At 66.4% G+C, this 56,259-nt stretch carries 50 protein-coding genes, 1 other RNA gene and 2 pseudogenes (2 of these 53 cut by a window edge); 22 read left to right on the top strand and 31 right to left on the bottom strand.

The window, feature by feature from the left end:
• The 13 genes in view from V7778_RS09780 to mraZ are tightly spaced (at most 7 nt apart) and all read right to left on the bottom strand, a layout consistent with a single transcriptional unit that may run on beyond the window.
• Positions 1-789: the 5' portion of a cell division protein FtsQ/DivIB gene (locus tag V7778_RS09780; protein ID WP_335554550.1), read on the bottom strand. 36 nt of this gene lie to the left of the window's left edge; 789 of the gene's 825 nt are visible here — the first part of the coding sequence; its start codon is at positions 787-789; its stop codon lies beyond the left edge, outside the window.
• A gap of 6 nt (positions 790-795) precedes the next feature.
• On the bottom strand, positions 796-1,761 hold the full coding sequence (locus tag V7778_RS09775; protein WP_335554548.1) for a D-alanine--D-alanine ligase: 966 nt from the start codon (positions 1,759-1,761) through the stop codon (positions 796-798).
• A gap of 3 nt (positions 1,762-1,764) precedes the next feature.
• Positions 1,765-3,156, bottom strand: coding sequence for a UDP-N-acetylmuramate--L-alanine ligase (murC, locus tag V7778_RS09770; protein ID WP_335554546.1), 1,392 nt, complete (start codon positions 3,154-3,156; stop codon positions 1,765-1,767).
• 7 nt (positions 3,157-3,163) lie between these two features.
• Positions 3,164-4,234 (bottom strand): undecaprenyldiphospho-muramoylpentapeptide beta-N-acetylglucosaminyltransferase, encoded by a 1,071-nt coding sequence (gene murG, locus V7778_RS09765; protein WP_335554543.1) that lies wholly within the window; start codon positions 4,232-4,234, stop codon positions 3,164-3,166.
• Positions 4,231-5,448, bottom strand: coding sequence for a putative lipid II flippase FtsW (ftsW, locus tag V7778_RS09760; RefSeq protein ID WP_335554540.1), 1,218 nt, complete (start codon positions 5,446-5,448; stop codon positions 4,231-4,233). The genes murG and ftsW overlap by 4 nt, the downstream gene beginning before the upstream one ends.
• Positions 5,448-6,974 carry a UDP-N-acetylmuramoyl-L-alanine--D-glutamate ligase gene (murD, locus tag V7778_RS09755; protein ID WP_335554537.1) on the bottom strand — a complete coding sequence of 509 codons (1,527 nt, stop codon included), beginning with the start codon at positions 6,972-6,974 and terminating at the stop codon, positions 5,448-5,450. Before murD ends, ftsW begins: the two co-directional genes overlap by 1 nt.
• Entirely contained in the window at positions 6,974-8,143 is a 1,170-nt protein-coding gene (gene mraY / locus V7778_RS09750; protein WP_335554533.1) for a phospho-N-acetylmuramoyl-pentapeptide-transferase, read from the bottom strand. Before mraY ends, murD begins: the two co-directional genes overlap by 1 nt.
• Before the next feature lies 1 nt (position 8,144).
• A complete protein-coding gene (locus tag V7778_RS09745) occupies positions 8,145-9,515 on the bottom strand; it encodes a UDP-N-acetylmuramoyl-tripeptide--D-alanyl-D-alanine ligase (protein ID WP_335554531.1) in 1,371 nt (456 codons plus the stop codon).
• Positions 9,515-11,050 carry a UDP-N-acetylmuramoyl-L-alanyl-D-glutamate--2,6-diaminopimelate ligase gene (locus V7778_RS09740; RefSeq protein WP_335554528.1) on the bottom strand — a complete coding sequence of 512 codons (1,536 nt, stop codon included), beginning with the start codon at positions 11,048-11,050 and terminating at the stop codon, positions 9,515-9,517. The genes V7778_RS09745 and V7778_RS09740 overlap by 1 nt, the downstream gene beginning before the upstream one ends.
• Complete coding sequence (locus V7778_RS09735; RefSeq protein ID WP_335554526.1) at positions 11,050-12,828, bottom strand: peptidoglycan D,D-transpeptidase FtsI family protein; 1,779 nt, start codon at positions 12,826-12,828, stop codon at positions 11,050-11,052. Before V7778_RS09735 ends, V7778_RS09740 begins: the two co-directional genes overlap by 1 nt.
• Positions 12,825-13,097: a cell division protein FtsL gene (ftsL, locus tag V7778_RS09730; protein ID WP_335554523.1), complete on the bottom strand. Its 273-nt coding sequence runs from the start codon at positions 13,095-13,097 to the stop codon at positions 12,825-12,827. Before ftsL ends, V7778_RS09735 begins: the two co-directional genes overlap by 4 nt.
• Entirely contained in the window at positions 13,094-14,056 is a 963-nt protein-coding gene (gene rsmH / locus V7778_RS09725; protein WP_335554520.1) for a 16S rRNA (cytosine(1402)-N(4))-methyltransferase RsmH, read from the bottom strand. Before rsmH ends, ftsL begins: the two co-directional genes overlap by 4 nt.
• 7 nt (positions 14,057-14,063) lie before the next feature.
• Complete coding sequence (gene mraZ / locus V7778_RS09720) at positions 14,064-14,492, bottom strand: division/cell wall cluster transcriptional repressor MraZ (protein ID WP_211518660.1); 429 nt, start codon at positions 14,490-14,492, stop codon at positions 14,064-14,066.
• 492 nt (positions 14,493-14,984) lie between these two features.
• Here mraZ and V7778_RS09715 point away from each other — a divergent pair, with 492 nt between their 5' ends.
• On the top strand, positions 14,985-15,935 hold the full coding sequence (locus V7778_RS09715; RefSeq protein WP_335554514.1) for an AAA family ATPase: 951 nt from the start codon (positions 14,985-14,987) through the stop codon (positions 15,933-15,935).
• A gap of 15 nt (positions 15,936-15,950) precedes the next feature.
• On the opposite strand, the gene V7778_RS09710 is transcribed toward V7778_RS09715, so the two are convergent.
• Positions 15,951-16,514 (bottom strand): PH domain-containing protein, encoded by a 564-nt coding sequence (locus V7778_RS09710; RefSeq protein WP_335554511.1) that lies wholly within the window; start codon positions 16,512-16,514, stop codon positions 15,951-15,953.
• A 267-nt stretch (positions 16,515-16,781) separates the two neighbouring features.
• Between V7778_RS09710 and V7778_RS09705 the strand changes: the two genes are divergently transcribed.
• The 3 genes from V7778_RS09705 (at position 16,782) to V7778_RS09695 (ending at position 20,031) form a co-directional block, all read left to right on the top strand.
• Positions 16,782-17,549, top strand: a complete 768-nt coding sequence (locus tag V7778_RS09705; protein WP_335554509.1) for a PEP-CTERM sorting domain-containing protein — start codon at positions 16,782-16,784, stop codon at positions 17,547-17,549.
• 176 nt (positions 17,550-17,725) lie between these two features.
• On the top strand, positions 17,726-19,255 hold the full coding sequence (locus V7778_RS09700; RefSeq protein ID WP_335554506.1) for a PQQ-dependent sugar dehydrogenase: 1,530 nt from the start codon (positions 17,726-17,728) through the stop codon (positions 19,253-19,255).
• Entirely contained in the window at positions 19,252-20,031 is a 780-nt protein-coding gene (locus V7778_RS09695) for a PEP-CTERM sorting domain-containing protein (protein WP_335554504.1), read from the top strand. The genes V7778_RS09700 and V7778_RS09695 overlap by 4 nt, the downstream gene beginning before the upstream one ends.
• Before the next feature lies 1 nt (position 20,032).
• Here V7778_RS09695 and glpK read toward each other — a convergent pair whose 3' ends face one another.
• From glpK to V7778_RS09675, 4 genes are all read right to left on the bottom strand, one after another.
• A complete protein-coding gene (gene glpK / locus V7778_RS09690; protein ID WP_335554501.1) occupies positions 20,033-21,520 on the bottom strand; it encodes a glycerol kinase GlpK in 1,488 nt (495 codons plus the stop codon).
• 14 nt (positions 21,521-21,534) lie between these two features.
• Positions 21,535-22,125, bottom strand: coding sequence for a YdcF family protein (locus V7778_RS09685; protein ID WP_335554498.1), 591 nt, complete (start codon positions 22,123-22,125; stop codon positions 21,535-21,537).
• Positions 22,126-22,203: 78 nt separating this feature from the next.
• An RNA gene (gene rnpB, locus V7778_RS09680) (RNase P RNA component class A) lies at positions 22,204-22,542 on the bottom strand.
• Positions 22,543-22,548: 6 nt separating this feature from the next.
• On the bottom strand, positions 22,549-23,226 hold the full coding sequence (locus V7778_RS09675; RefSeq protein ID WP_335554497.1) for a hypothetical protein: 678 nt from the start codon (positions 23,224-23,226) through the stop codon (positions 22,549-22,551).
• Positions 23,227-23,434: 208 nt separating this feature from the next.
• Here V7778_RS09675 and V7778_RS09670 point away from each other — a divergent pair, with 208 nt between their 5' ends.
• The gene (locus V7778_RS09670) at positions 23,435-25,138 is read left to right on the top strand and encodes a thiamine pyrophosphate-binding protein (RefSeq protein ID WP_335554495.1); all 1,704 of its coding nucleotides are present in this window, start codon (positions 23,435-23,437) and stop codon (positions 25,136-25,138) included.
• Positions 25,139-25,201: 63 nt separating this feature from the next.
• Here the strand turns inward: V7778_RS09670 and V7778_RS09665 are convergent, their stop codons facing one another.
• Positions 25,202-25,396 carry a hypothetical protein gene (locus tag V7778_RS09665; RefSeq protein WP_335554493.1) on the bottom strand — a complete coding sequence of 65 codons (195 nt, stop codon included), beginning with the start codon at positions 25,394-25,396 and terminating at the stop codon, positions 25,202-25,204.
• Positions 25,397-25,661: 265 nt separating this feature from the next.
• Between V7778_RS09665 and ftsY the strand changes: the two genes are divergently transcribed.
• The 4 genes from ftsY to rpoH all read left to right on the top strand — a co-directional run bounded on the left by ftsY (position 25,662) and on the right by rpoH (position 29,728).
• Complete coding sequence (ftsY, locus tag V7778_RS09660) at positions 25,662-26,765, top strand: signal recognition particle-docking protein FtsY (protein WP_335554490.1); 1,104 nt, start codon at positions 25,662-25,664, stop codon at positions 26,763-26,765.
• An 11-nt stretch (positions 26,766-26,776) separates the two neighbouring features.
• On the top strand, positions 26,777-27,436 hold the full coding sequence (locus tag V7778_RS09655) for a cell division ATP-binding protein FtsE (protein ID WP_335554487.1): 660 nt from the start codon (positions 26,777-26,779) through the stop codon (positions 27,434-27,436).
• On the top strand, positions 27,433-28,353 hold the full coding sequence (gene ftsX, locus V7778_RS09650) for a permease-like cell division protein FtsX (protein WP_335554483.1): 921 nt from the start codon (positions 27,433-27,435) through the stop codon (positions 28,351-28,353). Before V7778_RS09655 ends, ftsX begins: the two co-directional genes overlap by 4 nt.
• A 484-nt stretch (positions 28,354-28,837) precedes the next feature.
• A complete protein-coding gene (rpoH, locus tag V7778_RS09645) occupies positions 28,838-29,728 on the top strand; it encodes an RNA polymerase sigma factor RpoH (protein WP_211518647.1) in 891 nt (296 codons plus the stop codon).
• A 122-nt stretch (positions 29,729-29,850) separates the two neighbouring features.
• Here the strand turns inward: rpoH and V7778_RS09640 are convergent, their stop codons facing one another.
• Positions 29,851-30,282 (bottom strand): hypothetical protein, encoded by a 432-nt coding sequence (locus V7778_RS09640; RefSeq protein WP_335554478.1) that lies wholly within the window; start codon positions 30,280-30,282, stop codon positions 29,851-29,853.
• A 95-nt stretch (positions 30,283-30,377) separates the two neighbouring features.
• Here V7778_RS09640 and arfB point away from each other — a divergent pair, with 95 nt between their 5' ends.
• Positions 30,378-30,776 carry an alternative ribosome rescue aminoacyl-tRNA hydrolase ArfB gene (gene arfB, locus V7778_RS09635; RefSeq protein WP_335554475.1) on the top strand — a complete coding sequence of 133 codons (399 nt, stop codon included), beginning with the start codon at positions 30,378-30,380 and terminating at the stop codon, positions 30,774-30,776.
• A gap of 291 nt (positions 30,777-31,067) precedes the next feature.
• Here arfB and V7778_RS09630 read toward each other — a convergent pair whose 3' ends face one another.
• Complete coding sequence (locus V7778_RS09630; protein ID WP_335554472.1) at positions 31,068-32,150, bottom strand: S41 family peptidase; 1,083 nt, start codon at positions 32,148-32,150, stop codon at positions 31,068-31,070.
• A 519-nt stretch (positions 32,151-32,669) separates the two neighbouring features.
• Here V7778_RS09630 and V7778_RS09625 point away from each other — a divergent pair.
• The 5 genes and pseudogenes from V7778_RS09625 (at position 32,670) to yghU (ending at position 36,156) form a co-directional block, all read left to right on the top strand.
• Positions 32,670-33,013, top strand: a pseudogene (locus V7778_RS09625) (ArsR/SmtB family transcription factor).
• Between the two features lie 26 nt (positions 33,014-33,039).
• Positions 33,040-33,528: an arsenate reductase ArsC gene (locus V7778_RS09620; RefSeq protein ID WP_335554469.1), complete on the top strand. Its 489-nt coding sequence runs from the start codon at positions 33,040-33,042 to the stop codon at positions 33,526-33,528.
• 18 nt (positions 33,529-33,546) lie between these two features.
• Positions 33,547-34,284 carry an MIP/aquaporin family protein gene (locus tag V7778_RS09615; RefSeq protein ID WP_335554465.1) on the top strand — a complete coding sequence of 246 codons (738 nt, stop codon included), beginning with the start codon at positions 33,547-33,549 and terminating at the stop codon, positions 34,282-34,284.
• Positions 34,277-34,996 (top strand): arsenical resistance protein ArsH, encoded by a 720-nt coding sequence (gene arsH / locus V7778_RS09610; protein ID WP_335554462.1) that lies wholly within the window; start codon positions 34,277-34,279, stop codon positions 34,994-34,996. Before V7778_RS09615 ends, arsH begins: the two co-directional genes overlap by 8 nt.
• A gap of 320 nt (positions 34,997-35,316) precedes the next feature.
• Positions 35,317-36,156, top strand: a complete 840-nt coding sequence (yghU, locus tag V7778_RS09605) for a glutathione-dependent disulfide-bond oxidoreductase (RefSeq protein WP_335554459.1) — start codon at positions 35,317-35,319, stop codon at positions 36,154-36,156.
• Here yghU and V7778_RS09600 read toward each other — a convergent pair whose 3' ends face one another.
• The 3 genes from V7778_RS09600 to pstS form a co-directional block, all read right to left on the bottom strand.
• On the bottom strand, positions 36,157-38,883 hold the full coding sequence (locus tag V7778_RS09600; protein WP_335554456.1) for a bifunctional diguanylate cyclase/phosphodiesterase: 2,727 nt from the start codon (positions 38,881-38,883) through the stop codon (positions 36,157-36,159).
• A 70-nt stretch (positions 38,884-38,953) separates the two neighbouring features.
• Positions 38,954-39,601, bottom strand: a complete 648-nt coding sequence (locus V7778_RS09595; RefSeq protein ID WP_335554453.1) for a winged helix-turn-helix transcriptional regulator — start codon at positions 39,599-39,601, stop codon at positions 38,954-38,956.
• 89 nt (positions 39,602-39,690) lie between these two features.
• Entirely contained in the window at positions 39,691-40,719 is a 1,029-nt protein-coding gene (pstS, locus tag V7778_RS09590) for a phosphate ABC transporter substrate-binding protein PstS (protein ID WP_335554450.1), read from the bottom strand.
• A 192-nt stretch (positions 40,720-40,911) separates the two neighbouring features.
• On the opposite strand from pstS, the gene V7778_RS09585 reads away from it, so the two are divergent.
• From V7778_RS09585 to V7778_RS09570, 4 genes are all read left to right on the top strand, one after another.
• Positions 40,912-41,316: a hypothetical protein gene (locus tag V7778_RS09585; RefSeq protein WP_335554447.1), complete on the top strand. Its 405-nt coding sequence runs from the start codon at positions 40,912-40,914 to the stop codon at positions 41,314-41,316.
• Between the two features lie 28 nt (positions 41,317-41,344).
• On the top strand, positions 41,345-43,084 hold the full coding sequence (gene ggt, locus V7778_RS09580; protein WP_335554445.1) for a gamma-glutamyltransferase: 1,740 nt from the start codon (positions 41,345-41,347) through the stop codon (positions 43,082-43,084).
• Positions 43,085-43,231: 147 nt separating this feature from the next.
• Entirely contained in the window at positions 43,232-44,116 is an 885-nt protein-coding gene (locus tag V7778_RS09575) for a bile acid:sodium symporter family protein (RefSeq protein ID WP_335554443.1), read from the top strand.
• A 16-nt stretch (positions 44,117-44,132) separates the two neighbouring features.
• On the top strand, positions 44,133-46,016 hold the full coding sequence (locus tag V7778_RS09570; RefSeq protein WP_335554440.1) for an ATP-binding protein: 1,884 nt from the start codon (positions 44,133-44,135) through the stop codon (positions 46,014-46,016).
• 7 nt (positions 46,017-46,023) lie between these two features.
• Here the strand turns inward: V7778_RS09570 and V7778_RS09565 are convergent, their stop codons facing one another.
• From V7778_RS09565 to V7778_RS09555, 3 genes are read right to left on the bottom strand one after another with little or no spacing between them, the layout of a single operon-like run.
• The gene (locus V7778_RS09565; RefSeq protein ID WP_335554436.1) at positions 46,024-47,436 is read right to left on the bottom strand and encodes a hypothetical protein; all 1,413 of its coding nucleotides are present in this window, start codon (positions 47,434-47,436) and stop codon (positions 46,024-46,026) included.
• A complete protein-coding gene (locus V7778_RS09560; protein ID WP_335554433.1) occupies positions 47,433-48,188 on the bottom strand; it encodes an ABC transporter ATP-binding protein in 756 nt (251 codons plus the stop codon). The genes V7778_RS09565 and V7778_RS09560 overlap by 4 nt, the downstream gene beginning before the upstream one ends.
• Positions 48,185-48,583, bottom strand: a complete 399-nt coding sequence (locus V7778_RS09555; RefSeq protein WP_335554430.1) for a GntR family transcriptional regulator — start codon at positions 48,581-48,583, stop codon at positions 48,185-48,187. The genes V7778_RS09560 and V7778_RS09555 overlap by 4 nt, the downstream gene beginning before the upstream one ends.
• Positions 48,584-48,790: 207 nt before the next feature.
• On the opposite strand from V7778_RS09555, the gene ilvD reads away from it, so the two are divergent.
• Positions 48,791-50,653 (top strand): dihydroxy-acid dehydratase, encoded by a 1,863-nt coding sequence (gene ilvD / locus V7778_RS09550; RefSeq protein WP_335554426.1) that lies wholly within the window; start codon positions 48,791-48,793, stop codon positions 50,651-50,653.
• A 145-nt stretch (positions 50,654-50,798) separates the two neighbouring features.
• Here ilvD and V7778_RS09545 read toward each other — a convergent pair whose 3' ends face one another.
• From V7778_RS09545 to V7778_RS09530, 4 genes and pseudogenes are all read right to left on the bottom strand, one after another.
• The gene (locus tag V7778_RS09545; protein ID WP_335554424.1) at positions 50,799-51,383 is read right to left on the bottom strand and encodes a TerD family protein; all 585 of its coding nucleotides are present in this window, start codon (positions 51,381-51,383) and stop codon (positions 50,799-50,801) included.
• Positions 51,384-51,419: 36 nt separating this feature from the next.
• A complete protein-coding gene (locus tag V7778_RS09540) occupies positions 51,420-52,118 on the bottom strand; it encodes a TIGR00266 family protein (protein WP_335554422.1) in 699 nt (232 codons plus the stop codon).
• 52 nt (positions 52,119-52,170) lie between these two features.
• Entirely contained in the window at positions 52,171-52,746 is a 576-nt protein-coding gene (locus tag V7778_RS09535) for a TerD family protein (protein WP_335554419.1), read from the bottom strand.
• A gap of 180 nt (positions 52,747-52,926) precedes the next feature.
• Positions 52,927-53,967, bottom strand: a pseudogene (locus V7778_RS09530) (DUF475 domain-containing protein); the annotation flags it as partial.
• A gap of 105 nt (positions 53,968-54,072) precedes the next feature.
• Here V7778_RS09530 and V7778_RS09525 point away from each other — a divergent pair.
• A complete protein-coding gene (locus V7778_RS09525) occupies positions 54,073-54,981 on the top strand; it encodes a LysR family transcriptional regulator (protein ID WP_335554413.1) in 909 nt (302 codons plus the stop codon).
• A 57-nt stretch (positions 54,982-55,038) separates the two neighbouring features.
• Positions 55,039-56,259, top strand: partial view of a hemolysin family protein gene (locus tag V7778_RS09520; protein ID WP_335554409.1) — the 5' portion only. It continues 141 nt past the right edge of the window; only the first 1,221 of its 1,362 coding nucleotides appear in the window; it begins with the start codon at positions 55,039-55,041; its stop codon lies off the right edge, out of view.

Below are 56,259 nucleotides of genomic sequence, written 5' to 3'. Positions count from 1 at the left end.
TTTCTTCTTGGCCGCCTTGACCGGCTTGGTCGTGTCCAGCGGCACGCTCAGCGCCGCCGAGGACAGCGCCAGGCCGTTCGGGTAGCGCATGTCGATCGTGTCGATCCGCCCTTCCTGCAGCCGGGCGACCAGCTGCGGGTAGACGCCGACCAGGCGCTGCACCCGCCGCTTCAGGGTATTGCGGTCCTGCTCGCGGCCCAGCGCCACGCTCATGCCGTTGTCCAGCTTGACCGTCCAGGCGTAACGGTCGGACAGCGACAGCGATTGCGGCAGCAGCTTGACCGGCGCGAACAGCGCGCGCAGTTCGGAAAAGCGCGCCAGCACTTCCTTCTCGCTGCCCGCCGGGCCCTCGAAGGCCGGCAGCTCGTGGTCGTCGCCGGCCTCGCCCAGGTTGGCGGTGAAGACGTCGCCCTTGACCGACAGCAGGCGGCCGTCCTCGCCCCAGGTGCCGAGCGCCTCGTGCTCTTCCACCTCGACGATCAGCTGGTTCGGCCATTCGCGGCGCACGGTGGCGCGGCGCACCCAGGGCACGGTCTCGAAGGTGGTCCTCACCTGCTCCAGGTCGGCGGTAAAGAAGTTGCCGCGAATCTTGCCGATCACGCCGTTGCGCACCGTCAGCTCGTTCACGTGGCGCAGGTCGATCCCGTACATGCTTTCCACCGTCACCGCGCGCAGCGAGAACATGGGCAGCTGCGACAGCCACCACACGATCGAGGCGAGGCAGGCGAGCACCGTCAGCGCGGTCACCGCGCTGGCGCTTGCATTCAGGGACCGGACGTCATGCCACATGCGCGCTTATCCCTTGGCCTGGCCCATCTTGAGGCGTGCCGAGCGCAGGATTTCCACGCACAGGTCCTCGTAGCTGATGCCCACCGCGCGCGCCGCCATCGGCACCAGCGAGTGGCCGGTCATGCCGGGCGAAGTGTTCACCTCGAGCAGGAAGGGACGCATGTCGCTCTCGCGCACCAGCACGTCCACCCTGCCCCAGCCTTCGCAGCCGAGCGCGCGGTAGGCGTTCACGGCGTGGCGCTGGATCTCTTCCGTCAGTTCGGCCGGCAGGTTCGCCGGGCAGTGGTACTGGGTGTCGTCGGTGAAGTACTTGTTCTGGTAGTCGTAATTGCCTTCCGGGGCCACGATCTCGACGATCGGGAGCGCGCGCGCGCCGGCGCCGGTGCCCAGCACGGCCACGGTGAATTCGCGGCCGGTGACGAATTCCTCGGCCAGCACCACGTCGTCGAAGCCGGCGGCCAGGTCGACCGCGGCCTTGAAGTCCTCGGCCTTCTCGACCTTGGTGATGCCGATGGTGGAGCCCTCGAGCGGCGGCTTGACGATCAGCGGCAGGCCGAGGTCCGCCACCACCTTGTCCAGGTCGGTCGTCGAGTCGATGCTCGCGTAGCCCGGGGTCGGCACGCCGTGCATGATCCAGATCTTCTTGGTGGTGATCTTGTCCATGCCGACGCTGGATGCCATCACGCCGCTGCCGGTGTAGGGAATGCCGAGCTGCTCGAGCGCGCCCTGCAGGCTGCCGTCTTCGCCGTAGCGGCCGTGCAGCGCGATGAACACGCGGTCGAAGTTCTGCGCGGCCAGCTCGGCCAGGCTCTGGGTGCCCGGGTCGAACGGGTGGGCGTCGATGCCGCGGCTCTTCAGGGCCTGCAGCACGCCGGTGCCGGACATGATCGAGACGTCGCGCTCGGCGGAGCGTCCGCCGAACAGCACGCCGACCTTGCCCAGGGACGCGGGATCAAAAGTGGTGGTGTTCACGATCTATCGAGCCTTTGCATTGGTCAGTTGGTGGGGCACGCCGCTGATCGAGCCGGCGCCCATGGTGATGACGACGTCGCCGTCGCGCGCCACGTTCATGATGGCCGCGGGCATGTCGGCGATCGCCTCCACGAAAATCGGTTCCAGCTTGCCGCCGGTGCGCAGCGCGCGCGACAGGGCGCGGCCGTCGGCGGCCACGATCGGCGCCTCGCCGGCCGGGTAGACGTCGGCCAGCAGCAGCACGTCCGGGGTCGACAGCACCTTCACGAAGTCCTCGAACAGGTCGCGCGTGCGGCTGTAGCGGTGCGGCTGGAAGGCCAGCACCAGGCGGCGGCCCGGATAGGCGGCGCGCGCGGCGGCCAGGGTCACCTCGGTCTCGACCGGATGGTGGCCGAAGTCGTCCACCAGGGTGAAGCTGCCGCCCGCGGGCAGCGCCACTTCGCCGTAGCGGGTGAAACGGCGGCCGACGCCGCGGAATTCCAGCAGGCCCTGGGCGGTCGCGGCGTCGTCGATGCCGATCTCGCGGGCGATCGCGATCGCCGAGCAGGCGTTCAGCACGTTGTGCATGCCCGGCTGGTTCAGCACGAACTTGGTGTCCGGATAGCCTTCCTGGCGCACGGTGAAGTGCATCTGCACGCCTTCGGCGTAGGCATCCATGGCGCGCACCTCGGCTTCTTCGGAGAAGCCGTAGGTGGTCACCGGCTTGGTCACCTGGGGCAGGATGTCGCGCACGTGGCGGTCGTCGATGCACAGCATGGCGCGGCCGTAGAACGGCAGGCGGTGGGTGAAGTGCACGAACGCGGCCTTGAGCTTTTCGAAGTCGTGCTCGTAGGTGTCCATGTGGTCGGCGTCGATGTTGGTGATCACCTCGATCATCGGCGTCAGGTTCAGGAAAGAGGCGTCCGACTCGTCGGCCTCGGCCACGATGTATTCGCCCGAGCCCAGCTTGGCGTTGGCGCCGGCGGCGGTCAGGCGGCCGCCGATGACGAAGGTCGGGTCCAGGCCGCCCTGGGCCAGCACCGAAGCCACCAGGCTGGTGGTGGTGGTCTTGCCGTGGGTGCCGGCGATGGCGATGCCGCGCTTCAGGCGCATCAGTTCGCCCAGCATGATGGCGCGCGGGACCACCGGCACCTTGCCGGCGCGCGCCGCCACCACTTCCGGATTCGCTTCGTTGACCGCGGTCGAGGTCACGACCACGTCGGCGCCCGCCACGTGCTCGGCCTTGTGGCCGAGGTAGACCTTGGCGCCGAGGTCGGCCAGGCGCTGGCTCGCGGCATTGCTGTTCAGGTCGGAGCCCGACACCTTGTAGCCGAGATTGACCAGCACCTCGGCGATGCCGCTCATGCCGCTGCCGCCGATGCCGACGAAGTGAATGTTCTTGATCTTGTGTTGCATCGTGCCCTTACCTTGCCAATTTCTCTAGTTCGCGCGCGATCGCCTCGTTGGCGTCGCGCTTGCCCACGCGTTGCGCCGCCTCGGCCATGGCCAGGCAGCGTTCGCGGCTCGTCGTTTGCAGCAGGCTCGCCACCCGCTGCGGATCCAGTTCTCCTTGCGGCAGGTGCACCGCCGCCTGTTGCCCATCCATCCAGACCGCGTTGTCGCGCTGGTGGCTGGTGGTGCTGGCCACGAACGGCACCAGCACGCTGGCCACGCCGGCCGCGGTCAGTTCCGAGACCGTGATGGCGCCCGCGCGGCAGATCACCAGGTCGGCCTCGGCATAGGCGGCGGCCATGTCGTCGATGAAGTCGACCACCTTCGCCTCGACGCCGGCTTGCGCGTACGCGGAACGCAGGGCCTCGATATTCTTCTTGCCCGACTGGTGTGTGACCAGCGGACGCACGGCCGGATCGATCAGGCTGAGTGCCGCCGGTACGCTGTCGTTCAGCACCTTGGCGCCCAGGCTGCCGCCCACCACCAGGATGCGCAGTGGCCCGCCGCGGCCCGCGAAGCGCGCCGCGGGCGCAGGCAGGTCCAGGATCGCCTGGCGCACCGGGTTGCCGGTAACGACGGCGCGGTCGGCCGCCTTGCCGAAATCGGCCGGGAAGCCGAACAGCACGCGGTCGGCCATCGGCGCCAGGGTCTTGTTCGACAGCAGCAGCGCGGCGTCGGCGTTGACCAGGGCCAGCGGCACGCCGCGCAGGCGCGCCATCAGGCCGCCCGGCACCGTCACATAGCCGCCCATGCCCAGCACCACGTCGGGCTTGCGCCGGGCCAGGATGCGGCGGCAGGAAAGAAAAGCGCCCAGCATCTTGAAGGCGCCCTTGACCGTATGGCCCAGGCCCTTGCCGCGCAGGCCGGCGAAGTCGATGCTGTCCATCGGGATGCCGGCCTTCGGTACCAGCTCGGTTTCCATGCCGTGCGCGGTGCCCAGCCAGCTCACTTCCCAGCCGCGCGCGCGCATGGTCTGGGCGATCGCGATGCCGGGGAAGATGTGGCCGCCGGTGCCGGCCGCCATGATCATCAGCTTCTTCATACGCGGCCTCCGCGCATGCGAACACGGTTCTCGTAGTCGATCCGCAGCAGGATCGCCAGGCCGACGCAGTTGAACATCACGCCCGAGCCGCCGAAGCTCATCAGCGGCAGGGTCAATCCCTTGGTCGGCAGCAGGCCCAGGTTCACGCCCATGTTGATGAAGGTCTGGACGCCGATCCAGATGCCGATGCCCTTGGCGGCCAGGCCGGCGAAGACCTGGTCGAGGGCGATGGCCTGGCGGCCGATGTCGAAGGCGCGCTTGACCAGCCAGTAGAACATGGCGACCACCACGAGCACGCCGGCCAGGCCGAGTTCCTCGCCGATCACGGCCATGATGAAGTCGGTGTGCGCTTCCGGCAGGTAGTGCAGTTTTTCCACGCTCGAGCCCAGGCCGACGCCGAAGAACTCGCCGCGCCCGAAGGCGATCAGGGAATGGGTCAGCTGGTAGGCCTTGTCGAGGGCATTGTCTTCCTGCCAGGGGTCGAGGTAGGCGAACATGCGCGCGCGGCGGAACGGCGAGAGCGCGATGATCGAGGTGAAGATCACCACCAGCAGCGCGCCGATGCCGCCGAACCAGACGATGTTGATCCCGCCCAGGAACAGGATGCCCATGGCGATGCAGACGATCACGCCGAAGGCGCCCAGGTCCGGCTCCATCAGCAGCAGGCCGCCGACCAGGCCGATCGCGACCATCATCGGCAGGAAGCCCTTGGTCAGCTTGTGCATGTATTCCTGCTTGCGCACGGTGAAGTCGGCCGCGTAAAGCACGACCGCGATCTTCATCAGTTCCGAGGGCTGCAGGTTCATGACCTTGAGCGGCAGCCAGCGGCGCGCGCCGTTGACCGTCACGCCGATGCCCGGGATCAGCACGATCATCAGGAGCACCAGGGTGCCGATGAAGAGCATGGGCGCGTACCGCTGCCACACGGCGATCGGCACGCGGAACACCACGGCGGCGGCGGTCATCGAGACCACGATGTACATCATCTGGCGGTACAGGAAGTATTCGTTCCTGCCCGTCAGGTAGGCGAACTTCGGCGAGTCCGGCAGCGCGATCGAGGCCGAGTACACCATCACCAGTCCGAACAGCATGAGCAGCACCGTGACCCACACCAGCGGCTGGTCGTACTCCATCATCTTCGATGGACGGCTGCGCGCCGCGATGCTCGCATCGCTGGCGCTGCCCGAGAACTTGAACGGAATCTGGAACGCCATCAGATCTCCTGCCCCTTCTCGAGAGCGAGTTCGCGGACGGCGTCGACGAACACCTGCGCGCGGTGCGCGTAGTTGGTGAACATGTCGAGGCTGGCGCAGGCCGGCGACAGCAGCACCGCATCGCCCGCCTTGGCCAGGCCGGCGGCGCGGCGCACCGCTTCCGGCAGGCCGGGCAGGTCGAACACCGGCACGCCGGTCGGCTCGATGGCGGCGCGCACGGCCGGCGCGTCGCGGCCGATCAGCAGCACGGCGCGCACATAGCGCGAGCTGGGCAGGCCCAGCGGCGCGAAGTCCTGGCCCTTGCCGTCGCCGCCGGCGATCAAGACGATCTGCTGGTCTTCCCCGGCGAAGGCCTTGCCCAGGCCTTCCAGCGCGGCCACGGTGGCGCCCACGTTGGTGCCCTTGCTGTCGTCGTAGTAGTCGACGCCCTCGATGCTGGCGACCAGTTCCACGCGGTGCGGTTCGCCCGCGTATTCGCGCAGGCCGTGCAGCAGCGGCGCCAGCGGCAGGCCGCAGGCGCGGCACAGGGCCAGCGCGGCCAGCGCGTTGGCGGCATTGTGCAGGCCGCGGATACGGAGCGCGTCGGCCGGCATCAGGCGGTTCACGGTGGTTTCCACCGGGGGCGGCAACTCACCCTTCTTGAGCTTCTTCGCCGGCTCGTCGTCGACGGCGACCGCATTGGCCAGCCACAGCACGCCGCGCTCGCTGAGCAGCCCGAAGCTGTTCGGCGCCGAGGGCTCGCCGGTGCCGAAGGTGAAGGCCGGCGCATCGGCGGCGGCCATGCGCATCACGGTCGCGTCGTCGCGGTTCAGCACGCGCACGGTGTCAGGGCCGAAGATGCGCGCCTTGTCGCGCGCATAGGCGTCCATATTGCCGTGCCAGTCCAGGTGGTCCTGGGTCACGTTCAGCACGGTGGCCGCGTCGGCCTGCAGGCTGAAGGTGGTGTGCAGCTGGAAGCTGGACAGTTCCAGCACCCAGGCCTGCGGCAATTCATCGCCTGCGCGCACGTTGTTGTCGAGGACTTCGCGCAGCACGTCCAGCGCGGCCGGGCTGATGTTGCCGGCCACGCGGGTCGACAGGCCGGCGCGGCGGCACAGCAGGCCGGTGAGGCTGGTGACGGTGGTCTTGCCGTTGGTGCCGGTGATGGCGATGACTTTCGGCGCGTAGCCGCGGTCCTGGCGCAGGTGGGCCAGGGCCTGGGCGAACAGTTCGATCTCGCCCCATACCGGAATGTGGCGCTCGTGTGCCGCCGGCGTGATGGCCGCCAGTTCGCGGTTCGGGGCCAGGCCCGGGCTGACGGCAACGAAGTCGACGCCGTCGAGCAGGGTCGCGGGGAATTTGCCACCTTCGTCACCGCCCACGAATTCGGCGTTCGGCACGGCCTGGCGCAGGGCGAACAGGCGCTGCGGCTCGGTGCGCGTATCGGCGACGCGCACGCGTGCGCCGCAGCGCGCCAGCCATTGCGCCATCGCCAGCCCGGATTCACCCAGGCCCAGTACCAGTGCGGATTTGCCTTCGTAGTTCATCAGCGCAGTTTTAGAGTCGACAAGCCAACGAGGATGAGCACCATGGTCACGATCCAGAAGCGGACGACGACCTTGGTTTCTTTCCAGCCCTTTTGTTCGAAATGGTGGTGCAGCGGCGCCATCAGGAACACGCGGCGGCCGGCGCCGTAGCGTTTCTTGGTGAACTTGAACCAGCTCACCTGGATGATCACCGACAGGGTCTCGGCCACGAACACGCCGCCCATGATGAACAGCACGATTTCCTGGCGCACGATGACGGCGATGGTGCCGAGCGCGCCGCCCAGCGCCAGCGCGCCGACGTCGCCCATGAACATCTGGGCCGGGTGCGCGTTATACCAGAGGAAGGCCAGGCCCGCCCCCGCCATCGCGCCGCAGAAGATCAGGAGCTCGCCGGCGCCCGGGATGTAGGGGATGAACAGGTATTTCGAATAGGTCACGCTGCCGGTCAGGTAAGCGAACAGGCCCAGGGCGGCGCCCACCATCACGGTCGGCATGATCGCCAGGCCGTCCAGGCCGTCGGTGAAGTTGACCGCGTTGCTGGTGCCGACGATGACGCAATAGGTCAGCGCGATGAAGCCCCACACGCCGAGCGGATAGCTGATCGACTTAAAGAAGGGAACGATCAGGTCGGCCTTGGGCGGCAGGTCCATCGAGAAGCCGGATTCGACCCAGGCGTAGAACAGGCGCGCCACTTCCCAGGGGTTGGCGGCCGAGACCGAGAACGCCAGGTAGAAGGCCGAGGACAGGCCGATCAGCGACATCCAGAAGTATTTTTCGCCCGAGCGCATGCCTTCCGGGTCCTTGTAGACCACCTTGCGGTAGTCGTCGACCCAGCCGACGGCGCCGAAGCCCAGGGTGACGATCAGCACCGGCCAGATCAGGCGGTTGGACAGGTCGCACCACAGCAGGGTCGAGACGCCGATCGCGATCAGCACCAGCACGCCGCCCATGGTCGGGGTGCCGTGCTTGGTCAGGTGGCTCTGCGGACCATAGGTGCGCACCGCCTGGCCGACCTTCATTTCGGTCAGCTTGCGGATCACGACCGGGCCGCACAGCAGGCCGATGGTGATCGCGGTAATGGTCGCGAACACCGCGCGGAAGGTGATGTAGTTGAATACGCGCAGCGGACCGATGTAGTCCTGGAAATACTGAGCAAGCCAGAGAAGCATGTTAGTGGGCGTCCTTGCCAATAGGGGTTGATCCGGTCAGGTGCTGGACCACGCGCTCCATTTTCATGAAGCGCGAGCCCTTCACCAGGACAGTCGCGTTGGCATCGCGGCCCAAAGCTGAATCCAGTGCTGCCAATAAATCGTCGAACTGCGCGTAATGCTGTGCTCCCGACGCGGCCAGGTGGCGCGCCAGCTCGCCGGTCGCGAGCACGGTCTCGATGCCTTTGCTGTGCGCATAGGCGCCGATTTCTTCGTGAAACTCTTTTCCTTGCGCGCCCACTTCGCCCATGTCGCCCACCACCAGGATGCGCGGGGCCGGGTAGGCGGCCAGCACGTCGATGGCGGCGCGCATGGAGTCGGGGTTGGCGTTGTAGGTGTCGTCGATGACGGTCGCGCCCTTGCTCGCCTGCTTGCGCTGCAGGCGGCCGCCGACGGGGGCGAAGCTTTCCAGGCCGCGCACGATGGCGTCAGGCGCGATGCCGGCCGCGAGCGCGCAGGCGAAGGCGGCCAGCGCGTTGCGGACGTTGTGTTCGCCTGCCGCGGCGAGCTTGACGCTGTACTGCGCGCCGCGCGCGTCGACCTGCAGGTCGCTGCCAAAACCATTGGAGGTGTAGCTGGCGCGCACGTCGCACTGCTCGGTCAGGCCGAAAGTCAGCACACCGCACTTGGCCAGCCCGCGCCACAGGTCCGTATAGGTATCGTCGCCCGGGAACACGGCCACGCCGTCGTTCGCGAGCGCTTCGATCACGGAACCATTCTCGCGCGCCACCGCCTCGACGGTGTGCATGAATTCCTGGTGCTCGCGCTGGGCATTGTTCACCAGCCCCACGGTCGGCGCGGCGATGGCCGACAAACGCCCGATCTCGCCCGGGTGGTTCATGCCCAGCTCGATCACCGCGGCCTGGTGCTGCGCACCGAGGCGGAACAGGGTCAGCGGCACGCCGATCTCGTTGTTCAGGTTGCCCTGGGTCGCCAGGCGATGCTCCTCGCCGAAGGCCGCGGCCAGGATGGACGCGATCATTTCCTTGACCGTGGTCTTGCCGTTGCTGCCGGTGACGCCGATGACGGGAATCGCGTACTGCGCGCGCCACCCGTTGGCGATCCGGCCGAGCGCGGCCAGCGTATTCGGCACCACGATGGCCGGCAGGGTCCAGCCCTCCGGCAGTTCTTCCACCACCACGGCCGCGACGCCGCTCGCCGCGACCTGCCCCAGGAAATCGTGGGCGTCGAACACCTCGCCGCGCAGGGCGACGAACAGCATGCCCGGCTGCAGTTTGCGGCTGTCGGTCGACACGCCTTCGAAGGCCACATCGGCGCCCACCAGGCGCGCGCCCGGCATGGCCGACATCAGTTGTGCAAGCGAACCGCGCATCAGTGCGTCCTCAGCATGGTGAGCCGCGCCGTCAGCGCCAGCGAAGCGTGGTCGGCGTCCGAGAACGGCATCTTGCGGCCCTTGATTTCCTGGTAAGGCTCATGGCCCTTCCCTGCCAGCAGGATCACGTCCTGCTTGGCGGCCTGCTTCACGGCCAGCAGGATGGCCGCGGCGCGGTCTTCGACGGTCTGGTAGCGCGAATGCGCGTGATGCTTGTCCATGCCGGCGACGATCTGCGCGATGATGCTGGCCGGTTCCTCGCTGCGCGGGTTGTCGCTGGTGACCAGCACCTGGTCGGCCGCCTGGGCGATGGCGCCCATCTGCGGGCGCTTGCCCGGATCGCGGTCGCCGCCGCAGCCGAACACGCACCACAGCTGGCCGCCGCGATCAAGGGCGACCTGGCGCAGGGCTTCCAGGGTCTTTTCCAGCGCATCCGGGGTATGCGCGTAGTCGATCACGACCATCGGCGCATCCTGGCCGCCGATCTGCTGCATGCGGCCCGGGGCCGGCACCAGCGCCTCGATGGCCTCCACCGCGCTCTTCAGGGCCACGCCCTTGGACAGCAGCGCGCCCAGCACGCCCAGGGCGTTGCTGACGTTGTAGTGGCCGACCAGCCCTGTTCGCACCAGCGCGCCGCCCTGCGGGGTCTCGACCTGGAATTCGGTGCCGGCGTGGCGGCTGCGCATGGCGCTCGCGCGCAGGATGCCGATGCCGTCCAGGGCGGGCTGTTCGAGCTCGCCCTTGATGGTGTAGCCGGTCACGGACAAGGCCGGGAAATCGGCGCGCAGGTGGGCGACCAGGCGCTGCCCTGCCGGGTCGTCCAGGTTGACGATGGCGTGCCGCAGGCCTTCCCATTCGAACAGCTTGACCTTGGCCGCTTCGTAGCTGGCCATGTCGCCGTGGAAGTCGAGGTGGTCGCGGGTCAGGTTGGTGAAGATCGCGACGTCGAAATGCATGCCGGCGGCGCGGTCCTGGACCAGGCCGATGGACGAGGCCTCGATGGCCAGCGCGGTCGCGTTCGCGGCGCGCAAGTCGGCCAGCTTCTGGGCCAGCAGCACGGCGTCCGGCGTGGTGTAGCCGGTGACGTCGAAGCTCGGCTCGGTCTTGCCTTTGATGATGCCCACGCCCAGGGTGCCGATCACGGCGGCGGTCTCGCCCAGACGCGCCAGGCATTGGCCGGTCCAGAGGGCGATCGAGGTCTTGCCGTTGGTGCCGGTGACGGCGACGGTGAACATGGCGCGGTCCGGGTGCCCGAGTACGGCGTGCGCGATCGGACCGGCGTTCTTCTTCAAGCCAGGCACCGCGATATGCGGCACGTCGAGGCCGGCGTCCCAGGTGAAGCCGGTTTCTTCGTAAACGACGGCGGCGGCGCCGGCCTTCACGGCGGCGGCGATGTAGGCGCGGCCGTCCGCGGCTTCGCCCGGATAGGCGAAGAACACGTCGCCCTGTGCGACGCGGCGGGAATCAGAAACGAGACGGCCGCCTGGTGCGGCGGCGCGGATCCTCTGGCAGATGTCGTTCAGGCTCATCGCCATCACATGCTCTCCTCTAGGGGATTTTCCGGAATGATGATGTCTGTGACCGAGGAATCGGGCGGAACGTTCGCCGCCCTCAGCGCATTCGAGCCGAGGTCGGCCGCTGTCGGCGCGGCGACGCTGCCGCCTGTCCGCAAGGCGCCCCGCGGGTTGTCGACCATGACGGCGATGACGAAGCGCGGCTTCGACATCGGCGCGATGCCGACGAAGTAGCCGATGTTGTCGGTCTTGGAATAGCGTCCGTTGACGATCTTCTCGGCGGTGCCGGTCTTGCCGCCCACGCGGTAGCCGGCGACCTGGGCCTTGGAGGCGGTGCCTTCCGGGCCGACCACGGATTCGAGCATGGTGCGCACCTGGGCCGCGGTCTTGGGCGAGATCACCTGCTGGCCAACCGGCTGCTCGTCCACCTTGAGGAAGGACAGCGGAATGATGTCGCCGTCGCGCGCGAACACCATGTAGGAACGGGCCAGCTGCAGCAGCGAGACCGACAGGCCGTGGCCGAAGGACATGTTGGCGTATTCGATCGGCTTCCACGATTTCCATGGACGCACGCGGCCGGCGACGGCGCCCGGGAAGCCGAAGCGCGGCGCCTGGCCGTAGCCCAGCTTGGTATACAGCTCCCACATGTCTTGCGGCTCGAGCAGCTGGGCGATCTTGACGGTGCCGACATTGGACGATTTCTGGATGATGCCGCCGACCGTCAGGTGGTCCTTCGGGTGCATGTCGCGGATGGTACGGCCGGTCACCGTGATGCGGCCGCCCGAAACGTCGAACACGGTATCGGGCGTGATCTTCTTCTTTTCCAGGCCCAGGGCCACGGTCACCGGCTTGAGGGTGGAACCCGGCTCGAAGGTGTCGGTGATCACGCGGTTGCGCAGCTGGGCGCCGGTCAGCTTGGAGCGGTCGTTCGGGTTGTAGGTCGGGTAGTTGGCCATGGCCAGCACTTCGCCGGTATGCACGTCCAGCACCACGGCGCCGCCGGCCTGGGCGTTGAACTTCTCGACCGCGTTCTTGACGCTGGTGAAGGCGATGTACTGCAGCTTGCTGTCCACCGACAGGGTCAGGTCCTTGCCCTGGTGCGGCTCGCGGAACATGCCCAGGTCCTCGGCGATGTGGCCGAGGCGGTCCTTGATCACGCGGCGGCTGCCCGGCACGCCCATCAGGGTCTTCTGGTGGAACAGCTCCATGCCCTCCTGGCCCTTGTCCTCGACATTGGTAAAGCCGACCAGATGGGTCATCACTTCGCCCTGCGGATAGAAGCGCTTGTATTCCTTGCGGGTATCCAGGCCATCGAGCTTGAGCTGTTCGATCTGCTCGATGACCGGCATCTCGACCTGGCGCTTCAGGTAGACAAAAGTACGGTCCGAGTCCAGCTTCTTGCGCAATTCGGCTTCCGGCATCTCGAGCAGGCGCGCCAGGGCTTGAATCTTCTCGGGCGGGTTCTTGAGCAGGTCTTCGGGGATGGCCCAGACGGCCTTGACCGGCAGCGAGGACGCCAGCACGGCGCCGTTGCGGTCGAGGATGCGGCCGCGCGTGGCCGGCAGCTCGAGGGTGCGCTCGTAGCGGCTCTTGCCCTGCTTTTGCAGGAACTGGGTCGACATGCCCTGCAGCCACAGCGCCCTGATGCCCAGCACGGCGAAGGCCGCGAACAGGACGAACAGGACCAGGCGCGAACGCCAGTCCGGCAGGCGCACGGCCAGCACCGGGCTCTTGGAAAAAGCCACGCCCCTGGAGGCCGCCACCCGTGCGCCGCCTGCTTTCATCGCGCCTCGGCTCATTCAGCGCCTTCCGTCAGGTACTGGGTGCGGGCCGGGGTCAGCGGGGCCATGTTCAGCTCGGTGCGCGCGATCTGCTCGATGCGCTCGTTCTTGCCCAGTCTCGACTGGTCGAGCTGGAGCTGGGCCCAGTCGATGTCGAGCTGGCGCGCCTGCTGCTGGAGGCGCTCGAATTCGATCAGGAGGTGGCGCGCCTGGTAGCGGGCGTTGATCACCGACAGGGCGCAACCCACCAGCAGGCTCACCAGCACGATGTTCAGCTTGGCGCTCATGCCGCGCCTCCCGGCAGGCGCTCGGCCACGCGCAGCACCGCCGAGCGGGCGCGCGGATTGGCATCCACCTCGAGGTCGGAAGGCTTGGTCTTGGCGATGAGCTTCATCAGGGGCTGCGGCAGGTCGACGGCGCGGATCGGCAGGCGGCGGTCCGGCTGGGCCACCTTGGCCTTGGACGCGAAGAACTGCTTGACGATGCGGTCTTCCAGCGAGTGGAAGCTGATCACCGACATGCGTCCGCCCGGCGCCAGCATGGCGTAGGCCGCGTTCAGACCTGCTTCAAGGTCTTCAAGCTCTTGATTGATGAAAATCCGGACAGCCTGAAAGGTCCTGGTCGCAGGGTCCTTGCCCTTTTCGCGGGTCTTGACCGCGTCTGCCACGATTGCGGCAAGCTGTCGTGTGGTCGAAATTGGCTCGATTGCCCGGCGAGCAACAATCGCCTTTGCAATCTGGAAAGCATACCGTTCTTCTCCATAATCGCGTATCACCTTTTCGAGTTCGGTTTGGGGCGCGGTCGCGATCCACTCGGCCGCCGGCATGCCGCGCGTGGTGTCCATGCGCATGTCGAGCGGACCGTCCTGGCGGAAGCTGAAACCGCGGGTGGCGTCGTCCACCTGGGGCGACGAAATACCCAGGTCGAGGAGGATTCCGTCGACCTGCTGGATGCCGCGCGCGGCAAGCGCGTCCTGCATCGTTGCGAAACTGTCATGCACGATGGCAAAGCGGGCGTCCGCCACCCCTTCCGCGGTGGCGATGGCCTGCGGGTCCTTGTCGAAGGCGATCAGGCGGCCGCTGTCGCCCAGGCGCGACAGGATGAGCCGGCTGTGTCCGCCACGGCCGAAGGTGCCATCTATATAAGTACCGGAGGTGCGTGCGCCCTCGAGGTTGAGCGCGTCGACTGCTTCGTCCAACAGCACCGTGCGATGCTGGAATGCGGGCACCGTCAATGTTTCCGTCATCGGCGCCTCAGAACGAGAAGTTGGAAAGAACATCGGGCATGCCACCGGCGACGGCCTCAGCCTCGTCTTCAGCCAGTTTGGCGGCATTCCAGATCTCGAAGTGGGTGCCCATGCCGAGCATCATCACTTCCTTGTCGAGCCCGACGGCTGCGCGCAGCTCGGGCGAAATGAGCACGCGGCCGGCGGAGTCGAGCTCGACATCCACGGCATTCCCAAGGAAAATGCGCTGCCACGCCCTGGCCGACATCGGCCAGGCGGCGATCTGCTTGCGGTGCTCTTCCCAGACGGGACGGGGGAAGAAAAGCAGGCAACCGTGCGGGTGTTTGGTGAGCGTCATCCGGCCTTCGCACTGGGAAACGAGGGCGTCACGGTGCTTGGCCGGAATCGACATCCGGCCCTTTGCATCGAGATTGATCGCTGACGCGCCCTGGAACACGTATTTACCTAGCTTTGGAGAGTTTGTGGGGTGTTGTCGTAGGCGCCTTGCGGAGGGATTTCCTCCCACAAATCGACACTTTTTCACACTGTTTCCCACTTTAGTGGAAGCAATGTTGGTGGTCAAGCGAATTCACACTTGGCAAATACGAAATTTGCTAATGAAACCAATGACTTAGGAACAGGTGTTGATGGAATGAAATGCCAAAATGTCTCGTAAAATTAGGCACTTACACAACGGTGTGCAAGTAGCGCCTCAGTTGTACACACAATGTTTACGTTTGATTAATTTCAACGCGCGTGCGAAGTTGATGCAAGGAAACAACAATTGCAACGCAGAATTACACTGTATGGAATTGCAGGCCTGTTGAGGACGAGTTAGGATGAATCCAAGGCGATGACCCACCTGCCTCTGGCTCGCTCGGCAGGATGGCGGAGCCAAGCGGAGCGTGCCAGTCTGGCGGACCACCGGTCCGTTGCCAAGGAGGTAGCAGTGAGCATCACCCTCGCCCGTACCCGCGCGGTCTACGACCTGACAGAAGTGCAGGAAGCGCTCGACCGCAACCGCGGCCGCTCCCCGGAACTCGACGCGTTTTACGAGCGTATGCTGGAGACCGGGGCCGACCGCTTCGTCACCACCCCTTCTTCCCTCGACGCGCTCGATCCCCTGTTCGAGGAATGCCCCAATTTCGACGAAGTGCTGGACGACCTGGCGCGCTACCTGCGCCTGGCCCATGCCGGCGACAAGGGCTTCAACGTCATGCCCATCCTGCTGCTGGGCGGCCCCGGCGTGGGCAAGACCCATTTCGCCAAGCGCCTGGCCAAGGCCATGTCCACCGAGTGTGAACTGATCAGCATGAACGCCCTGTCGGCCGGCTTCGTCATCACCGGCAGCTCGGCCAGCTGGCGCGGCGCCAAGTGCGGCAAGGTGGCCGAGCGCCTGGTGCGCGGCAAGTACGCCAATCCGGTGCTGGTGCTGGACGAAGTGGAAAAGGCCAGCGGCTCCACCCAGTCCGACCCGCTGGCCGCCCTCTATCAGTTACTCGAACCGGAAACCTCGAAATCCTTCCGCGACGAGTTCATCGACGTCGATGTCGACGCCAGCCAGATCTTCTGGGTGCTCACGGCCAACTCGGTCGAAGGCATTCCCTCCCCCCTGCTCAACCGCATGGCGGTCTACGAGGTACCCAGGCCGACGCCCGAACAGGCGGCCGGCATCGCCCAGCGCATGGTCAGCGGCCTGGTCGAGGAGCTCAACCTGGGGGGCTTCGACGACGTCCTCAACGAGGCCGTGCTCGCCAAGCTGGCGCCGGTCTCGCCGCGCGACCTGCGCAAGATCCTGCTCGACAGCCTAGGCTATGCGGTCGCCGACGGCCGCGCCCATGTGACCGTCGACGATATCCACCTGCGTGCGCTGCCGGGCAAGTCGCGCATCGGCTTTTAGGATCGGCTTTTAACGCTATGGATGCAGCGCCAGCTGGCGCTGCGCGGCTGCGCGCCCATGCAGCAGCGCCAGCAGCTGGTCGGCCTGCTCGACACTTACCAGCAGCGATTGCCCTTGCTTCGCGGGCAGGTAGACCACCCGCTCGCGGTCGGTCACGGCGACGAACAGCGGACGCTGGTCCGCGCTGGTGAAGCGGCCGGCCGCATAACCCGGCAGGCTGATGCCGTTGTCGCGCGGGCCGAGCCGGGCCGCGTCGATCGAGGCCAGGCTGCCCTGCCGGGCCTGGGCCAGGTCGAACTCGCCGATGTCGCGCGCATATTCATAGAAGTAGCTCGCGCGCACCTGCACCTGGCCGTCGCGCACCTCCAGGGTATTCTTGGACAGTCCCAGCCCGAGCAGCAGGGTCACCGGCAGCACCATGGCGCCGACCGCGGCGCCGCTCCTCAGGTTGGCGGCGAGCGAGCGCTGGCGCGCCACCAGCATCGGCAAGACCGCCGCAAGCAGCGTGATACCGGCCAGCGTCAGGTAGGCGGACGGCCCGACGGCGGGAATGTCGAAGGCGGCTGCATGCATCTCCATGGCTCTTGCTCCGGTTCGGTGTGGCGGCTCCCCTACCTTAGCAGAGTTCGGGACGGACGAGAAAACACGAGATTTTCCCTGTTGGTTACAAAGTAAAAGAATAGAAACTTTCGGTTTTCTTTACACTCTGCCCGCGCAAAAAAAATATACCCAAGATAGGTATTTGATTTTGTTCAAAGTGTGTTCGCTGGCCCGTAACTTGCTCTTACCGGTGTGTAGTACCTGGCAATTACACATAAGAACGAAATCTTTCCGAAGGAGCTAGTGATGAAATCAACCATCCTGAAGTTGGCAGTGAGCGCAGCACTCGTAACTGGCGCCTCCCCGGCCTTTGCGAACCTGGTCTACCAGACTGGCGTGCAACAGACGGGTACCGGCCTGGGCGCGGTATCGACGGTCGTGACCGTGCAGGACAATACCAACGGGCCTCAGCCTCCCGCCACCGAGTCCGGCTGCGTCCGCCATACTAACGGCGGCAACATGACCAATCCGGACCAGACCTGCGAAGACTTGACTCCGAATCCCAACCTGGAAGGCGGCGACAACACCGCTGCCGTCGGCGGCAATGGCGTATATCTGCTCAGCGATATCGATGGCCTGACGAGCGCGGGCCAGCTCGGCTTCGTCGTGAATATCAGCGAACCTGGCGTCGATACGGCGACGCTGACCGACCTGTACATGTCGCTTTACTCTCTGGACGGAACCCTGCTGGAAATCTTCGAGTACATGGGACCGGACCTGATCCTGACCGATACCGGCGGCATCGGCCAGTCGGGCCTGCACCGTTTTGTCCTGGACGCCGCCCAGGCGGCTGACGCCGTTGCCGCTTGCGGCGACTTGACCCAATGCGTCGTCGGTGGCGGCGTCCAGTTCGCTCCCGGCACCACCCAGGCCACGCCGGAAACCGTACGCGTGGGTGCCTTCAGCCGTCCGGGCGACCCGGGCGAAGTGCCTGAACCGGGTTCGATCGCACTGCTCGGCCTTGGCGCCGTGGCCTTCGGCGCACTGCGCCGCCGCCAGGCTGCAAAGAAGTAAGAGCGTACCAGGTACTACTCCAGGCGCCGGTCGAGACACCGACCGTGACCGGCGCCTGAAGCTTTTCATCGGTGGCCGCCGCGCCTTCTCCGTGGCTTGCGCTGCCCGCAATCGCCAGACCGCCAGGACGACATTCCGCTTCTGCTCCCTTCTCACTGCCGGATTGGAAAATCACGATGTCCATTGCCCGCGTCGAGGGCCTCGCCAGGCAAACCCTTCCCCTACTCCTGGGCATCAGCGCCCCCTTCGCCGCCGCCGACTCGATTCCGGTCCAGATACTCGACCCGAACCTGCAGGTGACGACCTATATCGCCGCCGGCCAGGGCCTGAGCCAGCCCATCGGGATCGCCTTCGTCGGCCCGAACGACGCGCTGGTGCTGGAAAAGGCCAGCGGCCAGGTCAAGCGGGCGATCAATGGCGTCCTCCAGCCCGTGCCGGTGCTCGACCTGCCCGTCAATTCGAATTCGGAACGGGGCTTGCTCGCCATCGCCCTGCACCCGGGCTTCCCGGCCCTGCCCTTCGTCTACCTGCGCTGGACCGAGAGCGCGACCGGGGCCGATAGCACCGCGGTCGGCGACGTGGCCCTGCTGGGCAACCGGGTCGACCGTTTCATCTGGAACGGCTCCTTCCTGACCCTGGACCCCAACTTCAAGACGCTGCGGCTGCGCGCCCGCCAAACCGACAATCTTCCCGTACCGGGCCACCCCAACACGAACAACGCGCAGGAACAGGGCAACCATAACGGCGGGCCCTTGCGTTTCGGGCCCGATGGCAAGCTGCATGTCTTCACCGGCGACCTCGGCCGGCGCGGGCAGATGCAGAACCTGCCGAACGGCCCCTTCCTGACAGCGCCCTTCGCCGACGACACCTATGGCGGTCCGCTACCCGACAATGCCCACCTGTCCGGCGTGGTCCAGCGCCTGAACGACGATGGCAGCACGCCGACGGACAATCCCTTCTTCGCCGCCGGCGCGGCCATGGGCGGAGAAGTGGGCGCCATGATCCAGACCGTATTCTCCTACGGCCACCGCAACGGCTTCGGCATGGCCTTCGACCCCTACAGCCCTTATCTGTGGCTGACCGAGAACGCCGACGACGCTTTCAGCGAGCTCAACCGGATCGCCCCGGGCATGAACGGGGGATGGATCCAGGCCATGGGGCCGCTGAGCCGCTTCGCCCAGTTCAAGCAGATCGAGACCACGCAGTTCAACAGTTCCCTGCAGCAGAGGCGCTATCCGCCGACCCGCATCGCCTACACGCCGAACCTGGCCCTGGCCCGCATGTTCATGCTGCCCGGTGCGTCCTATGTCGACCCCCAGTTCAGCTGGCGCTACGAAGCCGGGCCCTCCGGCACCAGCTTCGTGAAGGGCGCCGCGCTCGGTCCCGAGTACGAGGGCAGCCTGTGGATCGGCTCGGCGCGCAGCTTCCAGCAGGTCGGCGGCAGCGGCGGCAGCCTCTACCGCTTCCGGCTGACACAAGACCGGCTGGCGGTCGACGCGAGCGCCGATCCGCGCCTGGCCGACAAGGTCGCCGACAACACGGCCAAGTTCGACCCGACGGAAAGCGAATCCCTGTTGATCGGCAAGGGCTTCGGCATTACGCCAGCGATCGAACAGGGACCGGACGGCAGCCTGTACGTCGTCTCCCTGACCGACGGCCTGGTCTACCGCATCAGCCGCGCCACCGCATCCCTGAGGAGACCATGATGAGGACTTCATTCCAGCGTTTCGCCGCGGGCTTCGCCGCCGTGTTCGTCTGCATGGTCCTGCCCGCCCACGGCGCGCCCATCCTCAATGGCGGCTTCGAGTCCGGCTTTTCGCACTGGACCCGCGCCGACATGGTCGGCGGCGACGGCGGATTCCTGATCCAGTCCGGCACGGCGAGCCCGGTCAACGGCATTCCCGTTCCGCCTCCGCCCGAGGGCGTGAACGCGGCGATGACGGACGCGCAGGGTCCCGGCAGCCACGTGCTCTACCAGGACTTCGTCGCGGCGGAGCAGGTCAGCCTGGCCACCCTCAGCTTCGACCTCTTCATCGGCAACCGGGCCGTCGATTTCTTCCTGCCGGCTCCGGCCAGCCTTGAATTCGCCACGCCGGAGCTGAACCAGCAGGCGCGGGTCGACATCCTGCTCGCCGGCGGCGATCCCTTCAGCGTCGGAGGCGATCTGCTGCTGAATGCGTTCCAGACCCAGGCCGGTGACCCTCTCGTGTCGGGCTACCTGCACGTCGAGGTCGATATCACCAGCCTGATCAACGCCAACCTGGGCGCGAGCCTGCGGCTGCGCTTTGCCGAAGTCGACAACGTCAACATCTTCAACTTCGGCGTCGACAACGTGGCGATCGAGACCATCGGGCCCATCGAAGTGCCGGAACCGGCGCCCATCCTGCTGGTGCTGGCCGGCGTGGCGGCCGCCACGCTGCAGCGCCGGCGCGCCCTGCGGCTGTCAGGGAGCGCAACACCTGGGCGGCCTCGCGGCGCGTGAGTCACGGCGCCGCCCAGTCCTTCGCGTGCGCGACCGCCTTCGCCCAGCGCGCCAGGCGTTCCGCGCGCTCCGCTTCCCGCATGGCCGGTTCGTAGCGCCGGTCGACTTGCCACTGCCGGGCGATGTCCTCGCCCGACTCCCAGAAACCGACCGCCAGGCCGGCCAGGTAGGCCGCGCCCAGCGCCGTGGTCTCGGTCACGCGCGGCCGCACGACAGGAATGCCGAGCAGGTCGGCCTGGAACTGCATCAGCATGTCGTTGCGCGCCGCCCCGCCGTCGGCCCGCATCTCGGTGACGGCGCAGGCGGCGTCCTTGCGCATCGCGTCCAGCAGCTCGGCGCTCTGGTAGGCGATGGCCTCGACCGCCGCGCGCGCGATGTGGGCGGCGGTGGTCCCGCGCGTCATGCCGACGATGGCGCCGCGCGCATACGGATCCCAGTGCGGCGCGCCCAGGCCGGTAAAGGCCGGCACCAGCATCACGCCGCCGCTGTCCGGCACGCTCAGCGCCAGCGGCTCGACGTCCGCCGACCGCTTGATGATGCCGAGGCCGTCGCGCAGCCACTGCACCGTGGCGCCGCCCATGAACACGCTGCCCTCGAGCAGGTAGTCGGTGGCGCCCCCGACGGTCCAGCCCACGGTGGCCAGCAGGCGGTTATGCGAGACCGGCGGCCGGTCGCCCGCATGCATCAGCATGAAGCAGCCGGTGCCGTAGGTGTTCTTGACCAGCCCCTTGCGGTGACAGGCCTGGCCGAAGGTGGCGGCCTGCTGGTCGCCCGCGATGCCGGCGATCGGGACCGGGTGGCCGAACCACGCATCGGCAGCCAGCCCGACGACGTCGGAACTGGCCACGACTTCCGGCAGCACGGCTTTCGGAATCGCGAACAGGTCCAGCAATTCCTCGTCCCAGCGCAGCGTGTGGATGTTGAACAGCATCGTGCGCGAGGCGTTGCTGGCGTCGGTCACATGGCGCCCGCACAGGCGGAACACCAGCCAGCTGTCGACGGTGCCGAAGGCCAGTTCGCCGCGCTCGGCGCGTCCGCGCGCGCCCGGCACGTGGTCCAGCAGCCACTGCAGCTTGGTGGCGGAGAAATAAGCGTCGAGCTCGAGGCCGGTGCGTTCCTGGATGGTGGGCGCCTGCCCCGCCGCGCGCAGGCGGTCGCAGGCGTCGGCGGTGCGGCGGTCTTGCCAGACGATGGCGGGCGCCAGGGCTTCGCCGCTGGCGCGGTCCCACAGGACCGTGGTCTCGCGCTGGTTCGCGATGCCGATGGCGGCGAGCTGGGACGCCTGGAGATTCGCCTGGCGCAGGGCCTCGCGCGCGCAGGCGAGCTGGCTCTGCCAGATGTCGAGAGGATCGTGCTCGACCCAGCCGGGCTGGGGGAAATGCTGGGGGAATTCGCGCTGGCAGCTGGCGACCGGCAGGCCCGCGTGGTCGAACACGATCGCGCGCGAACTGGTGGTGCCCTGGTCGAGGGCGAGGATGTAGCGGTCCATCGTTTCTCCTGGCGTCAAGGCGCGGCGGGGATGGCCGGGACATCCCCGATCTCGTGCAGGTAGCCCTGCTCCAGATAGCGTGGAATCTTGTCGAATTCGCCGAGCACGCGGCTGCGGAAGACGTCGTGCTCGTGCCAGCGCTCGGCCGGCACGCCGAAATAATTCACGGGACAGACGGACATGCTTAATCCCGGCCAATGCCGCTGCAAGGTCATGAGGTAGCGCCGGGTCGAGCAGATCTTGCCGATGACGAGGACGCTACGGATGTCGCCGAGATCCATCACCTCGGCGACCCGGGCGCGGCCGAAGCGCACGTTTTCGCCGGTATTGGTGGCGGCGGTCTCGAGGATCAGGGCCGCCGCGGGGACATCCCGGCGCAGCAGCTCGGCGGCAATGGTGTCCGCTTCGCTGTCGGGCAGGCCGCGGGTGCGCCCGCCGGAGACCAGCAGGCGGCGAAACATGCCCTGGCGCCAGAGCCTGGCAGCCGCCTCGCAAAATTCGGGAACGCCGTGCCGGGTTCCGAAGAGGAAACCGAGATCGGAAGGGGATGCCGGAAGAGCCGGCATCATGTAATCGGCGATGCGCTGCAGTTCGGTGGGAGACATGGCGCCTCGATCAGTCGTCAGCCGGGCAAACATGGCGGTCCCGGCATCACGTCCTGGCGGCGCCATGCAGATGAATTCAAGTAAAGCAGGCCGATAGGCCGGATTCTGTGTAGTGGTCTCCCTTGCGGGACGCCCCTATGACAGCCATTCCTCTAGGCGCTGGATTACTCCAGCGCTCAAGCTTCCTACCCGCACGCTCCGCGAGCAACATCAACGCGTGCCTATTTGGAATTGCTCCAGGTGGAGGTTACCGCGTTTCACCGTAACTGAATACGCTCGTCTCTGTGGCCCTATTCCTCGCCTTATACCTTGCGGCTTTCAGCGGACGGCCGTTAACCGTCACCCCGCTCTGTGGAGTCCGGACCTTCCTCCCGCCATCACCCGAAGATGACGGCCAGCGACTGTCTGGCCTGCTTCACGGCATCATTGTACCCGATGGGGAGCCCCACTCCCAGTATTGACCACCACCGGTGTGGTTTCGCCGCCCACCAGGCGATGATCGAGGCCGAGCATGTCGATGTCGACCACACCCATCAGCGGGGCATACATCAGGTCGTTGGGGTCGGTCGAACGGCGCCAGCCGAGGTGCAGCTCGCCCACGGCGCGCTTGACCATCTTGAACATGCGCTGGGCGGCGCGCTCGGTCGGGTGATAGCGGCTGGCGCCCGGCTCGAGCAGGCGCGCCATCGAGACGACCGAACTGTTCAGCTCCGGCTGGTGCATCGAAAACTGGTAACGGAAGCCGCCCGCTTTGGCATTGATGTCGCGCATGGTCAGGAAGACCCGGTAGGTCGACGCGTCCAGGTTCGGCAGGCGCGCCGAGGCCTCGGTCGCCAGGGTCAGCACGTCTTCGCCGGCGACCTGCGTCGTCTCGGGCAGGTTCTGGAGCGCCAGCGGCGCCAGGCGCATCGAGGAACTTACCTTGATGCCCAGTTCCTGCTGCAGCTGCTTCGCCATGTTCCCCGCCAGGTATTCGGAGAAATCGTCGAGCGGCACCAGGTAGACCCGGACCGGCACGGGCGCGGCCGCTTGGGCCAGCGCGCTTCCGGCGCCCAGCGAAGCCAGCATTCCCAGCAGGCGACGGCGGTACGCATTGTGCATGGCGGAGCTCCGGAAGATATAAATTCGTCAAGATTAGAGCATCTGCGCGCAGAAGTCGAAAGCATTCGCATCCGACTGGCAGGAATACCAGGAGGGAGACCCATTGGGCGACCGGCTTTTCTGAAATTTGATGTCGCCATTTCAAAAGCCGCTCCGGACGCGCTCACATAGAATGCCCGGATAGCAAACCAACAAGGATGACCGAACCATGACGCACCCTTCCCGTACCGGCGGCCAGATCCTGGTCGATGCGCTCCACATCCACGGCGTGGACACCGCCTTCGGCGTGCCGGGCGAAAGCTACCTCGATGTGCTCGACGCGCTGCACGACTCGGAGATCCGCTTCGTGATCAACCGCCAGGAAGGGGGCGCGGCGTTCATGGCCGAGGCCTACGGCAAGCTCACCGGCAAGCCGGGCATCTGCTTCGTCACCCGCGGCCCGGGCGCCACCAACGCCTCGATCGGCGTGCACACCGCCTACCAGGACTCGACCCCGATGATCCTGTTCATCGGCCAGGTCGGCAACGACTTCACCGACCGCGAAGCCTTCCAGGAAATCGACTACCGCCGCATGTTCGGCCAGATGGCCAAGTGGGTGGCCCAGATCGACCGCGCCGACCGCATTCCCGAATACATGGCGCGCGCCTTCCAGGTCGCCACCAGCGGCCGTCCGGGCCCGGTGGTGCTGGCGCTGCCGGAAGACATGCTGGTGTCGAAAGCCGAAGTGGCCGACACCCGCCCCTACCAGCCGGTCCAGGGTTCGCCATCCAGCGCGCAGATCGGCCAGCTGCGCGCCATGCTGGCCGAAAGCCGCCGTCCGCTGGTGCTGCTGGGCGGCCACACCTGGAACGACCAGGCCTGCGCGGACCTGCGCCAGTTTGTCGAAGCCAACCACCTGCCGGTGGCCTGCGCCTTCCGCTTCCAGGATCTGCTGGATAACGCCCACCCGAACTATGTCGGCGACGTCGGCATCGGCATCAATCCCAAGCTGGCCGCGCGCGTCAAGGACGCCGATTTGCTGATCGCCCTCGGCCCGCGCCTGGGCGAGATGACCACCAGCGGCTATTCGCTGCTGGCTTCGCCGGTGCCGCGGCAGCGCCTGGTCCACTTCCACCCGGACCCGGAAGAACTGGGCAGCGTCTACCAGGGCGAACTGATGGTCGCCAGCGGCATGCAGCAGGCCTGCGCGATGCTGGCCGCGATGGAACCGGTCGACGCCGCCGCATGGAAGGACAGCGTCGCCGAGGCGAAGGCCGAGCTGGCCGCTTACCAGGCCCAGCCGCCCATCTTCAAGGAAGGCAAGGCCCCGCTCGACCTGTGGCAGATGATGCAGGAGCTGATGGCCCAGCTGCCGCGCGACGCCATCATCACGAATGGCGCCGGCAACTACGCGTCGTGGGCGCACCGCTTCTACCGCTACGGCGCCATGCGCACCCAGCTGGCGCCGACCAGCGGCGCAATGGGCTATAGCGTGCCGTCCGGCGTGGCGGCCAAGATCGTGCAGCCGGAACGCACCGTGGTGACCTTCGCCGGCGACGGCGAATTCATGATGAACGGCCAGGAACTGGCGACGGCGGTGCAGTACGGCGCCGGCGTCGTGATCCTGCTGTTCAACAACGGCATGTTCGGCACCATCCGCATGCACCAGGAACGCGAATACCCCGGCCGCGTATCGGGCACCGGCCTGCACAACCCGGACTTCGCCGCCCTGGCGCGCGCCTACGGCGGCCATGGCGAAGTGGTGGAAACGACGGAGGAGTTCGGGCCGGCGCTGCGCCGCGCCCTGGCCCATGCCAACGAGCACAAGCTGCCGGCCCTGATCGAGCTGCGCTACGACGGCAACCTGATCACGCCGAACGCGACCCTGGACACGATCCGCAAGACTGCGGAAGCGGCGAAAGCGAGGAAGTAGACGACGAAGTAAGCAAAATAAGCCGGCCGCGCACAGCGGCCGGTTTCACGTGCGGGAACCGGATCAGTTCTGTTCCAGGCCGAGCTCGGCTGGAAGCGGGATGGGTTGGTCGAAGAAACTGATTTGTTCCGGTTGCGTCAGGAACAGCGCGACCAGGGCGATGAAGGCCCAGACGACGATATTGCGCAGGGTAGCGGCGTTGCCTTCGAGTGCGTTGTCACCGAACACCAGGCGCTTCAGGAAGTTCGTGATTTTCACGGTTAAACCCCGATTTTATCTGTTGGTTTCTCTCTGGGTCTCACTGTATATCAGCCGCGTCTGTTTTTCCAGTCTCGCACTGTTGAGCTGTGACGATTTGATGACAGATTGACGACACGAAACCGCGGTCGCTGCGGCGCGTGGGGACGCGCAGTAGGCTGCGCAGTGGGCTGCGCGGTGGGCAGTATTGCTGCTCTGGTAAAATATTCGGTACTTTTTTCATCGCGCCGCCCCCTGGCGCCGCATGCAGCCCCGCCACCAGACTATGTTTAGCTTCTTCAAGAGAAAAAAAGCGCCGGACACCCCGGAAGTGCAAGCGCCCGCCCCGGTCGTCCAGGCCCCGCCCGCGCCTGCGCCTGCCCCCATCCCCGCGCCGGCACCGGTCCCGGCATCCGCGCCGCTTCCCGCAGCTCTGCAGGAAGGCGAGCTGTTCCCGGAAACCGCCGAACGTCCCACCACCGAGGCCGAAAAGAAACGCTCCTGGATGACGCGCCTGAAGGCGGGCCTGTCCAAGACTTCGAGCAACCTGTCGCTGCTCTTCGTCGGCGCCCGCATCGACGAGGACCTGTACGAGGAACTCGAAGCCGCGCTGCTGATGTCGGACGCCGGCATGGACGCCACCCAGCATCTGCTGGACGCCCTGCGCCGCAAGGTCAAGGACGAGAAGCTGCTGGACGCGGCGGCCGTCAAGAACGCGCTCAAGGAATTGCTGATCGAGCTGCTGCAGCCGCTGCAGAAGCCGCTGGAACTGGGCCGCCACGATCCGCTGGTGATGATGATCGCGGGCGTCAACGGCGCCGGCAAGACCACCACCATCGGCAAGCTGGCCAAGCACATGCAGCGCTTCGAGCAATCGGTGCTGCTGGCCGCCGGCGACACCTTCCGCGCTGCCGCGCGCGAGCAGCTGATGGTCTGGGGCCAGCGCAACAACGTCACCGTGATCTCGCAGGCCTCGGGCGACCCGGCCGCGGTCGCCTTCGACGCGGTGCAGTCCGGCAAGGCGCGCGGCGTCGACGTGGTCATGGTCGACACCGCCGGCCGCCTGCCGACCCAGCTGCACCTGATGGAAGAACTCAAGAAGATCAAGCGCGTCATCGGCAAGGGCATGGAGAGTGCGCCGCACGAAACCCTTTTGGTCATCGACGGCAACACCGGCCAGAACGCCCTGGCCCAGGTGAAGGCCTTCGACGACGCCCTGCAGTTGACCGGCCTCATCGTCACCAAGCTGGACGGCACCGCCAAGGGCGGCGTGCTGGCCGCGATCGCGCGTACCCGTCCGATTCCGGTGTACTTCATCGGCGTGGGCGAGAAGCTCGACGACCTCCAACCCTTCAACGCGGAAGAATTCGTCGAAGCGCTGCTCGGCTAAGCGAACCACCCATGATCGAATTCCAGTCTGTTTCCAAACAGTACTCCCATGACGCCTACGCCCTGCGCGACGTGTCGCTCAACATCGCCAAGGGCGAGCTGGTCTACCTGGCCGGCCCTTCCGGCGCGGGCAAGTCGACCCTGATGAAAATGGTGGCCGCCGTCGAGCGGCCCAGCAGCGGCAAGGTGCTGGTGAATGGCCAGGACATCGGCCGCATCAACAAGGCCGGCATTCCCTTCCTGCGCCGCAACCTCGGGCTGATCTTCCAGCAGCAGCGCCTGCTCAACGACCGCCATATCCTGGCCAACGTGATGCTGCCGCTGCTGGTGACCGGCGCGGCGAAATCCCAGGCCGAGGGCCGCGCCCGCGCCGCGCTCGACAAGGTGGGCCTGGCCGACCGCGCCAAGGCCATGCCGCTGGAACTGTCCGGCGGCGAGCAGCAGCGGGTGGCGGTGGCGCGCGCCATCGTCAACCGCCCGCAGATCATCCTGGCCGACGAACCGACCGCCAACCTCGACCGCGTGGCGGCCGACAAGGTGCTCGACGCCCTGCGCGCCTTCCATGCTGCGGGCGTGACCTGCGTGATCTCGACCCACGACGAGCAGGTGCTGGACGCGGCCGGGCGCGTGATCCGCCTCGAGCACGGCAATCTGGTCGGGGGTGCGGCATGAGCCCGTGGATCCGCCAACATGGTTTCGCCCTCGGCGCCGCGCTGTCCACGGTGCGCAAGTCGCCCGGCAGCTTCCTGTTCAACGTGCTGGTCGTGGCCCTGGCCCTGACCCTGCCCTTCGCCGGCATCACCCTGCTCGACAACGTGCGGCCCCTTTCCGAGCAGCTGTCGGTCGATCCGGAGATCAGCCTGTTCATGGAGGCCGAGACGCCGCGCGCCGGCGCCCAGGCGCTGGCGCCCCAGATCCGCGCCATCGTGGGCAAAGGAAAAACAAGCGTCGCCTTCGTGCCGCGCGAAGACGCGCTCGCTTCGCTCAAGGACCGCAGCGGCCTGGGCGAGGTGATCGAGACCCTGGGCGAGAATCCGCTGCCGGACAGCTATGTGATCAAGCTGGAGGGCTTCGCCAGCGCCGGCGCTGCAAGCCAGGTCGACGGCATTGCCGAGCGCCTGCGCGCGCTGCCGGGGGTGGAATCGGTGCAGGTCGATTCGAGCTGGGTCAAGCGCCTTGCCGCCCTGCTGGGCGTGCTGCGCCTGGCCCTGCTGCTGCTGGCCGCGACCCTGGGCGTGGTCGTGATCGCGGTGGTGTTCAATACCATCCGCCTGCAGGTGCTGACCCAGAAGGACGAGATCGCCGTGGCCAAGCTGCTGGGTGCGACCGACAACTTCATCCACCGGCCTTTCTACTACACCGGCGCCCTGCTCGGCCTGTGCGCCGGGGCGGTCGCCCTGGGCGTCGTGACGGCCGCGCTGGTGCCGCTGAACGAGGCGATCCTGGCGTTTGCCAGGCTGTATGCGTCGAATTTCCAGCTGTTGCCCCTGGGCGCGCTGGAAGTGGCCGGGCTGCTGGCGATCAGCGCCGGGCTGGGGCTGATCGGCGCGCTGTTGTCGGTGCAGAGGCATCTGGCGCGGGTGCGCTGAAGCCGGTTGAACCCGTCGGCGGCTCCGCCGCCGACGGGTTCAACCGGCCCTTGAAACATCGCGCAACCAGCCTCATTCTTATGGCTTAGCCGTCCCTCCCTACGCAATCACGCGAAATCCTCCTACACGCCGCGCCATCCCAAGGTGCGGCAGCCAACAGAGGCGCCCGGCCTTGCGCCCTTAACCTGTCGCTGAACGCAAAAACTCCAGCTCTTTCCCGCGCTCGTATGCGCTGAATCAAACGGATAGCCCGTTCCTGCTCTACAGTGGAACCGACAGTAGTTTGATGCTTCAAGGCAATACTTTAGCAAGTCTTAAACGCCCGGGGTGTTTCTAGCACTCACTTCGGGAGAGTGCTAATATATGAGCTAAGGAAAGTCAGATTTCAAGAGAAACGCATCCGTAACAAACCGTAACAAAACTGCCACTCAGCAATCATCGGTGGCACGGTGGATGCAGCAGGATCACTAAGAGGGAAATGAATATGTCCGCACAATCCGCATTGGTTCCGGCCGGCAGTCGTGCTCTGGGACTCGGTTTCACCGGCAATCTTGGCAACATCGACGCCTATATCTCGGCCGTCAACCGCCTGCCGATGCTGACCCACGACGAAGAGATCTCGCTGGCGAAGCGGCTACAGGACAATAACGATCTCGACGCCGCACAGAAGCTGGTGCTGTCGCACCTGCGCCTGGTGGTCTCGATCGCGCGCGGCTACCTGGGCTATGGCCTGCCGCACGCCGACCTGATCCAGGAAGGCAATATCGGCCTGATGAAGGCCGTGAAGCGTTTCGACCCGAACCAGGGCGTGCGCCTGGTGTCGTACGCGATGCACTGGATCAAGGCCGAGATGCATGAATACATCCTGAAGAACTGGCGCTTGGTCAAGGTGGCCACCACCAAGGCCCAGCGCAAGCTGTTCTTCAACCTGCGCAGCAACAAGACCAGCCTGGACGCCATGTCGCCGGCCCAGGTCGACGAGCTGGCCAAGATGCTCGACGTCAAGCGCGAGGAAGTGATCGAGATGGAAACCCGCCTGTCGGGCCGCGACATCGCTCTCGAATCGCCGACCGACGACGAAGACGACAAGTTCTCGCCGATCGCCTACCTGTCCTCGGACCTGGACGAGCCGACCAAGGTGATCGAAGCCGGCGAAGTCACCCGCCTGCAGTCGGAAGGCCTGGAAACGGCGCTGTCGAAACTGGACCCGCGTTCGCGCCGCATCGTCGAAGCGCGCTGGCTGGCCAACGACGACGGCTCGGGCGCGACCCTGCACACGCTGGCCGAAGAGTTCGGTGTGTCGGCGGAGCGTATCCGCCAGATCGAATCGGCTGCGCTGAAGAAGATGAAGGGTGCGTTGACGGCTTACATGTAACGCACGGATACCGGCCATGACCCGTCATCCCCGCCTGCGCGGGGAGTCAATAGCGCCAGTGGCGCTATTGACGTTTTGTAGCTAACGATCCTCGTATTGCTATTGCTGGTCTGCTCTGCTGTTTAACGCTGCGCCACCAAGGTAACGAACTCCCCCGGCCCCGCATCCCGTCCGGCAAAGCGGGCCGGCATCATGACCAGGGCGTCGAGGCGGGTGGAAGCAGACAGTGACGGATCCGCGACGTCGATCCGCAGCTGAGGGTCGCGCGAGACGAAGGAGTACGGCGAGAGCGCCACCAGCTGCGTCCTGCCCATGCCGTCGATGTTCGCGTACATGCGGTTGCCCCACATGCTGAGTTGCATGGACTTGCCGTTCGACAGGGCATAATCGCCCTTGACCATGTCGAATTCCTCGTACCAGATGTTGCCTAGTCCGGGCTGGACCATACGCGGTACGCTCGCGCTGACGCGCACCTCGGGCTGGCTGGTTTGTGCGGTCACGGCGGGCGCCGCCAGCAATGCGCCCAGCGCCGCGACAATGAATATGCGTTTCATGACATCCCCCTGACATAGAAGGCCGGATCGCACCGATCAGGCTACTTTGAGTATAGGCAGCGCCACGCAACAAGCGAGGAGTATTTCTCGACAACATGACAGTCGCGATCAATCCCGACGAAGTGGCGTTCAGCGCGATCCGGGCCCAGGGACCGGGCGGCCAGAACGTGAACAAGGTCTCGTGCGCGGTCCACGCGCGCTTCGACATCGGCGCGTCCTCGCTGCCGGATGAGGTGAAGGCGCGCCTGCTCGCGATGCGCGACGCCCGCGTCACCCAGGAAGGCGTACTGGTGATCAAGGCCCAGCAGTCGCGCAGCCTGGAACAGAACAAGCTGGACGCGCTCCAGCGCCTGCAGGCCCTGGTCGACAAGGCGGCCGTGATCGAGACCGTGCGCCGCCCTACCCGGCCGACCCGCGCTTCCCAGCGCCGCCGGCTCGACGCCAAGACCCGCAGCGGCCAGATCAAGGCCCTGCGCGGCAAGGTCAGCGACTAAAGCGCGCCTGACAAACCCTTTCGACCTGGCTCCAACCAGGAGGTCGGCAACGACGTCACCCCAAGCGTGCTCGAAGTCTGGCTCACAACCAGAGGCTACTTTCCATCTAACGTAAATCGCATGCGTAACAGGTTGTCGGGTTGTGGCCGATCGGGGTGTACGCGAAGGACCGCTTCCGGCTGCCTGCGACCGGTTGGCGGCACCGGTCGCAGGCGGCTGGGCGCTCGAGTCGGGCCTCTGTCCGTGACGCTCGCCCTGCGCTGGACGCATGCCGGCGCAGGGAGCCCGGCATCACTGTCCCGCGGCGGCCGGCGGGGCGCCGCCGTCGAGCCGGCGCTGCAGCAGGTCCTTGGCCACCGCAAGCGCTTCGTCCGGTTTTGCCGCGACGTCCGGAATGACGCCCACGCCTTCCCAGTTGGTCTGCGTAATCGGACTGATCGTGCGCCGGCCGGGTATCACGGCAAGGAAATGTTCGCTGATCCGATAAGGGCGTGCGGGGTGGGCGCCGCCCCAGGTCCGCTCGCCGACCACCGTGGCGCGTTTCATGGCCTGCATCGTGTAGGCGAAGTCTTCCCCGGCGGACTTCGTTCCGGCAGCGGCCAGGATGATGACCGGCTTCTTGCCGCCATAGCGTTTGCCGTCGAGCTTGTCTTGCGTCCAGTACTGCGTGGAGATGCCGGTATCGCGATCCCAGATGTCGTTGAGGCGTGTGCGCTGGTCGACGAAATAGCTGACCAGCAGGGCAACCGCGTCCGCCCCGCCGCCGCCGTTGTTGCGCAGATCCACGATGAGGCCATCGGTATCGGCGAGTCGGTTCATCGCCGCGGCGTAGCTTTCGGCCATGAGGAAAGACGGCGGGAAGCCGGACACCTTCAGGTAACCAATCCTGGGCGTCAAGTGTTCGACCTGTTCCACGCTGCGGTTTGCCATCTGGCGCATCACCTGGCGCTTGTCGGCAGGAACCCGTTGCTCCCATTCCGCTTGCGACGCGGGTGGCGGTCCGGCTGCATCGTCGGGCGGGACCGGTCTGGGGCTGAAAAATACCGACATATGCAGGTCACGGACAACGGCGCGCATGTCGTCCGTGAGCTGTATTGCAAACTGTTTGCCGTCCGAGATGGCGTCGTACTTGCCTTCCCGCTGGCGCTGGCGCAGCGCCGTCTCGATGTGCTTGGCCTTGTCGGGAAAAATATAGTGGTCGTTCAATTTTTTTACCAGCGTATCGATCACCTCCCGCTGCGTCGCGCGATCGACCATCAAGCTTGATGCGGACCGGTTTTCTTCACCGGGACGCTGCTGCGAAGGCGGTGCGGCGACTGCGCTGGTCATGGTCAGCAGCAGCAAGGACGGTATGACAATCCATTTCTTTTTCATTTTTTCCTCTGATTGTGGCGCGCAGGTTTCGATGGTGGCTTAGGCATATGCGAAACGATTACTTCATCCATGAGGCAGAGAAGTAGATTGAGAATAGCACAATAATTTCCATCTAATAGCAATTTTTAATGCTATCCGAAAGTCATGACTGGGCTGGCCGATGCCGACGACGAGTAAAGTAGTGCCGCACTTGAGCGAGCGGGCCAGAAGAGAAGTTTGATGCGTTCGCGGTTTGCAGAATTGATCAAGCCACCCGAGGATTCGTCGACGATCCAATGGCAGCGGCCAAGCATTTTGCCGGCGCGTGTGCAAGTGCCTTAGTGGCCGGTATTGCTTCGACTCAACGCAAGCAGACGACTGACAATACGCTGTCATCAAACAGTCATGAAACTTCGATATATTTAGAATCATAGAACCGCCACCGACTGTGGAGCCATCATGTCCGGCGCAGGGACGATGCCTTGCCGCGGTGGCGTCTATTCCACTATAGTAGAAATATCAAATCGAAAGAGCGATCTCATGGACAACAAATCGGCAATCGGTGCCTTGGCTGCCCTGGCCCAGGAGTCGCGGCTCGCCACGTACCGCCTGCTGGTCCAAGCAGGCCCGTCTGGACTATCGGCAACCAGGATCGCTGAGGCGCTCAATGTGCCCTCGTCCTCACTGTCTTCCACCTGAAGGAGTTGTCGCACGCCGGCTTGGTGGTGTCGCGCCAGGACGGGCGTTTCATCATTTATTCCCCGAATTTCGAGACGATGAATGCCTTGCTGGGCTTCCTCACAGAGAACTGCTGTGGCGGTAACCCCTGTACGCCGGTCGGCAATTCCTCTTGCGACAGCGCTGTTTCCAGCGCCATCGATTGATCTATTTTCGTTACTAAAGGCTTTCCATGAACGTACTTTTCCTCTGCACTGGCAACTCCTGCCGCTCGCTCATCAGTGAAGCAGTCTTCAACCACCTCGCTCCAGCAGGCTGGCGCGCAATCAGCGCCGGCAGCCAGCCAACCGGCAAGTTGAACGACAAGGCGCTTGCACTGCTGGCCAGCAAAGGCATTTCCACCGAGGGTTACCACAGCAAGTCCTGGGATAGGCTGCCGGTGACGCCGGACATCGTGGTGACGGTCTGCGCCAGTGCCGCCGGCGAAACCTGCCCGGCATATCTTGGCCCGGTGCTGCGCACGCACTGGGGCGTGGAAGATCCGAGCCATGTTGTCGGTACGGAGGAAGAGATCGACGCCGCCTTCGAAACGGCCTACGCGATCCTGCGCGCGCGTATCGAAGCCTTCCTGGCCCTGCCCCTCGACGAACTGAAGAACGACAAGCCACGGCTGAAGGCGGAGCTGGATCGCATCGGGACGCTGCTGCCGGCGACGGTCTAAGACGAAGGGAGGAATCGAATGACACTTGCCAGACGAATCGTCGCCGAGGGCCTCGGCACGGCGCTCCTGCTGGCCGTGGTCGTGGGTTCGGGCATCATGGCCGAGCGGCTGGCCGGCGGTAATGTGGCGATCGCCCTGCTGGCCAACGCGATAGCGACCGGCGCTGGCCTGGTGGCGCTGATCCTGATGTTCGGGACGATCTCGGGCGCGCACTTCAATCCGGTCGTCACGCTCTCGGAAGCGTGGCAAAAGAACCTGCCGGCCGCAGAGGTGATCCCCTACATCGCCGTACAGGTCATCGGCGCCTTTGCAGGTGTGGCCGCTGCCCACATGATGTTCGATGTTCCCGTGTTCTTTGCGTCCGAACATGTGCGCACCGGCACCGCGCAATGGTGGAGCGAATTCGTCGCCACCTTCGGCCTGATCGCCGTCATCATCGCTTGCTCGCGCAGCCGGCCCGGCGTGACCCCGTTCGCGGTCGCCGCCTACATCACGGCCGCCTACTGGTTCACCTCGTCCACCTCGTTCGCCAACCCTGCGGTGACCCTGGCGCGCAGCGCCACCGATACCTTCGCCGGCATCCGTCCCGCCGATGCATTCGGGTTCATCGTTGCGCAGCTGCTGGGTGCCGCCGCCGCGACGCCACTGTTCTGCTGGCTGTATCCGGCGCCTCACCGCGAGGCGTCGGTGGCCGGCACGGTGGCGCCGAGCGACTTCGCCGGCGCGGAACGACATCAAGAGATCAAGCATGGCTGACTTACTTTCGAACCTCCCGAACATCAACCCAGCGTTGTTGGACCTGCCTACGGTCGAGAAGCTTGCGCCGGTAGGCGACCTGAGCCACCCGCCGCGCATCCTCATGCTGTACGGCTCCTTGCGCGAACGCTCCTTCAGCCGCTTCCTGACCCATGAGGCGGCGCGCATTCTCGAACACTTCGGCGCGGAGGTGAAGATCTTCGACCCGATGGAGCTGCCCATGGTGGGCAGCGCACCTGATACGCATCCGAAGGTGGTCGAACTGCGCGAGCTGTGCCTGTGGTCCGAAGGCCAGGTGTGGTGCAGCCCGGAGCGTCACGGTGCAATTACCGCCGTGATGAAGAACCAGATTGACTGGATTCCACTGGAGATGGGATCAATACGTCCCAGCCAGGGGCGGACATTGGCGGTGATGCAGGTGTGCGGTGGATCGCAGTCGTTCAATGTGGTGAACACCCTTCGGCTGCTGGGGCGCTGGATGCGCATGTTCACGATCCCCAATCAGTCTTCGGTGCCGATGGCGTATAAAGAGTTCGACGATGACGGACGCATGCGGCCCTCTGCTTATTACGACCGGGTAGTGGATGTCATGGAGGAGCTGTTCAAGATGACTCTACTCATGCGGGGCCGCACCGACTATCTCACGGAGCGGTACAGTGAGCGAAACGAGCAGGCGCAAAAAGCGATCAACCGGCAGATCGAAAAACGCTAGCGCCACAGGAATGTCCGCATTTGGCTGCGCATTCGATCGGCCGGCGCATCCCGATCCGACCCCGGCGCGCGGCGACCGCACGCCCAGCCGCGCAACGCCCTGTTCTTCACGGCCGGACCAGGCAATGGCGCGCGCGGCCAGGACGGCCGCATCCAGCTGCAGTGAGCCGGGCGCCGGGAGGGAGCGGCCATCATGTCCTTGCGCCGACGCGCTTTCCGGGATGCCGAAAGCGCGCTTTTCGCGCAGCCGCTAGAATGCTTTTCCGACCCGTTTCGATGCCAGGCCGCCGCCGCGGCCGCGCATCCGTCCCAGGAGAAGCCATGGCAGAGCAATCGCCCTACGTCCCACCCAAAGTCTGGACACCCGCCGCCTCCGGCGGCACCTTCGCCAACATCAACCGCCCGGTCGCCGGCGCCACCCACGAGAAGGCGCTCCCGGTCGGCAAGCACCCGCTCCAGCTGTATTCGCTGGGCACGCCCAACGGCGTCAAGGTCACGATCATGCTCGAAGAGCTGCTGGCCCTTGGCCATGCGGGCGCCGAGTACGACGCCTGGCTGATCCGCATCAACGAGGGCGACCAGTTCTCCAGCGGCTTCGTCGAGATCAACCCGAATTCGAAGATCCCCGCCCTGGTGGACCGCAGCGGCGCGCAGCCGCTGCGCGTGTTCGAATCCGGCTCCATCCTGGTCTACCTGGCGGAGAAGTTCGGCGCCTTCCTCCCCACCGACATCCCGGCGCGCACCGAGACCCTCAACTGGCTGTTCTGGCAGATGGGTTCCGCGCCCTTCGTAGGGGGCGGCTTCGGGCATTTCTATGCGTATGCGCCGGAAAAACTGGAGTATCCGATCAACCGCTACGCGATGGAGACCAAGCGCCAGCTCGACGTGCTCGACCGCCAGCTGGCCGGACACCGTTTCGTGGCGGGCGACGAGTACACCATCGCCGACATGGCGATCTGGCCCTGGTATGGCGGGATGGTGCGCGGCGAGGCCTATGACGCGGCCGAGTTCCTGGCGGTGCACGAGTACACGCACGTGGTGCGCTGGGCCGAGGAGATCGCGGCGCGGCCCGCGGTGATCCGCGGGCGCAAGGTCAACCGGGTGCGCGGCAAGCCGGAGGAGCAGGTGGCGGAGCGGCACGGGGCCGCGGACCTGGATTGATCATTGGGTTGGCGGCTCCGCCGCCAACCCTAGGTCCAACAGGAAGCGCTGGTGCATCATGCGCGCCATCTCGTCCGCCGGCACCGGCCGCGCGATGTAGAAACCCTGCACCTCGTTGCAATCCAGTCCGCGCAGGATGTCCAGCTGCTCCTCGGTCTCCACGCCTTCCGCCACCACCGACATCCCGAGCGCGTGCGCCATCGACACGATGGCCTGGAAGAACACCTTGCCTTCCTTCGACCTGGCCAGCTCGTTGGTGAAGGCCCTGTCCACCTTGAGCACGTCCATCTTGAGGCGCTGCAGCTGCGACAGCGAGGAATAGCCGGTCCCGAAGTCGTCCACGTGCAGCTTCACGCCCAGCGCACGCAGTGCGGCCAGCTCGGCCAGGATGTCGTCGTGGTCGCCCATCATCGCCGATTCGGTGATCTCGACCTCGATCAGGCTGGCCGGCACCGCATGGCGGGACAGCGCCGCGCTGAGCTGGCGCTGCACGCCGCCGCGCAGGAACTGCTTGGGCGAGACGTTGATCGAGACCGGCACCAGTTCCGCGCCGGCCGCGCGCCAGGCGGCCAGCTGGGCGCAGGCCTTGTCGATGACGGCTTCGCCGATGCGCACGATCAGGCCGGTGGCCTCGGCCAGTGGAATGAAGTCGCCTGGCGGCACCATGCCCAGTTCGGGATGGCGCCAGCGCAGCAGCGCTTCCATGCTCAGCAGCTCGCCGCTGCGGGCGTCGACGCGGGGCTGGTAGTGCAGCAGGAACTGGTCGGCCTCGACCGCTTCCAGCAGGCGCTGCTTCAAGCGCGCGCGCGAATTCAGGTTCTGCGAATAGGCCGGGTCGAAGAAGCGGTACTGGCCCTTGCCTTCGTTCTTGCCCGCGTACATGGCGATGTCGCTGTGGCGCACCAGGGTCTCGGCGTCCAGGCCGTCGCGCGGGTACATGGCGATGCCCACCGAGGCGCCCACCGCGTGCAGCTCGTCCTTGAACAGGAAGGGCACGCCGAAGGCCTCGACGATGCGCGCCGCCACCGAGGCGGCCTGGCGCTCGCCGTCGCAGGGGTGCAGCAGCACCACGAATTCGTCGCCGCCGAAGCGCGCCACCTGGTCCGTCGGACGCAGCAGCGACAGCAGGCGCTGGGCGGCGGACTTCAGCAGCTGGTCGCCGGTGGCGTGGCCGTGCGAGTCGTTCACGTGCTTGAATTCGTCCAGGTCGATGAACAGCAGGGCCAGCCCGGCGCCGCTGGTCCTGGCGCCGGCCAGCGCGGCCGGCATCGCGGCCAGGAAGGCGTGGCGCGTGGCCAGGCCGGTCAGGCTGTCCTCGTTGGCCAGGCGTTCGAGCTGGACTTCGTGTTCCTTGCGCTCGCTGATGTCCTGCAGGGTCACGGCCAGGCCGTTGCCGACCCGGACCAGGCGCCGCCGCCCCCAGCCGATGTTCAGGCGGTTATCGACCGGCATCTTGCGGTCGTCCTCGTAGAAGCCCGCCTCCATCGCCTTGCGGTAGGTGGCCAGCAGTTCTTCGCCGAACAGGGCATTGTCGATGCGCGACAGGCTGGCGCCCACCAGTTCCTCGCGCTTCATGCCGTAGAAGAAGGCGCCGCGCTCGTTGCAGTCGACGATGCGGAAGTCCTCGATGTCGCCCTCGCGTCCTCGCACGGCGGCCGCCATGTAGAAGCCGTCGTTGCCGCTCTCGGTAGCGGTGCGGTAGGCGCGCCGCACTTCGTCCTGCTCGCGTTCGCGCTGCAGGCCGCGCCGCGCCAGCACCGCTCCCGCCATCCCCAGCAGCAGCAAGCCGATGCTGGCGACGATGGCGCGGTCGCGGCCGTCCAGCCAGTAGGCTTGCGCGCCTGCCTGCGCCGCGCTGTGCGACAGCCCGACCAGGGCCACCAGCGGATACACGGTGGAGTGGCGCCAGCCCAGTACGCGCGGCAAGCCGTCGCGGAAGCCATCCTGGCCTTCGGCCAGGCGCACGCCGCGCTCGCTGGTCCACATCGCGCCGCGCAGCGGTAACAGTGGCAGCAGCGGCGCGACGGTGTCGGCGAAGGCCGCGCCGTCGCTGCGCTGCTCGATGCGCAGGCGTCCTTCGCTGCCGGCCAGCGCCACCACGCCGTCCACGCCCAGAGTGGCCGGGCTGACGAAGGAAGTGAAGTAGCGCGCCTCGACCGCCATCAGCACGATGCCGTCGAACTCGTCGTCCGCGGTATCGAGGCGCCGCGTGAACAGCACCCCATCGCCCTCCTTGCCCTCCCTGTCCGCCTTGCCGAACACCGGCGGCGCGGCGCCGACCCGCAGCGCGGTCGAGATGTGGTTGCGGTGCTGGCCGAAGTACTGTCCGCCGGAGAGATCCGCGCCGAGCAGGGCCGGCCGGGTCGAGGAACGCACGATGCCGTTGCGGTCGACCAGCGCCACCACGCGGAAGGCGCTGTCGGTGAACATGCCGTCGCGCCGCAGGTCGTCCAGCAGGCGGGGATCGCGCGATTGCTCCCAGCTGAACTTGAGCTGCATCGTGATCTGGTCCATCTGCCCGACCGAGCGCGTGATGTACTGCTCGTAGGCTTCGGCATAGGCGCCGGCATCCTTGCGCACCTGGGCCTCGGCGCGCGCCAGCTCGGCGTTCGCGCGCACCAGGGTCAGGATCCACAGCGCCGCGCAGGCCAGCACGGCCAGCAGCGGCCAGGCGAAGACGGGAAAAGGCCGGGGGCGGAAGGAAAGGTGGGTGGGGTGCTTGCTCATCAACGGCAGTATCGGAATCACGTCTGCCGCCAGTCTAATGAGCCTTGATGTCATCCTGATGACACGGCAATCACGCTGGCGACAGCATGTAGCCGGCCCCGCGCACCGTCTTGATCAGCGACTTGGCGCGCCCCAGTGCCTTGCGCAGGCGCAGCACGTGGACGTCGACCGTGCGCTGGTCGAGGGTGTCGGGGGTGTCCCACAGGTGGGCCAGCAGCTGGGCGCGCGAAAACACCTGCCCCGGATGGCACAGCAGGAAGCGCAGCAACCGGTATTCCGCGTGGCGCACCTCGACCTTGTGGCTGCCCACGCGCACGCTGCAGCTGAGCGGGTCGAGCACCAGGCGGCCGGAGCGCAGCAGGCGCGATTCCAGGCCTTCGTCGGGCGGGTGGGGAATGAATTCGGGGGACGGTGCGGCCGGCGCCTCCTGCGGATCGCGTTCGCCCTCGGCGCAGTCGGCCGCCAGCAGGATCACGGGACGCTCGCGCAGGCGGCGGTCGCCGCGCAGGCGCGCCAGCAGGCGCATGCCGCCTTCGTGGCGCAGCATCGATTCCTGCAGCAGCAGTTCCGGGCGTTCGCGCCCGATGAAGTCCCAGGCCTGCGCCAAACTCGGCACGCTATGCCAGATCCACTCGTCCTCGTGCAGCGAGAACTTGAGCAGTTCGGCGATGGCCGGCTTGTCGTCGACCACCAGGACGATGGTATTGGCCGTTGTCATGGGGAAGCCCGGTGCTAGGGTTGGCGGCTTCGCCGCCGACCCTAGGTCAATGAGGATGCCGGCGGCCGGGCCGCCGGATGCGATGCCGATCAGTAGATCGCCTTGCCCGAACCGTCCTTCAGCCCGCTCTTCCACGACGCCTGCACCTGCTTGACCACCGATGCCGGCAGCGGCACGTAGTCCAGCTCGGCGGCTGCCGGGGCGCCGTTCTTGAAGGCCCAGTCGAAGAACTTCACGACTTCGGCGCCCTTCGCGGCATTGGCCTGGCTCTTGTGCATCAGGATGTAGGACACGCCGGTGATCGGCCAGCTTTGCTTGCCCGCCTGGTCGGTCAGCACCACGCCGAAGCCCGGGGCCTTGGTCCATTCGGCGTTGGCGGCGGCGGCCTTGAAGTGCTCGTCGTCAGGCTGCAGGAACTGGCCGTCCTTGTTCTTCATCTGGGTGTGCGACAGCTTGTTCTTCTTGGCGTAGGCCCATTCGACGTAGCCGATCGCGCCCTTGATGCGCTGCACGTTGGCGGCCACGCCTTCGTTGCCCTTGCCGCCCACGCCCACCGCCCACTTCACCGCGGTGCCGGCGCCGACCTTGCTCTTCCAGTCCGGGCTGACCTTCGACAGGTAGTCGGTGAACAGGAAGGAGGTGCCCGAGCTGTCGGCGCGGTGCACGACGGTGATGTCGGCGTCGGGCAGCTTCACGCCCGGGTTCAGGGCCGCGATCTCGGCCGCATTCCACTTGGCGATTTTGCCCAGGTAGATGTCGGCGATGACCGGGCCGGTCAGCTTCAGCTGGCCGGGGGCGACGCCCTCGACGTTGACCACGGTAACCACGCCGCCCATGATGGCCGGGAACTGCATCAGGCCGTCGCTGTTCAGGTCTTCCGGCTTGAGCGGCATGTCCGAGGCGCCGAAGTCGACGGTCTTGGCCTTGATCTGCTTGATGCCGGCGCCCGAGCCCACCGACTGGTAGTTCAGGCCGGTGCCGGTCGCCGCCTTGTACGACTCGGCCCACTTGGCGTAGATCGGGTACGGGAAGGTTGCGCCCGCGCCGGTGATGTCAGCGGCGAACGAGGTCGTCATCACGAGTGCGGCGGCAGCGCCGGCAAGGATCTTCTTGATCATGGGCTTGGTATTCCTATTTCTGGTTGTAGGGGAGTTCGTTTTGGACCACGCAAAAAGAATAGCCGCCGAATATGACCGCAATGTGACCGCCGATGTGACAAAGGCATGACGCGGATGCACATGTTCGCGCGACCCGCTTGTTGCGGTTTTGCTATGATGGGCGCTCCACCCTCACCACATGGATGACACCGCATGCGCCCCCTGCTCCGTGTTTTCTGTTCCGTCCTCGCGGCCGCCTCGCTCGGCGCCTGCGCCAGCAACGAACGCCTGCCCGAGGCGCGCTACACCATGGTCGAGCGCCAGGTGTTGCCGCTCGACCAGCGCGTGGCCATCACCTACGAGGGCGCGGACGACAGCCGCTGTCCCGAGAACGCGCGCTGCGTGTGGGCCGGCCAGGTGGCCTACCGCTTCACGCTGCGCATCGGCAATAGCGTGGCCCAGGCCTTCTACCTGGTGCCGGGACGTCCCGGCTATACCAACCCGGCGCTGCGCGGTTCGCGCATCGAACTCGACCGCAACCTGACGGCGCCGCCGCGCGGCATGGCGGACATGCGCCCGGCGTCCTATCCGGTCACCTTCAACATGTACGCCATGTGAGCGCCCGCGCTCGCTGCCAGGAGAATCCATGAAAGAACTCGCCCTCGCGTGCGGGCTGGTGCTGTCCATCGCCATTCACCCTGCCGCCGCCAGGACCCCGGTCGCCACCGGCACCGGCGGCGCGGTCGCCACCATCAGCGAGCAGGCCTCGCGCTCGGCCATGACGATCCTGAACCAGGGTGGCAACGCGGTCGACGCGACGATCGCGGCGGCCGCCACCCTGGGCGTGACCGATCCCTTCAGCTGCGGCATCGGCGGCGGCGGCTTCATGGTGATCTACCTGGCCAAGGACAAGCGCGTCATCACCATCGACCACCGCGAGACGGCGCCGGCCACGGCCACGCCCGCTTTGTTCCAGCTGGACGGCAAGGAAATCGACTTCGAGACCGCGGTGGCCAGCGGCGCGGCGGTCGGCGTACCGGGCACGGTGCGCGGCTGGCATGAGGCGCTGGAGCGCTACGGCAGCATGCGCTTCAAGCAGGTGCTGGCGCCGGCGATCGAGGTCGCCACCAAGGGTTTCAGATTGAATGAAACTTTCTTTCACCTGGCCAGCGAAAATGAAAGGAAATTTCAGCAATTCCGCAGTACGAGCGAGCTTTACCTGAAGGACGGCAAGCCCCTTCCGGCCGGCACCCTGCTGCGCAATCCCGGCCTGGCCAAGGCTTACCGCGAGATCGCCGCGGGCGGCGTCGAGGCCTTCTACGAAGGCCCGATCGCGCGCGCCATCGTCGACGCCGTGCGGCGCCCGCCGGTGGCGCCGGGCAAGAATGTGCGTTCCGGCGCGATGACGATGGTCGACCTGGCCAACTACGAGGCGCGCATCCGCATGCCGCTGCACAGCACCTACCGCGGCTACGACCTGTACGGCATGCCCCTGCCCTCGAGCGGCGGCGCCACCGTGGCCGAAGCCCTCAACATCCTCGAAGGCTACGAGCTCAAGTCCATGCCGCGCGCCCAGGCCGAGCACCTGTACATCGAAGCCAGCCGCCTGGCCTTCGCCGACCGCAACGCCTACCTGGCCGATCCCGAATACCTCGACGCGCCCCTGGCCGGCCTGCTGTCGAAGCAGTACGCCGCCCAGCGCCGCAAGCTGATCGGGCCGCGCGCCGCGGCCCAGGTGGCGGCGGGCGATCCCTACATCTTCCAGGACGACCAGAGCGTGCCGCTGCGCCCGCAGGCCCAGCGCATGCAGCCGGAGAGCGCTCATACCACCCACCTGACGGTGTCGGACAAGGAGGGCAATGTCGTCTCCTACACCTTCACCATCGAATCCTGGGGCGGGAGCGGCATCGTGGTGCCTGGCTATGGCTTCATCCTCAACAACGAGATGACCGACTTCGATTTCAGCGGCCCGCACCCGAACGTGCCGGAAGCGGGCAAGCGTCCGCGCTCGAGCATGGCGCCGACCATCGCGCTGAAGAACGGCAAGCCGGCCTTCAGCATCGGCAGCCCGGGCGGCTCGACCATCATCACCACGGTGCTGCAGACCATCGTCAACCACATCGACCTGGGCATGCCGATGCACGAGGCGCTGGACGCCCCGCGCATCAGCGAGCGCAACGGCGCGGCGAGCTCGATCGAGCCGGGCTTCGCGGGCAGCGCCCAGGCGCGCGCCCTGGAAGCCTTCGGCCACCGCTGGGAAGCCAAGCCGGAGGAAATCGGCGCCGCGAATGCGCTGGTGTTCAATCCGGACGGCACCGTCACCGCAGTCAGCGAGGGCAAGCGCCACGGGGTCGGCACGGCCCTGGTGCAGCGGCGCGGGCACTGACCGAGACGCCGCCGGACACGTCCGCGCCATCTTTACTGACGCGCGGGCGGTTTTTTCGTACCGTCGTGCACTACACTGTCGCTACGGCGGCAGCCTGCCATCCACCTGCCCCGTCACCACGACAACAATAACGACCGGGAGACCCCTATGAGCGATTTCATCACCCTGCTGCCGACCCTGCTGATCGGCGCCCTGGCCCTCATCATGTTCGGACTCGGCCTGTCCCTGACCCTGGGCGACTTCCGCCGCCTGCTCGGCCATCCCAAGGCGGTCGTCGTCGCGCTGGCGCTGCAAGCCCTGGTGCTGCCCGCGATCTGCTACGGCCTGGTCGTGTTGTTCGGCGTGCCGCCCATCTACGCGGTCGGCCTGATGCTGCTGGCCGCCTCGCCGGGCGGTGTCTCGGCCAATTTGTTCAGCCACCTGTTCGGCGGCAACGTGGCGATGAACATCTCGCTCACCGCGATCAACACCCTGCTGTCCATCGTCAGCCTGCCCCTGATCGCCAACTTCGCCATCGAGACGTTCTCGAAGAGCGGCCAGGTGGTGCCGATGCAGACCGGGAAGGTGATCGAGGTGATCGGCATCGTCCTGATCCCCGTGGCGGTCGGCATGCTGGTCAAGCGCAGCGCGCCCGGTTTCGCCGCGCGCATGGACAAGCCGATGAAGCGCTTCTCGATGGTGGTGCTGGCCCTGCTGGCCATCATCGCCTTTGCCAAGGAATGGAACGCCCTCACCTCGTCGTTCGCCACCATCGGCGCCGCCGTGATCGCCTTCAATGTCCTGAGCCTGGGCCTGGGCTACTACGTGCCGCGCCTGCTGGGCATGGACAAGGCCAACGCGGTCGCGATCGGCTACGAAATCGGCATCCACAACTCGACCCTGGCGATCTTCGTCGCGGTGTCGGTACTGGGCGACTTCCGCCTGATGGTGCCGGCCGCGATCTACTCGATCAGCATGTACGTGTTCGCCACCGCCTTCGGCCTGCTGGTGCTGGGCAAGCCGCAGACGGCGCCGGCCGCCGCGCAAGCCTGAGGAGCGCACGCGTAACATGCCTTTGCACCACCGCAGCGGGAACAGCGCCTCGGACGACAAGCGTTTCCGGGAGCTGTTCGAACAGGCCCGTGTCAGCATCCAGATCCTCTCGCCCGCCGGGCTCACCCTCTGCGTCAACAAGGCCTGGGAAGACCTGTGGCATATCCGCGAAGGCAGCGCGGTCTATGACTATGTACTGAGCCCGGCCTACAACGTCCTGCACGATCCGCAGCTCGAGGCAAAGGGCATCGCGCCCTACCTGCGGCGGGCAGTCGCCGGCGAAGTGGTCGAGATCCCGGCGATCCGCTACGACACCGCGGAACTCGGCTACCCGGGCCCGGCGCGCTGGGTGACCGCGCGCGCCCATCCGGTCAAGGACGCCGAAGGCCGGTTGCTCGAAGTCGTGCTGATGCACGAGGACATCACCGAGCGGGTCGAAGCGGAGACCGCCCTGCGCGAACGCGAAGAGCGCTTCCGCTCGCTGGTGATGAGCACCTCGCACATCCTGTGGACCGCGTCGCCCAGCGGACGCGTGCTCGACGACATCCCGTCCTGGCGCGACTACACCGGCCAGACCTGGGAAGAAGCGCGCGAGTTCGGCTGGCTCGACGCCCTGCATCCGGACGACCGCGAGCGCACCAGCCGCATGTGGGCCGAATGCATCGCGGCAAAGAAGATCTTCATGGGCGACTACCGGGTGCGGCGCGCCGACGGCGTCTACCGCTGGACCGCAGTCAAGGGTGTTCCCATCCTGGACCAGGACGGCGAGGTGCGCGAATGGATCGGCACCAACACCGACATCGACGAGGCCGTGGCCGAACGGGCCGACCTGGCCGAGCGCCTGGACCGCGAGCGGCGCCAGTCGGCCCTGCTGGCCAAGCTGGCGCGCGCTTCCCAGACCCTGCATGCCGCCCTGTCCAGCCAGGACATCGCCGCCACCCTGGAGGGCGAAGTGCGCGACATCCTGGGCGTGCGCCACGCTCGCGTGACCTTGGCCACCGATGGCGCCGCGCCGGCGCTGGCGGACAGCGAAGGCCTGGCCGCGCCGCTGCTGGACCGCAAGGGCCGGCACATCGGTACCTTGCATGCCAGCGGCAAGATCGCCGGCGCGTTCAGCGAGGAGGACGAAGCGGTGCTGGTCCAGCTGGCCTCGATCGCGGCCAACGGCTTCGAGAACGCGCACCTGTACGGATCGCTGCGCGAACAGGACCGGCGCAAGGACGAGTTCCTGGCCATGCTGGCCCACGAACTGCGCAACCCGCTGGCGCCGATCGCGGCGGCCGCCGAGGCCTTGAAGCTTTCCGCCATTGATCCCCGTGTGCGCCGCTCGAGCGAAGTGATCGGCCGCCAGGTGCGCCACCTGACGGCGCTGGTGGACGACCTGCTGGACGTGTCGCGGGTCACGCGCGGCCTGGTGGAACTCGAGCGCAAGCCGCTCGAGGTGGGCAGCATCGTGGCCAACGCGGTCGAGCAGGCGCGTCCGGTACTGGAGGCGCGCCGCCACCTGTTCGAACTCGATGTGGGTGCGCCGGGTGCGCGCGTGCTGGGCGACGCCACGCGCCTGGTGCAGGTGCTGACCAACCTGCTGAACAACGCCGCCAAGTACACGCCGCCCGGGGGGCAGATCCGCCTGACGGTGCTGCGCGCGGATTCCGGGGCCCGCCCTGGCGTCAATTTCCAGGTCAGCGACGACGGCATCGGCATCGAGCCGGGCCTGCTGCCCCATGTGTTCGACCTGTTCACCCAGGCCGAGCGCACGCCCGACCGCTCCCAGGGCGGCCTGGGGATCGGCCTGGCTCTGGTGCGCAACATGGTGGCGCTGCACGGCGGCGGGGTGAACGCACACAGCGCTGGGCCGGGACAGGGCAGCAGCTTTACCGTCTGGCTGCCCACGGTCTAGGGCCTCTTCAGTCCATGCGCCCGGCCGGGAAGGCAAAGGGCGCACGCGTCATGACGCGCCATCCCCGCAGCGCCACGGCGCCTGCCAGCACAAGGGCAATGGCCGCGGCGCCCGGCATCAGGGGCAGGCCGAAGCGCTTGTGCAGGACGGCGCCGGCGCCGAGGCAGGCAACAACGGCGCCGGCCAGCAGCAGCACCGCCAGGCTGCTGCGCAGCGACCTGCGCCGCGCATGGTCGCGCAGGACGACCGCCATCATGGGCAGCGCCAGGCAGCTGGCGCAGGCCTGCATCAGCAGGGTGCCGGGCGTCGCCCCTCCCGCCCAGGCCAGGATCAGCGCTGCCAGTGCGGCGACCGCCCAGGCGCCGAGCGACTGGACGAGCAAGGCCCGTCCCAGCAGGCGATTGAAGGCCGGGGCCGCAGCGGGCGGCAGTGGGGTGAGCCGCACCAGCGATTGCTCGGTTACGGCGGACGCCATCGCCTGCAGCGACAGGCTTGCCTGAACCGCCGGCAGGAACAGGATGCCGGACGCCATGACCCATCCGGCATCGGCCATGGTGTCCAGCGCTCCGGCCGATCCGCCGATTCTCACCAGGCCGATCGTCACCAGTCCGAGCACGAAAGTCACCAGCATGCCGGCCCAGATATCGACGCGGCCCTGGCCCAGTCCCAGCACGTGCAGCAGCAGGCTGCGCGCATCGCGGCGGGCGCAGTCGCGCCGCAGTACGGCGGCATACCACCGGCCTGCGTTACCCCGGGCCTTCTGGCCGCCCATCGAATGCGGCGCCGCCCATCGGTTGCGCCGTGCCTGCATACGCCAGTGGCGCTCGCCAGCCCGTGGAAGCATCGTCGCCACGGCCGCCAGGCCTGCCAGCGCCAGCAGCGCCAGCTCCAGTGCCAGGAAGGCGGGGCGATCGGCGAGAGTAAGGAGCCAACGCGGCAACATGTGCGCCGAGGGCGCAGTCATCACGGTGCCGACGATCAGTACCGTTCCGGCGCCATGCCCGGCGGCTCCCAGACCCGCGCCCAGCGAAAACAGCGTCAGCCACAAGACGGTCGCCACCAGTGTGCCGGGCTCGACGAAAGGACAGGCGGCAATGCCCGCCACGCACAGGAACCAGATGCCGAAGGCGAGTTCCGCCAGTCGCCGGCGCATGGCCGGAGCCAGCTGGGCATTTGCCGGCGTGTTCAACTTCACGGCCCCCGCCATGAACTGGAAGGCCCATGCGAGCAGGAGCAGCGCCAGCGGCGTGCACCAGGCCCAGGCAAGCGCCAGGCGCGGCCCGCCCTGGAAGGCGCCAAGCACGGCGCCCAGCACGGTCAGCGACAGGATGCCCCATCCCAGCACCGTATTGGCGCGCGGACGCACATGGGTGACCGCAGCGGTCCACAGCACGGCATATTGCCGCAGGCGCGCGGTCATCGCGTCACCTCGATGAACAGGTCTTCGAGGCTGAGCGATTCGCCCCGGCCGCGCGGCACGGCCGCTTCCCGGCGCGCGCCTTCGAGCAGCTCGTCCAGCCCGCCCTGCAAGCCGATCCTGCCATCCTTGAGGAAGGCGACGTCGAGCGCCACCCGTTCGAGGTCGGTCAGGATGTGGGTCGAGAACACCACCGTGGTGCCGCGCTCGATCACGCCGTCCACCAGTTCGGCCAAAAACGCGCGCCGCCCGGCCGGGTCGAGGGCGGACACCGGCTCGTCCAGCACCAGCAGTTCGGGATCGTGGGCCAGCGCACGGATGATGGACAGGCGCTGCTGCTCGCCGCCGGACAGGCGATGGATGGGCTGGGCGCGCATCAGCGGATCGAAACCCCAGCGCTCCAGCAGCGCCTCGACCTTGGCTCCGTTCCAGCGCGGGTACAGGGCCTTGAAGTAGTCCAGCAGCTGCACCGGCGTCATCCATCCGAACAGCTCGGCCTTTTGCGGCACGTAGCCGATGCGGGCGCGGGTCGCCTCGGACAGGCGGTCGACCGGCTCGCCGTAGAGGAGCGCGCTGCCGGCATCGAGTTCGCGCAGGCCGAGCAGGCACTCCAGCAGGGTCGACTTGCCTGCCCCATTGCGGCCCAGCAGGCCGACGACCTGCCCTGCCCCGACCTGCCAGTCGAGGCCTTGCAGGACCGCCTTGCTGCCGAAATGCTTTGCGACGCCGCGCAACTGGATAAGGGGTGGGTTCACGCTTGTTCCTTCAGGATGTCGGTAAAAAGGGAGAGGACGGTTGCGGGGTCGAGCTCGAGTTCGCGCGCCTCGCGCGCGGCGCGTTCCAGGGTCGGGCGCAGCAGGGACAGGCGCTGTTCGCCGTTCCTGGCCGCCGGCGCGCGTTCGGCCACGGCCATGCCCAGGCCGCGGCGGCGCGCCAGCACGCCCTCCATCTCGAGCAGGCCGTAGGCCTTGGACACGGTCATCGGATTGACGGCCAGGGCCTGGGCCACCTCGCGCACGGAAGGCAGGCTGTCGCCGGCGGCGAGCTGGCCGCCGGCGACCAGGCGGCGCACCTGATCGACCAGTTGCCGGTAGATCGGCTCGGACGACCCGGTTGCGATCGCGAACAGCTGGGCGGTGTGATCGGTCATGAGGGCGGTCATTCGTGTATATGTGTATTAGTTGATTAATACAGTAGATTGATGGCGCGTCCCTGTCAAGGCCTTCATGCAGACAATGCGGACAGCATTCCAGTGATATGGAAAACAAATCACAGAGGCGGTGATGACATATTGGACAACTAAGCCGCCAGCGGGCACCCTAGTAGCCTGTCCGTTTTACCGCTTCCAGGAGATTCCATGCCGACTTACCGTTCCCGTACCACGACCCAGGGCCGCAACATGGCAGGCGCCCGCGCGCTGTGGCGCGCCACGGGCATGAAGGACGGCGACTTCGAGAAACCAATCATCGCCGTCGTCAATTCCTTTACCCAGTTCGTGCCCGGCCACGTGCACCTGAAGGACCTGGGCCAGCTGGTCGCGCGCGAGATCGAAGCTTCCGGCGGCGTGGCCAAGGAATTCAACACCATCGCCGTCGACGACGGCATCGCCATGGGCCACGGCGGCATGCTGTACTCCCTGCCCTCGCGCGACCTGATCGCCGACTCGGTCGAGTACATGGTCAACGCCCACTGCGCCGACGCCATGGTCTGCATCTCGAACTGCGACAAGATCACGCCCGGCATGCTGATGGCCGCGATGCGCCTGAACATCCCGGTGGTCTTCGTCTCCGGCGGCCCGATGGAAGCGGGCAAGGTGGTCAAGGTCGTCAACAACGATCGCAAGATCATCAAGCTCGACCTGATCGACGCCATGATCAAGGCCGGCGACGCCAGCGTGTCGGATGCCGACGTGGCGGAAGTCGAGCGCTCGGCCTGTCCCACCTGCGGTTCGTGTTCGGGCATGTTCACGGCCAACTCGATGAACTGCCTGACCGAGGCGCTCGGCCTGTCCCTGCCGGGCAACGGCACCATCGTCGCCACCCATGCCGACCGCAAGGAGCTGTTCCTGCGCGCCGGCCGCCTGATCGTGGAACTGGCCAAGCGCCATTACGAACAGGACGACTACTCGGTGCTGCCGCGCTCGATCGCCACCAAGGCGGCTTTCGAAAACGCGATGGCGCTCGACGTCTCGATGGGCGGCTCGACCAACACCGTGCTGCACCTGCTGGCCGCCGCGCACGAGGCCGAGGTGGGGTTCACCATGGCCGACATCGACCGCATCTCGCGCAAGGTGCCCTGCCTGTGCAAGGTCGCGCCGATGACGGACAAGTACCACATCGAGGACGTGCACCGCGCCGGCGGCATCATCTCCATCCTGGGCGAACTGGCGCGCGCCGGCCTGCTCGACACCTCGCTGCCCACCGTGCACAGCCCCACCATGGGAGAAGCGATCGAGAAGTACGACATCCGCCGCAGCGTTGAGCCCGCGGTGCACCAGCTGTTCCGCGCCGCGCCGGGCGGCGTCCCGACCCAGGTGGCCTTCTCGCAATCGGAGCGTTTCGACACCAATGACCTGGACCGCAGCCTGGGCTGCATCCGCGACCGCGAGCACGCCTATTCGCAGGACGGCGGCCTGGCGGTCCTGTACGGGAACATCGCCGAGAAAGGCTGCATCGTGAAGACGGCCGGCGTGGACGAGAGCATCCTCAGCTTCAGCGGCAAGGCGCGCGTGTTCGAGAGCCAGGACGCGGCGGTCGAGGCCATCCTGGGCGACACGGTGGCGGCGGGCGACGTCGTCATCATCCGCTACGAAGGCCCCAAGGGCGGCCCGGGCATGCAGGAGATGCTGTACCCCACCTCGTACATCAAGTCCAAGGGCCTGGGCAAGGCCTGCGCCCTGTTCACCGACGGCCGCTTCTCGGGCGGCTCCTCGGGCCTGGTGATCGGCCACGCCTCGCCGGAAGCGGCCGAAGGCGGCGCCATCGGCCTGGTGGAGGAAGGCGACATGATCGACATCGACATCCCGGAGCGCACGATCAACCTGCGCGTCTCGCCGGACGCGCTGGCGCAGCGCCGCGCGGCCATGGAAGCGCGCGGGCGCGACGCCTGGCAGCCGGTGAACCGCGAGCGCTACGTGTCGCAGGCGCTGCAGGCCTACGCGGCCCTGACCACCTCGGCCGACCGCGGCGCGGTGCGGGATTTGTCGCAGCTGAAGCGCTGATACGGTCGCCAACGTGGGCGCGGGACGGTCGCCGCCAACGCGTTCAAGCGGCGTCCGGAGTGCGGAGTATTCGGAGGAGACAAAAAAAAGCCGGGGCACGAAGCCCCGGCAAATGGCGGGAGACACAAAAAAACAAAAGCAGGGTCTACAGGTGCGGCACGATCTGCGGCATCAGGTCGTCGAAGGTACGGCCGACGCCGTTCTCGCCGATCGCGTGCATCTTCCATTCCCCGTTATGGCGGTACAGCTTGGCCATGATCTGGGCCGTGTGCGAGCCCTGCACCGACAGGTTGAAACGCGCGACTTCCTGGTTGTTGGCCGCATTGAGCAGGCGGCAGTAAGCGTTCTCGACGGTCGAGAAGTTCTGGCCGGTGAAGCTGTTCACGGTGAACACCAGGGCCTTGACGTTCTCCGGCACCCGGTTCAGCTCGACGACGATCTGCTCGTCGTCGCCATCGCCCGCGCCGGTGCGGTTGTCGCCGGTGTGGCTGATGCTGCCGTCACGGCTCTTTAGCTGGCGGAACCAGACCACGTCGACCGGACGGTTCGCCTCGTCGAACAGCACGCACGAGGCGTCCAGGTCGACCGCGTCGCCCTTGCCGCCGCCGAAGCCGAAGAAGCCCTTCGACTTGGCCACGTCCCAGCCCAGGCCCATCGTTACACGGCTCAGGGCTCCGCCGGCTTCCTTGTCCAGCGAGATCTTCTGACCTTTTTGCAAATTGACTGCCATGATGAATCCTTTCGTGTACTTACTTGGCTATGTTGCTTAGCTGCGAGCGGGTTGCTGCATCCAGGCCTTGAAGGCATTGCGGTTGCGCGAGCAGACATAGACCTTGCCCTTGCCCGAGAAGCGCAAGACCATGCCCTCGCCGCTGGTCTGGCTGTTGATCAGGTTGCCCAGGAAGCCACCGCTGGTGCCGGTCGTGATCGAGATCTCGTAGCGCAGTGTGCTGTCCCAGCACACCACGTGGGCGTTGTCGATGATCGCGTCCTTGCCCGGCTCGACGTCCAGCACCGACATCGAACCGAAGCCCGACACCACCACCTGGCCGCTGCCGGTGGTCTCGGTCACGAAGAAACCGCCGCTCTGCGCGAACAGGGCGTTGCCGATGTTCTGGGTACGCACCTTCAGGTCCACGCCGTTGCTCGCCGCGACAAAGGCGCCGTCGCTGATGATGTACTGGTTCGGGCCGCAGTCGACGATCTGCATCGCACCCGGCAGGGTCGGCGACAGCAGGCAGTCGCCGTCGCCGCGCGTGGCTTCGATGTGCTGCTGGAAGAAGGACTCGCCGTTGGCGAAGGTGCGCATCAGCGCGCTGCCCAGGCCGCCCTTCATCTTGCCCTTCAGATCGAGCGTCGATTCCATCATCACCATCGCATCCGACTCGCAGTAGATGGTTTCGCCGCGGCGCATCGATACGTGCAGGAAGGGATCGACGTCCCCGGTCACGGTAAACACTGGCATGGTGGCTTCCTTTCGTGGGGCGGCCCCGCGCGGAGCCGCCGCCTGTTAATGATTAGACGTTGACGCCGTAGTTGCGGGCGAGCGGACCGAGGCCGCCGGCGAAGCCCTGGCCGATCGCGCGGAACTTCCAGTCGGCGCCGTTGCGGTACACCTCGCCGAAAATCATCGCGCCTTCGGTCGAGCTGTCTTCCGACAGGTCGTAGCGGGCGATTTCCTGGTTGTTGCCCGCGTTGACGCAGCGGATGAAGGCCTTGCCGACCATGCCGAAGTTCTGGCGGCGGGTTTCGGCGTCGTGGATGGTGACGCCCAGCACGACCTTGTCGACGTCGGCCGGCACCTTGGTCAGGTCGATGGAGACGGTTTCGTCGTCGCCTTCGCCTTCGCCGGTGCGGTTGTCGCCCGAGTGCACCACCGAGCCGTCGGTCGACTTCAGGTTGTTGTAGAAGATGAAGTCGCTATCCGAGCGCACCTTGCCGGACGAGTTCAGCAGAAACACGGCGCCGTCGAGGTCGAAGGCTGCGCCGTCGGTGGCGCGCGTGTCCCAGCCGAGGCCGACCTTCAGCTGGGTGAGGCCGGGAGCTTCTTTCGACAGGTTGACGTTGCCGCCTTTTTGCAGACTGATTGCCATGATGTGACTCTCCTAAAGTAAGACTACGTGTGAACACCGGGGACCTACCGCAGCGAGCTGGTGTTCTGCCGCTCGCCGGGGTTCGCTGCTGTACCGCACCGGCAGGGTCGGCAGCTTTGCTGCCGACGCGTCCGACCGGCGCGTGCACGATGAATCATGTTTCAGCTTCTCGCCGCCATTCGCTTCCAGTGCGGCCTGCTGCTTCTTGTGGCGCAGCGAGCTCCACAGCGAAGCCAGGATGAAGGCCACACCCACCAGGCCGGTCACCAGCTCGGGCACGTGGAACTTCATGGAGGCCAGCATGATCACGGCCAGGATACCGATCGCATAGTGCGCGCCGTGCTCCAGGTACACGAACTCGTCGAGCGTGCCCTTCTTCACCAGGAAGACGGTCATCGAACGCACGAACATCGCGCCGATCGCCAGGCCCAGCATGATGATCACGACGTCGGTGGTGATCGCGAAGGCGCCGATCACGCCGTCGAAGCTGAACGATGCATCCAGCACTTCCAGGTACAGGAAGCCGCCGATACCGCCGCGCTTGACCATGTCGCCCATTTCGCCGCCGCCTTCTTCGCCCTTCTCGAGCAGGCTGGAAATCATGTCCACGCCGACGTAGACCAGGATGCCCCACAGGCCGGCGATCAGGACCACCATCTTCTGGGCTTCGTCGACATAGGTCATGCTGAACATCAAGGTCGCCAGCGAAATCATCACCGCGATCGAGGACACCTTGCCCAGCGCGCCCAGCTTGCGCTCGAAGTGGCCCAGCCAGTGGACTTCCTTCTCGTCATCCAGCAGGAAGTTCAGGAACACCAGCAGCAGGAACATGCCGCCGAAGGCCGCCACTTCCGCGTGGTGGTTGGTCAGGTGCGAGGAGAACGCCTTCGGATCCGACAGCGCCAGGTTCCACACGTCCATCATGCCCAGGTCGGCCGCCACGGCGACGATCACCAGCGGGAACACCAGGCGCATGCCGAACACGGCGATGATCATGCCCAGGCCCAGGAAGAGCTTGAGCCAGAATTCGTCCCAGCCCTTGAGCACCGAGGCGTTGACCACGGCGTTGTCGAAGGACAGCGAGACCTCCATGATCGACAGGATGGTCGCGATACCGATCGCGGTCAGCGCGCCGGCCGTGCCGCTGTGCTCATAACCCCACCAGCCTGCGAGCGCCAGGCAGATGAAGGTCACGATGAATGACCCTGTGAAATGCTTCATTGTTTCTCCCCTTGATTTAAAAAATGGTATGGGCGCAGTGTAGATCTTTGCAACATCATGAAAAAGCGAAGATAATCGAAGAATTACTTCCGAAAAAAAGAAGGCATGAAAAACAGTCCTCCGAACTTCCGGCACCTGCATTACTTCTGGGTGGTCGCCAAGGAAGGCAGCATCACCCGCGCCGCCGAGCGCCTGGGCCTGGCGATCCAGACCGTCAGCACCCAGCTGGCCCTGCTCGAGCAATCCTTCGGCAAGGCCTTGTTCACCCAGCAGGGCCGGCGCCTGATCCTGACCGAAGCCGGCCGCATGGTGCTGAATTATGCCGACCAGATCTTCCTGCTGGGCGAGCAGATGCAGGAAGCGCTGGACGAATCCGGCAGTTCGCGCGTGCGCCTGACGGTGGGCATTTCCGATTCCCTGCCCAAGTTCACCGCCTACCGGCTGCTCGAAGTGACCACCCAGCTCGACAAGCCCGTCAGGCTGGTCTGCCACGAAGACCAGTATGAAGCGCTTTTGGGTGATTTGGCGCTCCACAAGCTCGACGTGGTGCTGACCGACCGCGCGGTGCCCACCGGCACTACTTTGCGTGTGTTTAGCCACCTGCTGTACGAAAGCGAGATGTTCGTGGTGGGCGCCCCGGCGCTGGCCCAGGCCTACCAGCAGGATTTCCCGCGCTCCCTGCATGGCGCACCCTTCCTGCTGCCGACCCGCGATACCGCCCTGCGCGGCAAGATCGACGCCTGGTTCGAGCGCCACGGCATCCATCCCGACGTGGCCGGCGAGTTCGAGGACAACGCCCTGCTCAACACCTTTGGCCGGCGCGGCCTGGGCCTGTTCTTCACGCCGGCGGCGCCGCTGCCCGAGATCGAGCTGCAGCTCGGCGCCGCCCTGGTCGGCCGCGTGCCCGAGGTGCGCGAGCATTTCTATGCCATCTCGAACGAACGCAAGATCAAGCACCCGGCGGTCGAAGCCATCCTGAACGCGGTACACGGCGGCGCACTGGCCGGCGCCTAGTTGCCGACGGGGCGGTACAATGGAGGCGGCTTTGCCTTTTGTTAACTAACCGATTGTATGCAAAACTTTCTATTCGTCGTTCTCGCGCTCTTCCTGGTTGCGCTGAACGGCTTCTTCGTGGCGGCCGAATTCGGCATCGTCACCTTGCGCAAGACCCGGGTGCGGGCGATCGCCAAGACGGCGGGGCTGCGCGGCCGCATCCTGGCCAAGGTACACGGCCAGCTCGACGCCTACCTGTCGGCCTGCCAGCTGGGCATCACCCTCGCCTCCCTGGGCCTGGGCTGGGTCGGCGAACCGGCCTTCGCCAGCCTGCTCGAACCCCTGTTCGCCCTCGCCGGGGTGACCTCGCCGGAAGTGATCCACGGCGTATCCTTCATCGTCGCCTTCTCGGTGATCTCCTTCCTGCACATCGTGGTGGGCGAGCTGGCGCCGAAGACGCTGGCGATCCGCGTGCCCGAGGCGGTGGCGCTGTGGTGCGCGCTGCCGCTGTACGCCTTCTACTGGGCCATGTACCCGGCGATCTGGCTGCTCAACGCCAGCGCCAACATGGTGCTGCGCCTGGCCGGCCTGGCCGGCGCCGGCGGCCACGACACGCATTATTCGACCGACGAGCTCAAGCTCATCCTGCGCACCAACACCAGTACCACGACGGGAGAAAGCTCGGGCGCGAAATTCACCCACGACGAGCGCAACATCCTGGCGCAGTCGCTCGACTTCAGCCAGCTGGCCGTGTCCGACCTGATGCGCCCGATTAACGAGGTGAGCGCGCTGTACGCCAGCCGCAGCCTGGAACAGAACCTGGAGACGGTGCGCCGCAACCGCTTCTCGCGCTATCCCTACTTCGACCAGGACGGCGAGGAAGTGCTGGGCGTGATCCACCTGAAGGACCTGTTCTTCGCCCTGCAGGCGGGCCGCCAGATCACCGACCTGACCCAGTTCCTGCGCCCGGTGGAGACGATCTCGGCGCGCACCCCGGCCCAGGACATCTTCCGGCGCTTCCGCAGCGGCGCCCCGCACTTCGCCCTGATCGGCGAAAAAGGCAAGCGCCCGGTCGGCTTCATCACCCTCGACAACCTGCTGGGGGCGATGGTGGGCGAGATCCGCGACGAGTTCCGCCTCAACGAGAACGACTGGCTCAAGCAGGCCGACGGCACCTACATCGGCAAGGCCAGCCTGCCGATCTTCTCGCTCGAACGCGTACTGGGGATCGACATCGACAACGAGGAAATGGGCCTGGACGACGTCGAATCGGTCGGCGGCCTGCTGATGGCCAAGCTG

It is taken from the genome of Massilia sp. DD77 (genome assembly GCF_036961685.1).
Taxonomy (GTDB): Bacteria; Pseudomonadota; Gammaproteobacteria; order Burkholderiales; family Burkholderiaceae_D; genus Telluria.
Note: the sequence above shows the minus strand (reverse complement) of the source record. Positions and strands in the feature narration are given on the sequence as shown.

Bases quoted from the DNA above. Each gene is read 5' to 3' on its own strand.
- murC (WP_335554546.1), bottom strand. From the start codon at position 3,156: ATGCAACACAAGATCAAGAACATTCACTTCGTCGGCATCGGCGGCAGC.
- murG (WP_335554543.1), bottom strand. From the start codon at position 4,234: ATGAAGAAGCTGATGATCATGGCGGCCGGCACCGGCGGCCACATCTTC.
- ftsW (WP_335554540.1), bottom strand. From the start codon at position 5,448: ATGGCGTTCCAGATTCCGTTCAAGTTCTCGGGCAGCGCCAGCGATGCG.
- murD (WP_335554537.1), bottom strand. From the start codon at position 6,974: ATGAACTACGAAGGCAAATCCGCACTGGTACTGGGCCTGGGTGAATCC.
- mraY (WP_335554533.1), bottom strand. From the start codon at position 8,143: ATGCTTCTCTGGCTTGCTCAGTATTTCCAGGACTACATCGGTCCGCTG.
- V7778_RS09745 (WP_335554531.1), bottom strand. From the start codon at position 9,515: ATGCGCGGTTCGCTTGCACAACTGATGTCGGCCATGCCGGGCGCGCGC.
- V7778_RS09740 (WP_335554528.1), bottom strand. From the start codon at position 11,050: ATGGCGATGAGCCTGAACGACATCTGCCAGAGGATCCGCGCCGCCGCA.
- V7778_RS09735 (WP_335554526.1), bottom strand. From the start codon at position 12,828: ATGAGCCGAGGCGCGATGAAAGCAGGCGGCGCACGGGTGGCGGCCTCC.
- ftsL (WP_335554523.1), bottom strand. From the start codon at position 13,097: ATGAGCGCCAAGCTGAACATCGTGCTGGTGAGCCTGCTGGTGGGTTGC.
- rsmH (WP_335554520.1), bottom strand. From the start codon at position 14,056: ATGACGGAAACATTGACGGTGCCCGCATTCCAGCATCGCACGGTGCTG.
- V7778_RS09710 (WP_335554511.1), bottom strand. From the start codon at position 16,514: ATGGAGATGCATGCAGCCGCCTTCGACATTCCCGCCGTCGGGCCGTCC.
- V7778_RS09705 (WP_335554509.1), top strand. From the start codon at position 16,782: ATGAAATCAACCATCCTGAAGTTGGCAGTGAGCGCAGCACTCGTAACT.
- V7778_RS09700 (WP_335554506.1), top strand. From the start codon at position 17,726: ATGTCCATTGCCCGCGTCGAGGGCCTCGCCAGGCAAACCCTTCCCCTA.
- V7778_RS09695 (WP_335554504.1), top strand. From the start codon at position 19,252: ATGATGAGGACTTCATTCCAGCGTTTCGCCGCGGGCTTCGCCGCCGTG.
- glpK (WP_335554501.1), bottom strand. From the start codon at position 21,520: ATGGACCGCTACATCCTCGCCCTCGACCAGGGCACCACCAGTTCGCGC.
- V7778_RS09685 (WP_335554498.1), bottom strand. From the start codon at position 22,125: ATGTCTCCCACCGAACTGCAGCGCATCGCCGATTACATGATGCCGGCT.
- V7778_RS09675 (WP_335554497.1), bottom strand. From the start codon at position 23,226: ATGCACAATGCGTACCGCCGTCGCCTGCTGGGAATGCTGGCTTCGCTG.
- V7778_RS09670 (WP_335554495.1), top strand. From the start codon at position 23,435: ATGACGCACCCTTCCCGTACCGGCGGCCAGATCCTGGTCGATGCGCTC.
- ftsY (WP_335554490.1), top strand. From the start codon at position 25,662: ATGTTTAGCTTCTTCAAGAGAAAAAAAGCGCCGGACACCCCGGAAGTG.
- V7778_RS09655 (WP_335554487.1), top strand. From the start codon at position 26,777: ATGATCGAATTCCAGTCTGTTTCCAAACAGTACTCCCATGACGCCTAC.
- ftsX (WP_335554483.1), top strand. From the start codon at position 27,433: ATGAGCCCGTGGATCCGCCAACATGGTTTCGCCCTCGGCGCCGCGCTG.
- rpoH (WP_211518647.1), top strand. From the start codon at position 28,838: ATGTCCGCACAATCCGCATTGGTTCCGGCCGGCAGTCGTGCTCTGGGA.
- V7778_RS09640 (WP_335554478.1), bottom strand. From the start codon at position 30,282: ATGAAACGCATATTCATTGTCGCGGCGCTGGGCGCATTGCTGGCGGCG.
- arfB (WP_335554475.1), top strand. From the start codon at position 30,378: ATGACAGTCGCGATCAATCCCGACGAAGTGGCGTTCAGCGCGATCCGG.
- V7778_RS09630 (WP_335554472.1), bottom strand. From the start codon at position 32,150: ATGAAAAAGAAATGGATTGTCATACCGTCCTTGCTGCTGCTGACCATG.
- V7778_RS09620 (WP_335554469.1), top strand. From the start codon at position 33,040: ATGAACGTACTTTTCCTCTGCACTGGCAACTCCTGCCGCTCGCTCATC.
- V7778_RS09615 (WP_335554465.1), top strand. From the start codon at position 33,547: ATGACACTTGCCAGACGAATCGTCGCCGAGGGCCTCGGCACGGCGCTC.
- arsH (WP_335554462.1), top strand. From the start codon at position 34,277: ATGGCTGACTTACTTTCGAACCTCCCGAACATCAACCCAGCGTTGTTG.
- yghU (WP_335554459.1), top strand. From the start codon at position 35,317: ATGGCAGAGCAATCGCCCTACGTCCCACCCAAAGTCTGGACACCCGCC.
- V7778_RS09600 (WP_335554456.1), bottom strand. From the start codon at position 38,883: ATGAGCAAGCACCCCACCCACCTTTCCTTCCGCCCCCGGCCTTTTCCC.
- V7778_RS09595 (WP_335554453.1), bottom strand. From the start codon at position 39,601: ATGACAACGGCCAATACCATCGTCCTGGTGGTCGACGACAAGCCGGCC.
- pstS (WP_335554450.1), bottom strand. From the start codon at position 40,719: ATGATCAAGAAGATCCTTGCCGGCGCTGCCGCCGCACTCGTGATGACG.
- V7778_RS09585 (WP_335554447.1), top strand. From the start codon at position 40,912: ATGCGCCCCCTGCTCCGTGTTTTCTGTTCCGTCCTCGCGGCCGCCTCG.
- ggt (WP_335554445.1), top strand. From the start codon at position 41,345: ATGAAAGAACTCGCCCTCGCGTGCGGGCTGGTGCTGTCCATCGCCATT.
- V7778_RS09575 (WP_335554443.1), top strand. From the start codon at position 43,232: ATGAGCGATTTCATCACCCTGCTGCCGACCCTGCTGATCGGCGCCCTG.
- V7778_RS09570 (WP_335554440.1), top strand. From the start codon at position 44,133: ATGCCTTTGCACCACCGCAGCGGGAACAGCGCCTCGGACGACAAGCGT.
- V7778_RS09565 (WP_335554436.1), bottom strand. From the start codon at position 47,436: ATGACCGCGCGCCTGCGGCAATATGCCGTGCTGTGGACCGCTGCGGTC.
- V7778_RS09555 (WP_335554430.1), bottom strand. From the start codon at position 48,583: ATGACCGATCACACCGCCCAGCTGTTCGCGATCGCAACCGGGTCGTCC.
- ilvD (WP_335554426.1), top strand. From the start codon at position 48,791: ATGCCGACTTACCGTTCCCGTACCACGACCCAGGGCCGCAACATGGCA.
- V7778_RS09545 (WP_335554424.1), bottom strand. From the start codon at position 51,383: ATGGCAGTCAATTTGCAAAAAGGTCAGAAGATCTCGCTGGACAAGGAA.
- V7778_RS09540 (WP_335554422.1), bottom strand. From the start codon at position 52,118: ATGCCAGTGTTTACCGTGACCGGGGACGTCGATCCCTTCCTGCACGTA.
- V7778_RS09535 (WP_335554419.1), bottom strand. From the start codon at position 52,746: ATGGCAATCAGTCTGCAAAAAGGCGGCAACGTCAACCTGTCGAAAGAA.
- V7778_RS09525 (WP_335554413.1), top strand. From the start codon at position 54,073: ATGAAAAACAGTCCTCCGAACTTCCGGCACCTGCATTACTTCTGGGTG.